Source organism: Streptomyces sp. enrichment culture, assembly GCF_964273255.1.
Classification (GTDB): domain Bacteria; phylum Actinomycetota; class Actinomycetes; order Streptomycetales; family Streptomycetaceae; genus Streptomyces.
This window is the reverse complement of sequence record NZ_OZ186835.1, coordinates 2919108-2974866: the sequence shown is the minus strand read 5'-3', so window position 1 is coordinate 2974866 and position 55759 is coordinate 2919108. Positions and strand designations below refer to the sequence as shown.

Below are 55759 nucleotides of genomic sequence, written 5' to 3'. Positions count from 1 at the left end.
GTGAAGGGGGGACCCGCGCTGTCCGTATTCTCTGATCATGGCCGCACCCACCGCATATTCACTCATCGCCACCGACCTGGACGGGACGCTGCTGCGCGGCGACGACACCCTCTCGGACCGGACCCTCGCCGCGCTCGCGCGGGCCGCGCGGGCCGGTGCCCGGCATCTGGTGGTGACGGGGCGGCCGGCCCCCCGGGTGCGCCCCCTCCTGGAGGACCTCGGCTGCACGGGCCTCGCGGTGTGCGGGCAGGGCGCGCAGGTGTACGACGCCGGGACGGACCGGCTGCTGTGGTCGGTGACCCTGGACCGGGAGCTCGCGGAGACCGCGCTCGGCAAGATCGAGGCGGAGACGGGTGAGGTGTACGCGGCCGTGGACCAGGACGGGGTCGACGGGCTCACGCTGATCGAGCCGGGCTACCGGATGCCGCACCCCACGCTGCCCGCCGTGCGGGTGGAGCGGCGGGCGGACCTGTGGGAGCGGCCGATCAGCAAGGTGCTGCTACGCCACCCGGTGCTGTCCGACGACGAGCTGGCGGCGACGGCGCGTTCGGTGATCGGCTCACTGGCCACGGTCACCATGTCGGGGCCGGGCACGGTGGAGCTCCAGCCGTGCGGGATCACCAAGGCCACCGGCCTGGCGCTGGCGGCCGAGCACCTGGGCCTGAGCCCGGCGGACACCCTCGCGTTCGGCGACATGCCCAACGACATCCCCATGTTCGACTGGGCGGCCCGCGGGGTCGCGATGGCCAACGCCCACCCGGAGCTGAAGGCGGTGGCCGACGAGGTCACCACGACGAACGAGGACGACGGCGTGGCCGTCGTCCTCGAGCGTCTGTTCGGCCGGGGGGCGGCGCCGCACGTGCCCCAACACGTGCCGCACCCCTGCGCCCCGGGAGTCCCGTCCCCGCCCGCCGCGGGGAGGGTGGTGGCTCAGTACGCCCCGAAGACGTTGTCGATGGAGCCGTAGCGGTCGGCCGCGTAGTTGCAGGCGGCGGTGATGTTGGCGACCGGGTCGTACGGGTCGTAGACGGTGCCGGGCACGTGGTAGGCGGCGAAGGTCGGGTCGATGACCTGGAGCAGGCCCTTGGACGGGGTGCCCTTGGCGGCGTTGGAGTCCCACAGGTTGATGGCCTGCGGGTTGCCGGAGGACTCGCGGATGATGTTGCGGTGGATGCCCTCGTAGGAGCCGGGGATGCCGTGCTGCGCCATGACGGACAGCGACTCGCGGATCCAGCCGTCGAGGTTGTCCGGGTACACCGTCGCCGCGGTGGCGGCCGCCGGGGCGGCCGCCGGGGCGGCGGCCGGGGTGGCCGCGGAGGCGCTGGACGCGCCCAGCAGCGGGAGGGCGGCGACGGCGACGCCGGTGCCGGCCACGGCGAGGGCGCGGGCGAGACGGCGGCCGCCGGGACGGCGGAGCTGACCGGATGCAGGCATGTCTGTGTTCCTCTCCTACGCCTGCGAGGTGAGCTGTCGGGTTCGGACGGGAGAGTGTCCGGCCGTGCCTCTGCGGGCACGGCTTCACCCCGAGCCGTTCCGGCGCGTGGCCGGCCCGGCGACTTACCTGGGTCCCCCGCTCCTGCCGTGCGTGAGTGAGTTCGTCGATGGGTGGTGCGGGCGGCGGCAGGATTCGGCGTCCGCCCGGCGGCCCGGAACGTATGCGAGAGCACACGCCGGGAACAAGTGCGGCCGTCACGGTAAACGCTGCTTGATCTTGACATGGGCGGTTTGCGCCACTTGATCCTTTGCTGTCGCCACGGCTCAACTCGCCACCGGACAACGGGGAACCGGCGGCCCGCGGCCGTCGTCCATGTGCCCGGTGGCGCGTGACCGACCTCACTGGCCGACACCCGCCGGAGCATTTCACGCCAAGGGGAATTCACTTGGTAATTGCGGCAAATCGGGCGTCGGGGCGGGCAGGATGGTGTGCATGTCGAGGTGTGGTCCGGAGCGCGCATCGATCCGCCCCGGAAAGTCGGACAATGTCCCCTGCTGCCATCCGGTCAAAATCGGGCCGGTCCTGATCGCCTCCTGCCCGGCCCGTACCCCCGGGCCCTGGCGGTGATCGAAACATGACCGGATACGCTGACTTGAGTGATGGCAGCGACCTATCGACAAACCGTGTAAACGCCAGTGGACACCAGCAGACAGGAGACCCCTCGTGACCGTCGTCGGGCCGTTCGGGCTGAGCGTGCGGGACCAGGCTCTGGAAGCCGATGTCCAGGCCGGGATGACGGCTGTCGAGGAAGGGCTTCTCGAGGCCACCAAGAGTGAGGTCCCCTTCATCACGGAGGCCGCCCAGCACCTGGTGCGGGCCGGCGGAAAGCGGTTCCGGCCGCTGCTGGTGATGCTCTCCGCCCAGTTCGGCGACCCCTACGCGCCGGGCATCGTGCCGTCGGCCGTGGTGGTGGAGCTGACCCATCTGGCCACGCTCTACCACGACGACGTGATGGACGAGGCCGCCGTGCGGCGCGGGGTCGCCAGCGCCAACACCCGCTGGGGCAACTCCGTCGCCGTCCTCACCGGCGACTTCCTCTTCGCCCGGGCCTCGCAGATCCTGGCCGACCTCGGGCCCGAGGCCGTCCGCGTGCAGGCCGTGGCGTTCGAGCGGCTGGTCACCGGGCAGATCCTGGAGACCGCCGGCCCGCAGGACGGCCGGGACCCCGTGGAGCACTACCTGGACGTGCTCGGCGGCAAGACCGGCTCCCTGGTCGCGGTCTCCTGCCGGTTCGGCGCCATGATGTCCGGCGCCGACGAGACGGTCGTGGACGTGCTCACCCAGTACGGCGAACGCCTCGGCGTCGCCTTCCAGCTCGCCGACGACGTCCTGGACATCGCCTCCGACTCCCACGAGTCGGGCAAGACCCCGGGCACGGACCTGCGCGAGGGTGTCGCCACCCTGCCGGTGCTGCGCCTGCGCGAGCGGGCGGCACGGCTCGGACTGGCCGACGACCTCGCCCTGTGCGAACTGCTCGACTCCGACCTCACCGACGACGGCCGGCACGCCGAGGCGCTGCGCCTGCTGCGCGCCCACCCCGCCCTGGAGCAGGCGCGCCGGGACACCGTCCGCTACGCCCAGGAGGCGCGTGCCGTGCTGGCCCCGCTGCCGGAGTGCGAGGCGAGGACGGCCCTGACGGAGCTGTGCGACGCCGTGGTGCACCGGGCGGGCTGACCCCGGCCCGCCCCGCCGCGTCCCGGCCCCCGACGACCCCTACGGGTGGGCGGACCCCGGGACGCCCCCATGTCATACCCCAGCAGTACGCGGAGTTGAGTCCGCGGTCTGACGCATCCTCCGCTGCGGTTTGGTCAGATGGAACACGACGGACATCACCAGTCCTCACCGATTCGGGTGAGAACGGCGGCTCGGGGTGAACAGGTGCGCAGCACGCGACGCAAGCCGCCGCCGACCAGGAGGTAAGGCACACATGGCACCGAACGCATCCGACGACAGGACGCCCACGGCGCCGGCCGGCGAGCCCGGCCCGGCCCGCCGCAGGGCCGCCCGGTACGTCGTCCCGGTCACGGTGATGGGGGTGGCGGCCGCGACCATCGGCCTCGTGCCGGCCATCGCCAGTTCCGGTGACCCCGACCTGCCGGAGATCACCGCCGCCCAGCTCATCGAGAAGATCGCGAAGTCGGACGTGGAGCAGCTGTCCGGCACCGTGAAGGTGACCACCGACCTCGGCCTGCCCGACCTCGGGGGGCTGGAGAGCGGCCTCGCCTCGGGCGCGCTCGGCCAGGGCGGGGACGGCTCCTCCGCCGACCCGTCCGCCAAGCTGACCGAGCTGGCCTCCGGCACGCACACGCTGCGCGTCGCCGTCGACGGCCCGGACCGGCAGAAGGTGTCGGTCCTCGACGGCTCCGACGAGTACAGCCTCATCCACAACGGCAAGGACGTCTGGGGCTACGACAGCAAGTCCGACCAGGTCTTCCACGGCACGGTCGACGAGGAGGCCGGCGAGGACGGCGGGAAGCACCGGCCGCCCGCCACCCCCAAGGACTTCGCCGAGGAGGCCCTGAAGGCGGTCGACGACACCACGTCCGTGACCGTCGACGGCACCGCCCAGGTGGCCGGCCGGGACGCCTACAAGCTGGTCGTCAAGCCCCGGCAGTCCGGCTCCACGGTCGGCGCGATCAGCATCGCCGTGGACCACGAGACCGGCATGCCGCTGAAGTTCACGCTCACCCCGGCGAGCGGCGGCGCGGCCGTCGTCGACGTCGGCTTCACCAAGGTCGGCTTCGACCGTCCCGCCGCCTCGACCTTCGACTTCACCCCGCCCGAGGGCGCCGAGGTGACCGAGGAGGGCGACCTGGAGAAGGAGGCCGAACGGCACGCCGGCAAGGACTCCGGCAAGGACGCCGGGCGGCCCGGGAAGGCGCCGGAGTCCGAGGGCGGCCCGGCCGGGGGCCTGGACGGCATGAAGGTCCTCGGCGAGGGCTGGAACTCCGTCGCCACCTTCGACACCGGCGGCCCGGGCCTGCCCGCCGACGGCACCGGGAGCACCGGCAGCGACCTGGACGGCTTCCTCGGCTCTCTCGGCGACCGGGTCAAGGGCGAGTTCGGCACCGGCACGGTGTTCAGCACCCGCCTGATCAACGCCCTGATCACCGAGGACGGCACCGTCTACGTCGGCGCGGTCACCAAGGACGCCCTGGTGAAGGCGGCCGAAGGGGCGAAGTAGCCCGTCCGGGGCAGCCGGTGCGCATCAGCCGCTGGTTCCGGCCCGCCGGGACCGGCCCCGCCCGGCCGTCCCGGCGGGCTTCGCCGTCGGCGCGGCGGTGGCACCGGCCCGCTCCGCCGCCCGCGCCACGGCCAGCAGCAGGTCCTCCCGCCCGTGCGGTGCCACCAGCTGCAGGCCCGCCGGACACCCGTCGGCGCCGACGCCCGCCGGGAGGCTCAGCGCCGGGTGTCCGCTCAGATTGAACGCCCAGGTGAGGGCGGTCGAGTAGACGTCACCGGGGCCCTCGTGACCGTGCGGGGCGGTCGGCGCCGTGGGCGTGAGCAGCAGCGGGGCCCGGGCGAACAGGCGGGCCATGCGCAGGTCGTTCTCCCGCCGCAGCTCCACGGCACCGGCCCTCTCGTCGTCCCCCCGCCCGGCCCCGTCCCCTGCCGCCGCGCCCCGGGTCGCTCCGGCTGCCCGCAGCGCGAGCCAGGCGGGGGCGGGGTCCAGGAGCCGCGGGGCCACGGGCGGCCGGACCAGCCGCACCACCCCCGCGTCGACGAGCCGCCGCACCGCACTCCGGGCCAGCGCGACCGGCTCGGGATCCGGGTCGGCGAAGCCGAGGCCGGGCGACCAGACGGCGTCCACCGGGAGCCGCGGCGGTACGGCCGGGAGACCGTGCGCGCCTGTGCCGGGCGGGTCTGCCCGCGGTGGGACCGGGCCGCGGTCCGGCGCCGGGGGACCGTGGCCGCCGGGCGGGGAGCCGTCGGGGTCCTCGGCGGCGACGCTCCCGCCGTCACCCCCGGCTCCGGACACCACCTGCCACCAGAGTGCCGCGTCCCGCGCCGTCCGGGCGAGGACGCCGGGCGCCGCCAGACCCGTACGGTCGGACGACGGGAGGCGGCCGTTGGTGACCTTGAGGCCGACCACGCCGCACCAGGCCGCCGGGAGGCGCACCGAACCGGCCCCGTCGCCGCCCGTCGCCAGCGGCACCAGTCCCGCCGCCACCGCCACCGCCGCCCCGGCCGAGGAACCGCCCGGAGTGCGGTCCGTGCGCCACGGGTTGACCGTGCGGCCGTGGGCGCCGCGCCCCCAGGTCTGCCAGGGCGTTCCCGGTCCCGGTACGGACGTGGCGCCGACCACGACGGCACCGGCGGCCTGCAACGCGCCGGCGGCGCGCAGCCCGTGCCGCCCCTTCACGGCGATCGGCACCCCGGCCAGCGGCAGGCCCGTGGGGGAGCCGTACCCGTCCGGGCGGCCGGTGCCGTGCGCGCGGGCGCGGTCCGCGGCCGCCCGCGCGTCCACCTCCGCCGCCCGCCGCAGCGCCTGGCCGGCCCACACCTCGAGGAACGCGCACAGCACCGGGTCGGCCCGCTCGATGCGCTCCAGCGCCTCCGCCACCACGTCGACCGCCCGCATCCGGCCCGCCCGCACGGCCCGCGCGATCTCCCCGGCCGGGAGTGAGGACGTTCCGGCCCAGGATCCGGCGGGACGGCCCGTCGGCGTCACCGCCCCGCCGTCGTGCTGCTCCGGTCGCTGTCCCATGTCCGTGTCCGCCCCTCCGCCGGTGCCCGCCCCGGGCCGATCATGCCGCAGCCCTCCCGGCCGGCGTCCTGCCCCGCGCGTCCCGGACGGCCCCTGCGGCTCCTCCGTGCCCTGCGGCTCCTCCGTGGCTGCGGCCTCTCCGCGTCCCCGGGCCACTCCTGCCCCCGTCCACCGTCGCCCCGGCACGGGTGCGGACGGCCCTTGGGACGAGCCTGTGACAACGCGGTGACGTGAGAAACCGGGGAGGGCGGACAGACTGGTCGGTAGGTGTACGACCCGAATGAGGGGACCATGGCGCGACTCAGCCGCGAGAAGAAGCGGGAACAGCAGCAGGCGGCGCACACGACGCACCGTGCGGCCGAGCCGATCGAGGTCCGCATCCCCGCCACCGGGGCCGGTGACGCCACCGCGACGGTCGACGGGGTGCCGGTGACCGCCGCACCGGGGGAGGAACTGCAGCAGGCCGTCCTGAACCGCCTCCAGCACATGGCCCGCGCCGCCGGGCACGCCGTCCTGGCGACCGTCCGCGACGAGCGCATCGGCTTCGTCGTGCCGCTCCGGGTCGAGCCGGACGGCTCCAGCCGCTTCACCGCGGACCCGGTACCGACCGGCCCCCGCCCGGCACACGCACCGGCTGCCCCTGCGCCGCCCGTGCCCGCCACGACGCCTGTGCCGACCACGGCATCCGTGCCGCCGACGATGCCCGCGTCGTCCTCCGCTCCCGTCGCGCCCCCGGCCCCCTCCGCACCGCCGCAGGCCACCACACCCGCACCGGCGCAGGCCACCACACCCGCACCGGCGCAGGCCACCACACCCGCACCGGCGCGCGACGGCGTGGCGGCCCCGGGCGTGGTGCGTCCTCCGGCCCCGCTCCCGGTCGGGGGCACGGGCAGGGCGGCCGTACCGCTCGGCACGGTGGCGCCTCCCACGGGCACCTTCGGTCCGCCCCCGGTGATGGACGCCAGGCCGCACCCCGTCGTGGCCGACGACGGGCCCCGACGGGCGCCGGGGTCCTCCCCGGAGCGGAGCCCCGGCCCGGACGGCCGGCCGGCCCCGCCCCGCGGGTTCGACGCGGTGGCGGAGACGGTGCTGGGGGACGGGTCCGAGCCCTTCGGCCCGTCCGACGGCGGCCCCCTGGCCGAGCCGGTGGCCCGGATCAGCGACGCCGTGCGGCACGGCCGGCTCGACCCGGCCGCGGAACTGGCCGAGGAGACCGTGACCGGGGCGACGGCCACCCTGGGACCGGAGCACCCCGAGGTGCTCCGCGTGCGGGAACTCGCCGCCTACGTCGCCTACTTGGCCGGGCGTCCCGAGACCGCCCTGCGCACCTGCCTCGACGTCGCCGCGCTCCACCGCCGGGCACAGGACGCCGAGGCCGCCTACAGCAGCGTCCACGGCGCGGCCACCGCCTGGCGGGCGGTGCGCGACCCGCTGCGGGGGCTGGAACTCGGCCGGGAACTCCTCGCCCTGTGGACGGAACTCGCCGCCGACGAGGGGCCGGCCGCGGCGGAGACCGACGCCCTGGAGTTGGCCCGCGCCCGCATGGACCGGCTGCACACCCGGGCCCGCGCCCGGCAGGACTGAGCCCCGGCCCGGGGGCTCGGCAGGACTGAGCCCCGCGTCCGGCAGGGCAGGGACGGGCGCCGCGTCCGGCGGAGACGGACGGGGCCCCGCCCGGCCCTGCCGGACGACGCGCGCACGCCCTACTGCGACAGCTCCCAGACGGTGTGGGCGATCGCGTCGCTGTTGCGGTTCAGGGCCGTGTCGTCGATGTTGGCCGTGGTGTCGCACGAGGAGTGGTAGCAGCGGTCGAACGCCCGGCCCGCCGTGCCGCCCCACTTCGCGGCCTGGGCCGCGGTCTTGGTCCGGCTCGCGCCGGTGAACAGGCCGCCGACCGGGATGCCCGCGTTCTTGAACGACGCGTGGTCCGACCGGCCGTCGCCCTCGGTCTCGATCTCGGTGGGGACGCCGATGCCCGCGAAGTAGTCCTTGAACGTCTTCTCGATCACCGGGTCGTCGTCGTAGACGAAGTACCCGGGGTTCGGTGAGCCGATCATGTCGAAGTTCAGGTAGCCGTCGATGCGGGAGCGGTCGGCGGAGGACAGCCGGCCCACGTAGTACCGGGAGCCGACCAGGCCCAGTTCCTCGGCGCCCCACCAGGCGAAGCGCAGATGGCTGGAGGGCTGGTACCCCGCCCGGGCGACGGCGAGCGCGGTCTCCAGGACGGCGGCGGAGCCGGAACCGTTGTCGTTGATGCCGGGGCCGGAGGAGACCCCGTCGAGGTGGGCCCCGGCCATCAGGACGTGCCCCGGGTCGCCGCCGGGCCAGTCGGCGATGAGGTTGTAGCCGGTGCGCCCGGAAGCGGTGAACTGCTGTACCCGGGTCGTGAATCCGGCCGCGTCCAGCTTGTTCTTCACGTAGGTGAGGGACGCCTGGTAGCCGGGGCGGCCGTGGGCGCGGTTGCCGCCGTTGGCGGCGGCTATGGACTGCAGTTGGGACAGGTGCGCCTTGACGTTGGCCACCGGTATGTCGGGGGCGGCCGCGGTGGGGGCGGCGGCCGCGCCGGCGGACGCGGTGCCGCCGGCCAGCAGGGTGAGGGTGGCGACGGCACCGGCGGCCGCCGAACGGACGGAAACGGAGAGCTTCATGGGGGCTCCGAGTTCCTCGGGTGAGCCCGTGGGAGTCCACAGGCATCCCCTGGGTGTGGGGGTGCCTGGATGGTGAAGCCGGAACTGAATCTCCGTCAAGAGCGGTATCAGGACACCCGTTCACACATTCCGGAGGCCGGCGGGCCCCTGGTGCGGCGGTCGGGCCCCGGGCGGGTGCCGTGCGTGCTCAGTGCACGCAGAACTCGTTGGACTCCGGGTCGGTCATCACGGTCCACGACCCGGAGGGCCCCTGTACGTCCCGCAGCACCCGCGCGCCCAGCCCCTCCAGCCGGCGGACCTCCTCCGCACGGCGGTCCGCCGGTTCCGGGTGGAGGTCGAGGTGCAGCCGGTTCTTGGCCGTCTTCGCCTCCGGAACCCGCTGGAAGAGCAGCCGCCGGCCCAGTCCCGTGCCGCTCGCCTCCTGGTAGGGGTCGTCGGGATGCCGCACCCCGATCAGGTCCCGGAAGGCGTGGCGGCCGTGGTGCTCCACCACCGCCTCGGCGGGCAGGGCACCGGAGGCGAGCAACTGTCCGATGAGGGCGCTGCTGTCCTCGACCAGGTAACCGAGGGCGGCGGCCCAGAAGTCCGCCTGGGCGTGGGGGTCCCCCGCGTCGATGACCAGCTTCCAGTGGACGGGAACGGGCGATGCCGGCGTCTGTGTCATGCCGGCAGTTCTACCGCGCCGGCGCCGCTTCGCGTGTCACGTCCGGGACCGGGCCGTGTCGCTCCGCGTGGCACCGGTCCGCGGCGGTGCGCCGGCCGCGGGGGCGGCCTCCGACGCCGCCGGCACCGCCTCCGGCTCCGGGGCGCGCGCCGCCGTGCGCCGGCCGCCGGTGCCTCCGGCGTCGGCCCGGTGCTCGGCGAGGGCGCGTGCGGTCCGGCGGGCGGTGCGCAGCGCGTCCCAGGTGAGCAGCGTGAGCGCCAGCCACACCAGCGCGAACCCGGCCCAGCGCTCGGGCGGCATGGCCTCCTTGAAGTACAGGACACCGAGCAGGAACTGCAGGACCGGCGTCAGGTACTGCAGCAGCCCCAGCGTGGACAGCGGGACGCGGATGGCGGCCGCGCCGAAGCAGGCCAGCGGGAGGGCGGTGACCAGCCCGGACGCGACGAGCAGCAGTACATGCCCGGCGCCCTCGGTGGTGAAGGTGGCGTCACCCCGGCTGCCCAGCCACACCAGGTAGCCGAGCGCGGGCAGGAACAGGATGGAGCTCTCGGCGGCCAGCGACTCGACCCCGCCGAGGTCGACCTTCTTCTTCACCAGGCCGTACGTGGCGAAGGAGAGGGCGAGGCAGAGGGAGATCCACGGCGGCTGGCCGTAGCCGACGGTGAGGACGACGACCGCGCAGGCGCCGACGCCGACCGCCGCCCACTGCGCCGGGCGCAGGCGCTCCTTCAGCAGCAGCACGCCCATCGCGATGGTGACCAGCGGATTGATGAAGTAGCCGAGTGACGCCTCGACGACGTGCCCGGAGTTGACCGCCCAGATGTAGACGCCCCAGTTCAGGCTGATGACCGTCGCCGCCAGGGTGACCAGCGCCAGCCGCCGCGGCTGCCGCAGCAGCTCGCCGAGCCAGGCCCAGCGGCGGATGAAGAGCAGGGCGGCGGCCACGAAGAACAGCGACCAGACCATCCGGTGGGCGAGGATCTCCACCGCTCCGGCGGGTATCAGCAACGGCCAGAAGAGGGGGACCAGACCCCACATGCCATAGGCCGCGAAGCCGTTCAGCAGTCCTGCGCGCCCTTCGGCAGCCGGCTTCCCGGTCACTGGCCCTCCCTCGATCGCCGACGGTCTGTCGTGCCCGGGCGACGCGCCCGGACTGTTCGACGGTAACGCCCGGCACCCCCACCTGTCATGCCCGTACCGCGATACGGTCATGACGGCGGGGGTGCCGGGCGTTACCGGGGGCGCCGGGCGGCCGGGAGCGGGGCCGGGATGCCGGGGGCGGCCGCTCGGCGGTCAGCCCTTCAGCGCGACGGCGATCGCCTCGGCCAGCGGGGTGGTCGGCCGGCCGGTCAGGCGGGACAGGTCGCCGCTGTCGACGACCAGCTCGCCCCGGGCGATGGAGGCGTCCACGCCCGCGTAGATCGCGGCCACCGGCCCGGGCAGACCCGCACCGGTCAGGATGCCGGTCAGCTCCTCGACGGTGACCGGCCGGTGGGCGATCTCCTCGCCGGTCTGCCGGCTCAGCTCGGCCGCGTACTCGGCGAAGCTCCACGCCTCGTCGCCGCCCAGCTCGTAGGTCCGGTTCTCGTGGCCCTCGCCGGTGAGGACGGCGACGGCGGCGGCCGCGTAGTCGGCGCGCGAGGCGGAGGAGACCCGGCCGTCACCGGCGGCGGCGACGACCGCGCGGTGCTCCAGCACGGGCGCCAGGTTCTCGGTGTACACCTCGTGGTACCAGCTGTTGCGCAGCAGCGTGTACGGCACGCCCGAGCCGCGCAGCAGCTCCTCGGTGCCCCGGTGGGCGTCGGCGAGCGAGGCGGTCAGCGTGCCGGGCGCGCTGGTGTAGGCGAGCAGCGCGACCCCGGCGGTCCGGGCCGCGTCGATCACCACCCGGTGCTGGGCGACCCGGTCCTTGTCCACCTCGCTGCCGGAGATCAGCAGCACCCTGTCCCCGGCCGTGAGGACGCCGTCGAGGCTCTCCGGGACGTTGTAGTCGGCGACGGCGATCCGGACCCCGCGCCCGGCGAGGTCGGCGGCCTTCTCGGCGCTGCGGACGACGGCGGTGACCTGCTCGGCCGGGACCTTCTCCAGCAGCTGCTCGACGACGTGCCGGCCGAGGTGTCCGGTGGCGCCGGTGACGACGATGCTCATGGTGCGTGACTCCTTGTGCGGGGGTGGGTGGCTCCGTCACTCACCCTAAGGGGGGCACTAACCAGAGGAAAGTACCCACTTTGAAGTAAGGTACTGGCATGACGGTAAGCAACCGCGACCGGCGCGACGAGGCCGAAGCGATGTGCCCGCACCGCCTGATCCTGGAGCACGTGACCAGCCGCTGGGGTGTGCTGGTGCTGATCCATCTGCTGGACCGGCCGCACCGGTTCAGTGAACTGCGCCGGGCCATCGGCCGGGTCAGCGAGAAGATGCTCACCCAGACCCTCCAGACGCTGGAGCGCGACGGCCTGGTGCACCGCGACGCCCGGCCCGTCATCCCGCCCCGCGTCGACTACTCCCTCACCGGGCTGGGCCGCGAGGCCGCCGAACAGGTCCGTGAGCTGGCCCGGTGGACCGAGAAGCGCACCGCCGACGTGCTCGCCGCCCGGCGCGCCTACGACGACGCCCGCGCGTCCTGAGCCGTCGGGCCGGCCGCCCCGGCACACGCCGCGGGGCCCGGACACGCTCGGTGTCCGGGCCCCGGTGCGCGCCGCGAGGAGCCGCCGTCAGCCGACGACGGTCCAGGTGTCGCCGCCCGCGAGGAGGGCGGCGAGGTCGCCCTTGCCGTGCTGCTCGACGGCGGTGTCGAGCTGGTCGGACATCAGCGTGTCGTAGACCGGGCGGTCCACGGACCGCAGCACCCCGATCGGGGTGTGGTGCAGCGTGTCCGGGTCGGCGAGCCGGGACAGCGCGAACGCGGTGGTCGGCGACGCGGCGTGCGCGTCGTGGACCAGCACGTCGGCCTCGTTCTCCGGCGTCACCGCCACGATGCGGAGGTCGCCCGTCTCCCGGTCCCGCACGACGCCCTTGGAGCCCTCGCTGCCGAAGCGGATCGGCTGCCCGTGCTCCAGCCGGATCACCGCCTCCTCGGCCTGCTGCCGGTCCTTGAGGACCTCGAAGGCGCCGTCGTTGAAGATGTTGCAGTTCTGGTAGATCTCCACCAGGGCCGTGCCCGGGTGGGCGGCGGCCTGGCGCAGCACCTCGGTGAGGTGCTTGCGGTCCGAGTCGACCGTGCGGGCCACGAACGACGCCTCCGCGCCGAGCGCCAGCGACACCGGGTTGAACGGGGCGTCCAGCGACCCCATCGGCGTCGACTTGGTGATCTTGCCGACCTCGGAGGTCGGGCTGTACTGGCCCTTGGTCAGACCGTAGATCCGGTTGTTGAACAGCAGGATCTTCAGGTTCACGTTGCGGCGCAGGGCGTGGATCAGGTGGTTGCCGCCGATGGACAGCGCGTCGCCGTCGCCCGTCACCACCCACACGCTCAGGTCGCGCCGGGAGGCCGCGAGACCGGTGGCGATGGCCGGGGCACGGCCGTGGATGGAGTGCATCCCGTAGGTGTTCATGTAGTACGGGAAGCGGGACGAGCAGCCGATGCCGGAGACGAAGACGATGTTCTCCCGCGCCAGCCCGAGTTCGGGCATGAAGCCCTGCACGGCGGCGAGGACGGCGTAGTCACCGCAGCCCGGGCACCAGCGCACCTCCTGGTCGGACTTGAAATCCTTCATGGACTGCTTGCCCTCGGCCTTCGGCACGAGCGAGAGAGGCCCGATCGTGCCCGTGCCCGCGGCGGCGCCGGTGTCCGTGCCCGCGCCTCGTGTGGACGTCTCAGCCATCGATGGCCTCCTTCAGAGCCGTTGCGAGCTGCTCCGCCTTGAACGGCATGCCGTTGACCTGGTTGTAGGACTGGGCGTCGACCAGGTACTTCGCCCGGATCAGGGTGGCCAGCTGGCCCAGGTTCATCTCGGGGACCACCACCTTGTCGTACGACCGCAGCACGCCCCCGAGGTTCTTCGGGAAGGGGTTGACGTGCCGCAGGTGCGCCTGCGCCACCGCCTCGCCGGCTCTGCGCAGCCGCCGCACGGCCGCCGTGATCGGCCCGTACGTCGACCCCCAGCCCAGGACCAGCGTCCGCGCGCCGTCCGGGTCGTCCACCTCCAGGTCGGGCACGTCGATGCCGTCGACCTTGGCCTGCCGGGTGCGCACCATGAAGTCGTGGTTGGCCGGGTCGTAGGAGATGTTGCCCGTGCCGTCCTGCTTCTCGATGCCGCCGATGCGGTGCTCCAGGCCCGGGGTGCCCGGGATCGCCCACGGCCTGGCCAGCGTCTCGGGGTCCCGCTTGTACGGCCAGAACACCTCCGTGCCGTCCTCGGTGGTGTGGTTCGGTCCCTGCGCGAACTGCACCCCGAGATCCGGCAGCTCCTCCAGGTCCGGCACCCGCCAGGGCTCCGAGCCGTTGGCCAGGTAGCCGTCGGACAGCAGGAACACGGGCGTCCGGTAGGTCAGCGCGATCCGGGCCGCCTCCAGGGCCGCGTCGAAGCAGTCCGCCGGCGTGCGCGGTGCCACCACCGGGACCGGGGCCTCGCCGTTGCGCCCGTACATCGCCTGGAGCAGGTCGGCTTGCTCGGTCTTGGTCGGCAGCCCCGTCGACGGGCCGCCGCGCTGGATGTCCACGATCAGCAGCGGCAGCTCCAGCGACACCGCCAGACCGATCGTCTCCGACTTCAGCGCCACCCCGGGACCGGACGTCGTCGTGACCGCGAGGGAACCCCCGAAGGCCGCGCCGAGGGCGGCGCCGATGCCCGCGATCTCGTCCTCCGCCTGGAAGGTGCGCACGCCGAAGTTCTTGTGGCGGCTGAGCTCGTGCAGGATGTCGGAGGCCGGGGTGATCGGGTAGGAGCCCAGGAACAGCGGCAGGTCCGCCTGCCGGGACGCCGCGATCAGGCCGTACGCCAGCGCCAGGTTCCCCGAGATGTTCCGGTACACACCCGGCGGGAACGCCGTCGCCGCCGGAGCCACCTCGTAGGAGACGGCGAAGTCCTCGGTCGTCTCGCCGAAGTTCCAGCCGGCCCGGTAGGCCGCGATGTTGGCCGCCGCGATGTCCGGCTTCTTCGCGAACTTCGACTTCAGGAACCGCTCGGTGCCCTCGGTGGGCCGGTGGTACATCCAGCTCAGCAGGCCCAGCGCGAACATGTTCTTGCTGCGCTCGGCCTCCTTGCGGCTCAGGTCGAACTCCTTCAGCGCCTCGACCGTGAGCGTCGTCAGCGGCACCGGATGGAGGTGGTAGCCGTCGAGCGAGCCGTCCTCCAGCGGGTTGCTGTCGTAGCCGACCTTGGCCATCGCCCGCTTGGTGAACTCGTCCGTGTTGACGATGATCTCCGCGCCGCGCGGCAGGTCCCCGATGTTCGCCTTCAGGGCGGCCGGGTTCATCGCCACCAGCACGTTCGGCGCGTCACCCGGGGTCAGGATGTCGTGGTCGGCGAAATGCAGCTGGAAGGACGAGACACCCGGCAGCGTGCCGGCGGGCGCCCGGATCTCCGCCGGGAAGTTCGGCAGCGTCGACAGGTCGTTGCCGAAGGACGCGGTCTCGGAGGTGAAGCGGTCACCGGTGAGCTGCATGCCGTCACCCGAGTCCCCCGCGAACCTGATGATCACCCGGTCGAGCCGGCGGACGTCCTTCGCTCCCGCCGCTGTGCGCTGCTCTCCTACGACTGCTCCGTCGGCCTGCTCCGCTGGGCTGCTGACCTGACTGGTCACTGAACTGGACCTCCTCGAGGCGGCTGTCCGGGACGGCCCTCCCGCAGGCCCTCCCTGGATCAACCCTACGTCCGTAAGGGTCGCCTTCCTTGAGTCATTCGCATGTTGGACACGATTGCGGCCCGTTACGGCGTACCGATGTGTCCCCTCTTTTCCCTTGAATACCGCCGGTTTCCGGCCCCCGCGCCCTTGGCCTCCACGACGCGGCCGCCTCCCGCGCCGGTCCGGATCCGGCCGCACCGGTACGGCTCCGGCCACCGGAATCCCCCGTACGGGGGGGCGCGCGTCCGCCGGGGGGCGGCGCCGGTCGCGGCAGTGCCGTGAACTCCGGCGTCCGGGTACCGGCGGGAGCGGCCCGCAATCCGGATTGTGGGCACCGGGCATCAGGAGGCGGCGGCGCCGCGGGGGCGGCACGGGCCGGGGCCCGGCCCGTCCGGGGCCGGTGACGCGGACCGGTCGGGCGGTGGGACGGGCCCCAGCGGGCGGGTCAGGAGTTCAGATAGGTGAGCACGGCCAGCACCCTGCGGTGATCGCCGTCGCTCGGGGACAGCCCCAGCTTCATGAAGATGTTGCTGACGTGCTTCTCCACCGCGCCGTCGCTCACCACCAGCTGCCGGGCGATCGCCGAGTTCGTGCGCCCCTCGGCCATCAGCCCCAGGACCTCGCGCTCCCGCGGGGTGAGTCCCGCGAGCACGTCCTGCTTGCGGGAGCGCCCGAGCAGCTGGGCGACCACCTCCGGGTCCAGGGCCGTGCCGCCCTCGGCCACCCGTACGACCGCGTCCACGAACTCGCGCACCTCGGCCACCCGGTCCTTGAGCAGGTAGCCGACGCCCCGGCTGGAACCGGCGAGCAGCTCGGTGGCGTAGCGCTCCTCCACGTACTGCGACAGCACCAGGACACCGACCCCCGGGTGCGACCTGCGCAGCTGCACCGCCGCGCGCACGCCCTCGTCGGTGTGGGTCGGCGGCATCCGGACGTCGGCGACGACCACGTCCGGCAGCTCCCCCTGTCCGGCCAGTTCGCCGACGGTCTTGACGAGCGCGTCGCCGTCACCCACTCCGGCCACCACCTCGTGGCCCCGGTCGGTCAGCAGCCGGGTCAGCCCCTCCCGCAACAGCACCGAATCCTCGGCGATGACCACCCGCACCCTGTCCTCCACGTTCCTCGGCCCCCCAGCCCTGTCCCGCGACCGCCCGTGTGGCGGCCCGGTCGACAGGACCAGCATCCCAGCTCGATCCGGACCTGCGGAGGGGGACGCGGCCGGGAGTGTCCGCCGCCGGGGGCCGGCGTCCGGCGCCACCAGGGACCGCCGTCGCCGCCGTCGCCGCCGGGGCCACCGGACGGACGGTGGGGAGCGGACGGCGGCCGTGGCGTCACCGGGACGCCGGCCCCCGGGCTGCCGGGACGGGCGCCCCGGGGGGCTCGGGGCGGGACGGACCCCCGGGCGCCGTGTGCGGGACGGGCCCGGGGGTCCGGGGGCGGGACGCGGGCGGAAGGCTCACCGGTGCGGTTCGGTGCGCCACGGCAGCTCGGCCGTCACGCGGGTCGGGCCGCCCGCCGGGGAATCGACCACCAGGACGCCGTCCACCGCGTCCAGCCGCTCCGCCAGACCCGCCAGGCCGGAGCCCGCGGACACGTCGGCGCCGCCCACCCCGTTGTCGGTGACCTGGAGCAGCAGCCGGTCCTCCGTCCGCCACACCTCCACGCTCGCCGCAGTGGCGCCCGAGTGCTTGCTGATGTTCTGCAGCAGCTCGGAGACCGTGAAGTACGCGATGCCCTCGATCGCCGACGCGGGCCGCTCGGTCAGGTCCACCTCGACCCGCACCGGCACCGTGCAGCGCGAGGCGACCGACGACAGCGCCGCGTCCAGGCCCCGGTCGGTCAGCACCGCCGGGTGGATGCCCCGGGCCAGGTCCCGCAGCTCCTGGAGCGCGGTCTTCACCTCGCCGTGCGCCTCGTCCACCATGTGGGCCGCGGCCTGCGGGTCCTCCCGCAGCTTCTCCTTGGCCAGGCCCAGCCCCATGGCGAGGTTGACCAGCCGGGCCTGGGCACCGTCGTGCAGGTCGCGTTCGATGCGGCGCAGGTCGGCCGCCGCCGTGTCGACCACCACGCCCCGGTCCGACTCCAGCTCCACCACCCGCGTCGCCAGCCGGGACGGACCCAGCAGCCCGTGCACCATGACCCGGTCGACCGTCGTCAGCGCCCGCACGATCCACGGCGTGGCGATCGTGAACAGCAGGCCGACCAGCGCGGTCACCGTGACCTCGAAGGCGTTGTCCAGATAGATGCGGTGCTGCCCGTCCCCGTACAGCTGCATGCCGCCCTGGCTGCCGTAGACCGGGTACACCCAGAACCACAGCGGGTACGTCAGCAGCGTCCAGCCGATCGACCAGAACGTCACCGTCACGGTGAAGGTGAACACCGACCACGGCATCTGGAGCACCGAGTACAGCAGGGCCCGCCAGGAGGTGCCGCTCTTGAGCACCGCCCCCATCCAGGCCATCACGCCCGGCTTCTTCATCCGCACCGGTTCCGGCTCGTCGACCTCCAGGTCCAGCAGCGCCCGGGCCCGCGCCCGCTCCAGGGTGCCGATGCCGCGGCACCCCGCGAGCGCCGCCGCCAGCACCGGGACGCCCAGGAAGGTCACCAGCAGACCGGCCCCCAGCGACACCATGGTGACCGCGTAGGTGAACAGCACGATGCTGATCGGCAGGCTCAGCAGGACGTATCCCAGCTCCCGCCAGGTGCGCCCCTCGATCGGCGCCCGCAGTGCGGCCGGCAGCCGGTGGCGGCGCTCGGCGGCGCCCCGGTACCCCGGCCCGCTGCCGAGTCCGTGGGCCGGCCCGTAGCCGTACTCGTCGCCCTGTCCGTGGTCGGTGGCCATCGGCGTCGTCCCTCTCCCTGTCCGCGGCTGTGCTGTCGTACTCCAGCCTCCTCCGCCGCAGGTCGGCGGACCATGGAGTCCGTCGCAGTCCTGGACGGGGGGTTAACCCCACCCGCGGGGCCTCGCCCCCGCCGTACGCGCCCTTCGTGCCCTTCGGCGCCCGGGTACAGAGGGCTCCGTTCCGCCGTACGCGCCCTTCGGTGCCCCGGGTACCCGAACGCCCCCGCGCGGGAAGCACGGGGGCGGGGGCGGGGCCTGCGGACGCCTCAGGGCGCGGCCGGACGCGGGGGAGGGGGCGGGGCGCCGGGAGCGGGCGGGGCGTGGGACGCGCGGGCGCCGTCGGCGCGGGCGCCGGTGCGGTCGCGCCACGGCAGCTCCGCCGTCACCGTCGTCGGGCCGCCGGGCGGGGAGTCCACGACGAACAGGCCGTCGACCGCTCCCAGCCGGTCGGCGAGGCCGCGCATCCCCGTACCCCGGTCCAGGCTCGCGCCCCCGTTGCCGTCGTCCCCCACCTGCACCAGCAGCCGGTCGTCGGCGCGCCACACGTCGACTGACGCGGACCGCGCACCGCTGTGCTTGCTCACGTTCTGCAGCAGTTCCGAGACGGTGAAGTACGCGATGCCCTCGATGGCGGCGGCCGGGCGTTCGGTCAGGTCGACCGTCGCCTTCACCGGCACCGTGCAGCGCGAGGCGACCGACGACAGGGCCGCGTCCAGCCCCCGGTCGGTCAGCACCGCGGGGTGGATGCCCCGGGCGAGGTCCCGCAGTTCCTGCAGGGCCAGTTTCACCTCACCGTGGGCCTCCTCGACCATCGCCGCCGCCGTGTCCGGGTCCTCCAGCAGCTTCTCCTTGGCCAGGCCCAGTCCCATGGCGAGGTTGACCAGCCGGGCCTGGGCGCCGTCGTGCAGGTCGCGTTCGATGCGGCGCAGGTCGGCCGCCGCCGTGTCGACCACCACGCCCCGGTCCGACTCCAGTTCGGCGATGCGCCGTTCCAGCTCGTCGGACGGGGAGAGCAGCCCCCTGACCAACGCCCGGTCCACCTCGGTCATCCCGCGGGCGAGGTAGGGCAGCACCGGCCAGAGCACGAACAGCGAGACCAGCGTGACGGAGAAGGTGAGGACACCCCACGGCAGCCGGATCAGCTCGTAGAGCATGGTGCGCCAGCCCACGGGGTCCTTCAGCGCCATCCACAGCTGCTGCCAGACCCCGACGGAGCCCGGCATCGGGAGCCGGCTCGGCTCGTCGATCCGCACCCCGAGCAACGCCCTCGCCCGGGCCCGCTCCGCCTTCCCCAGCAGCCGCGCGCCCATCAGCGCGGCGGCGAGCAGGGGCAGCCCGATCACGGTGATGGTCAGCAAGGTACTGGTGAACAGCACGCTCACCACGTAGGTGAAACCGACCAGCGACACCGGGAGGTTCAGCAGGAGATGGGCGATCTCCTTCCAGGTGTGCCGGTCGAAAGCGAAACGGGGAGGCGGCGGACGGCCGTCGCCCGTGTCGCGGCCCGCGCGGACACGAAGCCCGCCGAGGCCGCCGTCGAAGTCGCCGGGGTCGCCGGGGTCGCCATGCTCGGTCATGGGCCCTAGCCTGCCCGTCACACGGGGACCCGCGCCATGAGGGGGACCGCCCTCGTCCCCGGGGGAAAACCCCACCCCCCGGGCGGAGTGGGCGACGGGCTGCTTACCGTGCCTTTATCAGGGCCTAGACTCCCGTCCGTACAGATCGTCGGGACGGACGGCCCGGACGGATCGTCCTGTACGACAGTGTGCCCGGCGGCCCGTCGGGTACCGGCCGACGGTCACAGGCGCGGATCAGGGACAACACAGCCGAGGAGTGAGGGGCGGACGTGCGGGAACCGACCGTCGTCGACTCGACCGTCGTCGCTGCGCACGTCGCGGCGGACTACTTCCAGGCGTACTCGGTCGTCGGACTGCTCGCCGTCGTCGGCGTGCTGTTCGTCGCCGTGGCCTTCGGCGCGGGGCGTCTGCTCAGGCCCGTCGTGCCGACGCCCGAGAAACTGCTGACCTACGAATGCGGAGTCGACCCCGTGGGCGAGGGCTGGGCCCACACCCAGGTCCGCTACTACGTCTACGCCTTCCTCTACGTCATCTTCGCCGTCGACTCGGTCTTCCTCTTCCCGTGGGCGACCGTCTTCGCCGCCGACGGCTACGGGGCGACCACCCTGGTGGAGATGTTCATCTTCCTCGGCTTCCTCGCCGTCGGACTGCTGTACGCATACAAGAAGGGCGTCCTGACATGGACGTGACCCGCGCGACTTCCGCGACCCCCGCGACCTCTGCGACTCCTGCGCATGCTGCGGCTTCCGCGCATGGCGCGACTGCCGCGGCCCCTTCGTCTCCCGCCGGCCGCGAAGCCGAGCCGGTGCTGCTGCCGGACCCGGCGATGCCGCCCGCCGAGGGCGGCGCCCGGCTGGGGATCCTCTCCCGGCTGGCCCCCGAGCCGATGAAGGTGATCCTCAACTGGGGCCGCCGCTACTCGCTCTGGGTCTTCAACTTCGGCCTCGCCTGCTGCGCGATCGAGTTCATCGCCGCGTCGATGGCCCGCCACGACTTCATCCGCCTCGGCGTCATCCCGTTCGCCCCGGGGCCGCGCCAGGCCGACCTGATGGTGGTGTCCGGCACGGTCACGGACAAGATGGCGCCCGCCGTGAAGCGCCTGTACGAGCAGATGCCGGAGCCGAAGTACGTCATCTCCTTCGGCGCGTGCAGCAACTGCGGCGGCCCGTACTGGGACTCCTACTCGGTCACCAAGGGCGTCGACCAGATCATCCCCGTCGACGTCTACGTCCCCGGCTGCCCGCCCCGGCCGGAGGCGCTGCTCCAGGGCATCCTCAAGCTCCAGGAGAAGATCGCCCGGGAGTCGCTGGGGGAGCGGTACGCGGCGCAACGCCCGTCCGCGGCGGCCCTGCAGAGCGACCTCGTACGGCCGCCCGAGCCGGGGGTGTCCGGAGCCGCCGGAGGCGCCGGAGGCGCGGAAGGTGCCACGGGTACGGGCACGGCGGGCGCCACGGATGTGACGGGTACGGGCACGACGGGTGCCGCGGGCACGGCGGGTGCGGAGGGTGACCGATGACGACGGTCGGCTGGCTCCCTGACGGCACCGAGGCGTTGTTCGGCGCGGACGCCACCGCCGAGGAGTCGTACGACGTCCTCACCGTCGACGTACCGCCCGCCTCCTGGATCACCGCGCTGGAGACGGCGCGCGACCGCCTCGGCTGCACCTACTTCGACTGGCTGAGCGCGGTCGACGAACCCGGCACGGGCTTCCGCGTCGCGGCCCACGTCGCCGCGCTGTCGCCGGTGCGCCGCCTGCTGCTGCGCACCACCGTCCCGCACGAGTCCCCGGCCCTCCCGAGCGCCGTGGACGTCTACGCGGGCGCCGCGTGGCACGAGCGCGAGACGTTCGAGATGTTCGGCATCGACTTCACCGGCCACCCGGCGCTGGACCATTTGTTGCTGCCCGAGGGCTTCGAAGGGCACCCCCTCCGCAAGGACTTCGTCCTCGCCGCACGCGTCGCCAAGGCGTGGCCCGGCGCGAAGGAGCCCGGCGAGTCCGAGCACGGCGGCCCGCGCCGCCGCCAGATGCTGCCCCCGGGCGTCCCCGACCCCAACGAGTGGGGCCCCCTGAAGGGCCAACTCCCCGCGGCCCCGGCCCGCCCGGCCCGGGGAGCGGGCCGGACGGCCGGTGCGGCCGGTACGGCCGGTGCGGCCGGTCGCGGTGCCGGTGACCGTCCGGTCCGCCGTACCCGTTCGGCCGCGGACGGCTCGGCCAGCCAGTCGTCCACCCCGCCGAGCAGCGGCACGGGCGGCGGCGCGGGTGCGAGCGCGGGCGGCGGCGCGAGTACGGGTACGGGCGCGGGTGCGGGAGCCCCGGCCGGTTCCGCTCCGGCCGGCCCCGCCGCGGGCGGCCGGCCGCCCCGCCGGATGCGTTCGGCGGCGGAGGGGTCGGTCAGCCAGTCGGCCGGGAAGCCTTCGGCACCCTCCGACGCGTCCCACCCCGACACGACGCCACGTACCCCGGCCGCTGCGCCCGGGGCGCCCGAAGCCGGCGCCCGTCCCGCGCGGCCCGTCCGGCGGACCCGCAGCGCGTCCGAGGGCTCGGCGAGCCAGCGGGCGGGCCGGCAGCCCCGGGACACCCCGGCCGACAAGGCTTCAGCCGAGCACGCCTCCGCCGAGCACGCCTCAGCCGAGGAGACTCCCGCGAAGGACGTCGGTGCCACGCGGGAAGCAGCCGCCGGGGCCAGGCCCCCCGCGGGGCCCCGCAGCCCGGACGCCCCGTGGCACCACGCCCGCCCGGCCTTCGACGAGACCACCGACCCGGCCGAATCCGGCGACCGGACCACGGCCGGGGAGAAGGCCGGGGCCGGACCACGTCCCGAAGCCGAGCACGAGGCCGGCGACGGTGAGCCATCCGCGGCCGAGGAGGCCGGTGCCGGCCCCGCCCCCGGCACCGCCACGGGCGTCGGCACCGGCACCGGCACCGGAGGCAGCACGTCCGCCCCGCCCCCCGGCGGACCAGCGGCCGAGCCGCCCGGCCACACGACCGAGGGGTCCGGCGACTCCGAGGGGTCCGGCGAGTCCGGCGCCTCCGCCGGGTCCGGTGCGTCCGGCGAGTCCGATGCGCCCCATCGGACCGATGCCACCAGCGGATCCAAGCGGTCCGATGGATCCACCGGACCGGAGGGCGCCGCCGGGTCGGAGGGCTCCTCCGGAGCCGCCGGAGCCGCCGGAGCCGACGACTCCGCCGGGTCCGCAAACTCCGGAGACTCCGCAGAATCCGGCGAGACCGATGATCACCGGGGAGGCCGGCAGTGACCGACGTGCTCGACGTCGCCCTGCGACTGCTGATCGTCTTCGTCGTGTTCCTCACCTTCCCCCTGCTCGTCGGTCAGACCGAGCACAAGGTGATGGCCCACATGCAGGGCCGCCTGGGCCCGATGTACGCGGGCGGCTTCCACGGCTGGGCCCAGCTCATCGCCGACGGCGTGAAGTTCGCGCAGAAGGAGGACGTGGTCCCGGCCCGCGCCGACCGCCGCATCTTCCAGCTCGCCCCGGCCGTCGCCCTCCTGCCGTACCTGCTCGTGCTGCTGGCCATCCCGGTCGGGCCGGGCGAGGGCGCCGTGGGCCAGGTGATCGACGCGGGCCTGTTCTTCGTCCTCGCGGTCATGGGCGTCGGTGTCCTCGGCTCGCTCATGGCGGGATGGGCCTCCGCCAACAAGTACTCCCTCCTCGGCGGCCTGCGTACCGCCGCCCAACTCCTCGCCTACGAACTGCCGATGCTGCTCACCGCCGCCTCCGTGGCCATGGCGGCCGGCACCGTCTCGCTCGTCGGCATCCTGGACGCCTTCGAGTGGTGGTGGCTGCCCTGGCAGATCACCGGGGCGCTCGTCTTCTTCGTCGCCGGGCTCGCCGAACTCCAGCGCCCGCCCTTCGACATGCCCGTCGCCGACTCGGAGATCATCTTCGGCGCGTACACCGAGTACACCGGTCTGCGCTTCGCCCTGTTCCTCCTCGCCGAGTACGCCGGGATCGTCGTCCTCTGCGCGCTGACCACCGTCCTGTTCCTGGGCGGCTGGCACGGCCCGTGGGGCGCCGACGGGCTCGGCTGGGTCTGGACCCTGCTGAAGACCGCGGTCCTCGCCTTCGTGGTGATCTGGCTCCGCGTCACCCATCCCCGGCTGCGCGAGGACCAGCTGCAGAAGTTCGCCTGGACCGTACTGGTCCCCCTCGCCCTCGCTCAGATCGCCCTCACCGGCATCGTCAAGGTGGTGATCGCGTAATGGCTCCCGTCCCCGGCAGCGGCCTGGCCAAGGGGCTGGCCGTCACCCTGCGGACCATGACGAAGAAGTCCGTCACCGCGCAGTACCCGGACACCCAGCCCGACCTCCCCCCGCGCAGCCGCGGGGTGATCGCACTCTTCGAGGAGAACTGCACGGTCTGCATGCTGTGCGCCCGCGAGTGCCCGGACTGGTGCATCTACATCGACTCCCACAAGGAGACCGTCCCGCCCGCGGCCCCCGGTGGCCGGGAACGCCAGCGCAACGTCCTGGACCGTTTCGCCATCGATTTCTCCCTCTGCATGTACTGCGGTATCTGCATCGAGGTCTGCCCCTTCGACGCGCTGTTCTGGTCACCCGAGTTCGAGTACGCCGAGACCGACATCCGCGACCTCACCCACGAGCGCGACAAGCTCCGCGAGTGGATGTGGACGGTGCCGGCCCCGCCCGCCCTCGATCCCGGCGCCGAGGAACCGAAGGAACTCGCCGCCGCCCGCAAGACCGCCGACAAGCTGGCCGCCGCCCAGGCGTCCGAGAGCGCCCCGGCCGCGCCGCCGTCCCCGGCCGGCCCGTCCGGCACCGGGGCGCACGCCGACGAGCAGGCCCGTGCCGCCGAGTCACCCACCCGCCCCGCGGGCGAGTCGAAGCAGCAGACGGACCAGCCGCGGCCGACACGGCACCCACGGCAGGAGGGCCGGGAATGACCCTCGCAGCGACCGTCGCCGGCCTGGCCGGAGGCGCCGGCGCCCCGCACCTGGCGGCCGAGTCCCACGGTTTCCTCTCACCCACCGGCGTGGAGATCACCTTCCTCCTCGTCGGCCTGGTCACCCTCGGCGCCGCCGTCATCACCGTCACCACCCGCCAACTGGTGCACGCCGCCCTGTGGCTGGTGGTGGCCCTCGGGGGTCTCGCCGTCGAATACCTCCTGCTCACCGCCGAGTTCATCGCCTGGGTGCAGGTCCTCATCTACGTCGGTTCCGTCATCGTCCTCATCCTGTTCGGCCTGATGCTCACCAGGGCGCCCATCGGACGGTCCCCGGACGCCGACTCGGGCAACCGGTGGTTCGCGCTCGCCGTGGCCGTGGCCGCCGCGGGCACCCTGGTCTGGGTCGTCGTGGACGCCTTCCGCACGACCTGGATCGACCTGGAGGGCGCGCCCTCCGGCTCCACCGACGTGACCGGCGCCGCCCTCTTCCAGCACTGGGTCCTCCCCTTCGAGGCCCTCTCCGTCCTCCTCCTCGCCGCCCTGGTCGGCGCGATCGTCCTGTCCCGCAAGGCGAAGGCGGCCCCCACCGCCACGGCCGCCCGATCCGACCGGCCGGGCAGGGGGCCGGGCACCGGCCCGCAGCCGAGCGCCGCCGCCGACCGGGGCGCCACCTCGCCGTCGCCTGCCACCTCGTCGTCCCGTGCCTCCGCCCGGACGGGCGCCACCGCCCGCCCGGCTGCGGCCGATCCGTCCGCTCAGACCTCCCCCTCCGCCCCCTCCGCTCACTCCGAGCCCCCGGCCGACGACGCCGTGCCGGGCGACCCGGAAGGGGACCGCTGATGCACCTCGCCTATCCCGCCGTGCTCTCCGTCCTCCTCTTCTGCACCGGCCTGTACGGGGTCCTCGCCCGCCGCAACGCGATCCTGGTCCTGATGTCGGTGGAGCTGATGCTCAACGCGGTCAACCTGAACCTGGTCGCCTTCGACGTGTGGCTCAGCCGTGCCGCCGAGGAGACCCTGCACTCAGGTCAGGCCCTCACCCTGTTCACCATCGCCATCGCCGCGGCCGAGATCGGCATCGGGCTGGCGATCGTCCTCGCGGTCCACCGCAACCGGGGCACCGCGGACATCGACAAGCTCCGCGACACCGCCGAGGGCCACGGCCCCGGCGAACCCGACGGCCATGAGGGCTCCGACGGCGCATCCGACAGCGACGCTCCCGCGGCCCCGGCGACCGGGCCGGCCGCCGAGAAGGCTGAGGCCACCGCGTGACCACGACCACTCTCGCCGTCCTCGTCCCCCTCCTGCCCTTCCTCGGGGCGATCGCCGGACTGCTCCTCGGCCGCACCGCGCCCGGCTTCGCGCGCCCGCTCGCCGTCCTACCGACCCTCACCTCCCTCGTCCTGGCCGCGATCGTCGCCGGGCGGCAGGGCGGGGGCCGGGCCGTCGACGCCGCCACCGAGCTGACCCCGACCGGGTCCGTCCCCATCGAACTCGCCCTGCACATCGACGGCTTCGCCGCCCTCACCGCCGTCGTGGTCGGCGTCGTCGCCACCTGCGTGCAGATCTACTCCACCGGCTACCTGCGCAACGACCCGCGCTACCCCTCCTACGCCGCACTGGTCTCCCTGTTCACCTCCGCGATGTTCCTGGTCGTCTACTCCGGCGACCTGATGGTGCTGCTGGTCGGCTGGGAAGTGATGGGCATCTGCTCCTACTTCCTCGTCGGCCACTACTGGGAGACCCCCGAGGCCCGCGCCGCCTCCCTCAAGGCGTTCCTGGTCACCAAACTGGGCGACGTCCCCTTCCTTATCGGCCTGTTCGCCCTCGCCCACGAGGCCGGGTCCTTCCGCATCACCCGGGTCCTCGGCGCGGTGGCGAGCGGCGGCATCGAGCACCCCACGCTGATCGCGCTGCTCCTCCTGGCAGGCGTCGCCGGCAAGTCGGCGCAGTTCCCGCTGCACACCTGGCTGCCCGACGCCATGGCCGGCCCGACCCCCGTCTCGGCGCTCATCCACGCCGCGACGATGGTCGCCGCCGGTGTCTACTTCGTCGCCCGGCTGCTCCCCCTCTTCGAGGCGTCCGGGGCCGCGATGACCGTCCTCGCCGTCATGGCCGCCGTGACCATGACCGGTTCGGCGCTGGCCGCGCTCGCCCAGGACGACATCAAACGCGCCCTCGCCTACTCGACCATCGGCCAGCTCGGCTACATGACCGGCGCCCTCGCCGTCGCCGACCGCGGAGCGGCCGTCTTCCACCTCCTGTCCCACGGCGCCTTCAAGGCGCTGCTGTTCCTCGCCGCCGGTGTGGTCATCCACGCCGCCGGCACCAACTCCCTGGCCGCCATGTCCCGCATGAGTCACCTCCGGGACCGCGTGCCCGACGCCTACTGGACGATGACCGTGGCCCTGCTCGCGCTCGCCGCCATCCCCCCGTTCAGCGGGTTCTTCTCCAAGGAAGCCGTGCTCGGCGCCGCCGAACACGTCGTCACCGGCCACACCGGCCACACCACCGCCGCGGCGGGCTGGATCGTCCTCCTCGCCGGACTGGCCACCGCCCTGCTCACCGCCGCGTACGCGACGCGCCTGTGGCTGCTGGCCTTCCGCGGCCACGGCACCGAAGCACCCGACCACGGCCGGCAGCCGCTGACGATGACCGCCGTGCTCTGGGTCCTCGCCGTCCCGTCACTCGCCCTGGGCGGGCTCGCGTTCCGCGTGCTGCCGGACTGGTTCGACGGGCACGGCCTCACCCCGACCCTCACCACGTCCGTCCTCGGCACGGGCGTGGCCCTGGTCGGCGGCATCGTCACCTACGCCACCTGGCGGCACACCACCGCCCACGCGGCCCGCACACCGCTCGGCGCCGTGGCCGCCCACCCCGAGGCCGACGCGGGCGAGGTGGAGGCGGAAGCCATCGCCGCCCACCGGCCCGCCTACGGCGACATCGCGGGCGCCCCCGATCCGGCCGACCCGGGACGGCTGCTGCTGGGCCCCCTGCACCGGCACGCCGCGGCCGGCTTCCACCTGGACGCCGTGTACACGGCCCTCTTCGTCCGCCCGGTGCGGGCCGGCGCCGGACTCGTGCGGTTCCTCGACCGCGAGGTCGTCGACACCTACGTCCGCGGTGCCGGCACACTGCCCCGCTGGCTCGGAACCGCCGTACGCCGCGCCCAGACCGGCAATGTGCAGACCTATGTGAGCGCGCTGCTCGCCGGCACCGTCGTCCTCGCGGTCGCCGCCGTCCTCGTCGCCACGGGAGCGTGAGCAGGCGTGATCGATATCAGCGAGTCCGTGATGCAGTTCCTTCTGGCGTTCCTCGTCGTCGGCCCGCTCCTCGGTGCCGCGACCGCCCTGCTGCCCGCACCGCCCGGACTGAAGGGGAAGTCCCCCGACCAGGCCGTGCTCCGGCACGGCGTCACGGTCACCGGGGCGGTCCTCCTGGCCGCGATCGTCCTCGCGGCCGGCTTCGACCACGGCCAGCCGTCGACGATGCAGGCCACGACCGACATCAGCTGGATCCCCGCGCTCGACGTGCGCATCCACCTCGGCACCGACGGCATCTCCCTCCCCCTTCTGGTCCTGACGGCCCTGCTGACCTTCCTGAGCGCCCTCTACTCCTACTTCAAGCCGCCCGCGGGACCGTCCCCGAAGGCGTTCGTCGCCCTGCTGCTCGTCCTCGAGTCCGGCACCCTGGCGACCTTCGCCGTCCTCGACCTGATCCTGTTCTTCCTCGCCTTCGAGATGGTCCTCATCCCGATGTACTTCCTCATCGCCCGCTGGGGCGGCGAGGGCCGGGCCGAGGCCGCCTGGAAGTTCATCCTCTACACGCTGCTCGGCTCCGTGGTCATGCTGCTCGGCCTGCTCCTGATGGGCATCGAAGCGGGCACGTTCGACATGGTGGCACTCGCCACTGACAACGGCCGGTCCCTGACCACATCCGTGCAGGTCACGGCGGTTCTGGCGATCGGGATCGGGCTCGCCGTCAAGACCCCGGTGTGGCCCCTGCACAGCTGGCTGCCCGACGCCCACACCGCCGCCCCGACCGTGGGATCGGTCCTGCTGGCCGGCGTCCTGCTCAAGATGGGCACCTACGGATTCGTCCGGATCCTGCTGCCCGCGGCCCCCGACGGCTTCCGCACCTTCGCCCCCTACCTCGCCGCGTTCGCCGTCGTCGGCATCATCTACGGGTCCCTGGCCTGCCTCGCCCTCGCCCGGCCCGGCGCGAAGGGCGACCTGAAGCGTCTCATCGCCTACTCCTCCGTCGGCCACATGGGCTTCGTCGTCCTCGGCATCGCCACCATGAACCCCACCGGCGTCAACGGCGCCCTGTTCGCCAACATCGCCCACGGCCTGATCACGGGCCTGCTGTTCTTCCTCGTCGGCGGGCTCAAGGAGCGCACCGGCAGCACCGACCTCGACAACCTGGCCCGGCAGACCGGCGCCGCCCTCTACGGCAGGGCCCCCCGCCTGGGCGGCCTGCTCGCCTTCGCCGCCGTCGCCTCCCTCGGCCTGCCCGGCCTCGCCGGGTTCTGGGGCGAGATGCTCGCCCTGTTCGGCGCCTTCGACCCGGCCGAGGGCCTCAGCCGGCCCGCCTTCCTGACCTTCATGTCGATCGGCGCGTTCGGCACCCTGCTGACCGCCGCCTACCTGCTCGTCGTGGTCCGCCGCGTCTGCATGGGCGCCACCCCGCAGGACGCGCCCGCCCTCACCGACGTGCGCGGCTACGAGTTCGCGGCCTGGACACCGCTCGTCGTCCTCACCGTCGTCGCCGGGCTGTGGCCGGGAGCCCTGCTGAAGCTCACCGATCCCGCCGTGCAGCAGCTCCTCGCAGGAGGCATCCGATGAGCTCCCTCGTCCAGTCCGTCGACTGGCTGGCCATCGCCCCGCCCACCCTCGCGGCGGTCACCGGACTCCTCGTCCTGGTCGCGGACCTGTTCGTCGCCGAGCACCGCAAACCGCTGCTGGGCGGCATCGCCGTCGCCGGGCTCGCCGCCGCCACCCTCATGCTCCTGCCGCTCCTGGACGCCGACCGCAGCACCTTCTGCCTGGTGGGCGACCCCGGCACGTGCAGCTACACCGCCGACCGCTTCACCCTCGTCATCCAGTTCCTGGTCCTCGGCGGCGCCCTCCTCACCGCCCTGCTGTCCGTCACCGCCCTCGACGACGACCGCAGGCGGCTCCCCGGCGGCGAGTACTGGTTCCTGCTGCTGTCCTCCGCCGCGGGCGCCGCCCTGCTGCCCGCCGCCCGCGACCTCGCCACGCTGATCGTCGCCCTGGAGGTCGCCTCCCTGCCCGCCTTCGCGCTGGTCGGACTCCGGTACGGCGACCGACGGTCCTCGGAGGCCGCGCTGAAGTTCTTCCTGTCGTCCGTCACCGCCACCGCGGTCAGCCTGATGGGCGTCAGCTTCCTCTACGCCGCCACCGGCACCCTCCACCTGACCCGCCTCGCCGAGCGCATCCAGGACGTCGACGGTCAGCTCGTCACCCTCGCCCAGACCGGCGTCGTCCTCACCCTCGTCGGCTTCGCCTTCAAGACCGCCGCCGCCCCCTTCCACTTCTGGGTGCCCGACACCTACGTCGGAGCCCCCCTGCCGATCGCCGCCTACCTGTCGGTCATCGGCAAGGCCGTCGGCTTCACCGGCCTCATCCTGGTCACTGTCGTCGCCCTGCCGTCCTACGCCGACGTGTGGGGGCCCGCCCTCGCCGTGCTCGCCGCGCTCACCATGACCGTCGGCAACGTCGGCGCGCTCCGGCAGGGCGTCACCCGCGCGTACAGCGCCGTCCGCCTCCTCGCCTGGTCGTCCATCGGCCAGGCCGGCTTCCTCCTCGTGCCGATCGCCGCCGCCGCGTACTCCGGCGACGCCGAGAAGTCCATCGGCTCCACCGTGGCCTACGCCCTCATGTACGCCGCCGTGAACCTCGGCGCGTTCGCCGTCGCCGCCCTGGTCGGCCGCGGCCACCGCCTCAACCGCGTCGCCGACTACCGCGGCCTCTACGCCACCAACCCGCTGACCGCCCTGCTCATGGGCTTCTTCCTGCTCTGCCTGGCCGGACTGCCGCCCGGCATCATCGGCCTCTTCGCCAAGGTCACCGTCTTCGCCGCGGCCGTCGACGCCGGACTCGGCTGGCTCGCCGTCGTCATGGCCGTCAACGTCGTCATCGCGCTCGTCTACTACCTCCGCTGGACCGCCCTGCTCTTCCGCGCCCCCGACGGCACACCGGCGCCGCACCGCCTCCCCGTCCCGCTCACCGCCGCCCTGGCCCTCACCGGCGTCCTCGGCGTCGCCCTCTCCGGGGCGCCCCAGCTGATCCTGCGCTTCACCGGCACCGGCCTGTTCTGAACCCGGGCAGGGCATCCGACGCCCGACGCGGGGCACCCGGCGCGCACACGTCCGCCACCGGGAGCCGCCGTCACCCGGACGGTTGACACGCGCCACCGCGGGGACAAGGGAACTCGTGCCCCCCGCCTGGCGTTGACCGAAAGGGAAGGGTCCACTGGACGTGACATCACGCACCCGTGCTGTCACAGGTCGGACGGAAGATCAGCGAGCAAGCGCAAGGGTCCCCCTGCCGCACGACTTGGAGGGCGTACCGTGCACCGCCGGCACAACGGGCTCAGGACCGCGGTCCTCCTCGGGGGACTGTCCGCAGTCATCATCGTCATCGGCAGCTTCTTCGGCCGCACGGGCCTCGTCGTCGCCGTCGTCGTCGCCCTGGCCACCAACGCCTACGCGTACTGGAACAGCGACAAGATCGCCCTGCGCGCGATGCGGGCCCGCCCGGTCAGCGAGTTCGAGGCACCCGGGCTGTACCGCATGGTCCGCGAGCTCTCCACGCAGGCCCGCCAGCCCATGCCCCGGCTGTACATCTCGCCCACCGAGGCGCCGAACGCCTTCGCCACCGGCCGCAACCCCCGCAACGCCGCCGTGTGCTGCACGGAAGGCATCCTGCGCCTGCTCGACGAGCGCGAACTGCGCGGCGTCATCGGCCACGAACTCAGCCACGTCCACAACCGCGACATCCTGATCTCCTCGGTCGCGGGAGCCCTCGCCTCCGTGATCATGTTCCTGGTGAACTTCGCCTGGCTGATCCCGATCGGCCGCTCCAGCGACGACGACGGCCCCGGCATCCTCGGCATGCTGATGATTCTCATCCTGGGGCCCCTCGCCGCCAGCCTCATCCAACTCGCCATCAGCCGCTCCCGCGAGTACGAGGCCGACGCCTCCGGCGCCCAGCTCACCGGCGATCCACTCGCACTCGCCGCCGCACTGCGCAAACTGGAAACAGGCACCAAGCAGCTCCCGCTGCCCCCCGAGCCCCGGATCGAGACGGCCAGCCACATGATGATCGCGAACCCGTTCCGCCCGGGCCAGGGGCTGTCGAAGATGTTCTCCACCCATCCGCCGATGGCGGAACGCATCGCCCGGCTCGAGAAGATGGCAGGTCGCCCTCAGTGAAGACCATCCTGAACGTCATTTGGCTCGTCCTCAGCGGCTTCTGGCTGTTCCTCGCCTACCTGCTCGCAGGCGTGCTGCTGTGCATCACCATCATCGGCATCCCCTTCGGGATCGCCGCCTTCCGCATCGGCGTCTACGCCCTGTGGCCCTTCGGATACGAGGCGGTCGAACGACGTGACGCGGGCGCCCCGTCCTGCGTGGGCAACGTCCTGTGGCTGCTCCTGGCCGGCTGGTGGCTGGCCCTCGGCCACATCGCCACCGGCATCGCCCTGTGCGTCACGATCATCGGCATCCCGCTCGGCATCGCCAACTTCAAGCTGATCCCGGTCTCACTGCTCCCGATGGGCCGCGAGATCGTCCGCACGGATCGCCCGTTCACCACGGCGTACTAGGACGGGCGGCCGGCCCCGGCCAGAGCCCGGAGCGGGGGGAGGTCCCGGCCTGGCACCGGGCGGGGAGGGGGCCGCGCGGCACCACGATGCGGGCTCCCGGGTGCGGCCGTCGGTGCACGATGCCGGATGCTCGACGGTCCGATGCTCGACGGTCCGATGTCCGAGTCAGATGTCCGAGGTCTGGGGCTCAGCTCATGCCTCTGTCCACCGCGATGGGCGATGGGTACGGGAGCCGTCCACAGGCCGCTGGCTGTCCACAGGCCGCGGGTTGTCCACAAGCCGTTGCTCGTCCACAGGTCGCCGGTTGTCCACAGACTCCTCATTGTCCGCAGGCCGCCGGTTGTCCACAGGGCTGCCGCAGATCGCGCACGGCCCCCACGATGGACGCATGACCACACCCCGCCCACCACGACCACCGCCCCGCCCGGTTCTCGACGACGCCCGGGCACGGGATGGGGCCTCGCCTCCGGGACGGTCCCTCACGAGTCCGCACGTCCGCCGCCACACACCCCGGCTCCAGCCGCCCGTTCCTCGCCTCCGGGCCTACCCCTCCGCCCCTCGCCCCTCACTCCGAGGTCAGGCAGTCGCCGCTCCCCGGCTGCCGCCGGACGCCCGCGCCGCCCATCCCGTCCACCGCAGCATGGCCGGCAGCCGGCCTACCGCACAGCGGCCGTACCCCGCCGCGCCGCGTACACCAGTGCACCCAAGGCCAGCACGCCCGCACCCACCACCACCGAGTCGGCCGGCAGCGAGAAGGCCAGCACGGCGCACCCGACGAGCCCGACGGCCGGGACCACGCGGGCCATCGCCCCCGGCCGCAGCGTCCAGGCGGACGCGTTGGCCACCGCGTAGTACACCAGCACCCCGAAAGAGGAGAACCCGATCGCGCCCCGCACATCCACCGTGGCGGCCAGGACGACGACCACGGCACCCACGGCCAGCTCGGCCCGGTGCGGCACCTGGAACCGCGGATGCACGCCCGCCAGGGCGACCGGAAGATGCCGGTCCCGGGCCATGGCCAGCGTCGTCCGCGACACGCCCAGGATCAGCGCGAGCAACGACCCGAGCGCGGCCAGCGCCGCACCCACCCGCACCACCGGCACCAGCCAGGGCACCCCGGCCTCCCGTACCGCGTCGGCCAGCGGAGCCACCGCCTCTCCGAGCCGGTCCGGCCCCAGGACGGAGAGGACGGCGACCGCGACCGCCGCGTACACGGCCAGCGCGATCCCCAGGGCGAGCGGGATCGCGCGCGGAATCGTCCGCGCCGGATCGCGCACCTCCTCGCCGAGTGTCGCGATGCGCGCGTACCCGGCGAAGGCGAAGAACAGCAGCCCCGCCGCCTGCAGCACCCCGCTCACACCGCCCGACGCCCCGAGGGCCAGGTGCCCGCCCTCGGCCTGCCCCGACGACAGGGACGCGGCCACCACCCCGGCAAGGACGGCCATGACGACGGCCACGATGATCCGCGTCAGCCGCGCGGACTTCCTGACCCCGCCGTAGTTCACCGCGGTCAGCGCCACCACCGCCGCGACCGCCACCGCGTGCGCCTGCTCCGGCCACACATAGGCACCCACCGTGAGCGCCATGGCCGCACAGGAGGCCGTCTTGCCGACCACGAACGCCCAGCCCGCGAGATACCCCCAGAACTCACCGAGCCGCTCGCGCCCGTAGACGTAGGTGCCGCCGGACGCCGGGTAGCGGGACGCCAGCCGCGCCGACGACGTCGCGTTGCAGTACGCGACCACGGCGGCGACCGCCAGCCCGAGGAGCAGCCCGGAGCCGGCCGCGCGGGCGGCGGGTGCCAGGGCTGCGAAAATCCCGGCTCCCACCATCGAACCGAGACCGATGACCACGGCGTCGCCGACACCGAGGGTGCGGCGGAGACCAGGGCCGGAAGGTGCTGTCATGAGGCTGCACGCTACTGACCGTTGCAACCATCGGGCGTATCGACGGCGTCCTTAGCGTCACGACGGCATGAACACCCGGCAACGGGAGGGTGTGGCGCGGCACGAAAGGGCAGGCTCGGAGTATGACGATCATCAGTTGGATCATCCTGGGCCTGTTGGCCGGGGCGATCGCGAAGTTCCTGCTCCCGGGCCGTGACCCGGGCGGCCTCATCGGCACGACCCTGATCGGCGTCGCCGGCGCCTTCCTCGGCGGCTGGATCTCGTCCCGCTGGCTGGACCACCCGATCACCAAGGACTTCTACGACGGCACCACCTGGGTCGCCGCCATCGGCGGCTCGCTGGTGCTCCTGATCGCCTATCGCCTGCTGTTCGGCCACTCACGCCGCTGACGCGACCCGCCGACGGAGGACGACACGCAGAAAGGGTGGGCACCGGGGAGGTGCCCACCCTTTCCTTGTCCTCACGCGGCGTCAGCCGCCCGTCCGCGACTGCGGGGCGGGCCCGGCACGGACCCACCACGCGGTGCCCTAGCGGTAGTTGACGAACTGCAGGGCGAAGTCGAAGTCCTTGCCCTTGAGCAGTGCGATGACCGTCTGCAGATCGTCCCGGCTCTTCGAGCTGACCCGCAGCTCCTCGCCCTGGATCTGGGCCTTCACGCCCTTGGGCCCCTCGTCGCGAATGATCTTCGCCACCTTCTTCGCGTTCTCCTGGGAGATGCCCTCCTGGATCGACGCGAAGATCTTGTACTCCTTGCCCGAGAGCTGCGGCTCACCGGCGTCCAGGGCCTTCAGGGAGATGCCGCGCTTGATCAGCTTGGACTGGAAGACATCGAGGACAGCCTTCACCCGGTCCTCGGAGTTCGCCTCCATGAGGATCTTCTCCCCGGACCACGAGATCGAGGCGCCCACGCCCTTGAAGTCGTAGCGCTGCGAGATCTCCTTGGCGGCCTGGTTGAGGGCGTTGTCGACCTCCTGCCGCTCGACCTTCGAGACGATGTCGAAACTGGAGTCGGCCATGTCCTGTGGCTCCTTGTATCGGGGTGCGCATCGGCTGCGAACCGCATCCGTACCGGCGAACGTGGGCGGCCACCGAGCCCCGCAACGGTCCCGGGCCGCATCCGCACAAGCCTAGCCACCCCGCGCGCCCCGGGTGGCGATCAATCGGGTGGCGAAGCACCCCTGCCCATCGGGTATTGTTTACGTCGTTGCCACGGAGCACCGCCGCAAGGCGGGCCATGGGCAGCAACCCCGGCGGTGTGCCCGAGCGGCCAAAGGGAGCAGACTGTAAATCTGCCGGCTCAGCCTTCCCAGGTTCGAATCCTGGCGCCGCCACACGGGAACGAAGGGCCCGTGACCTGCTAGAACAGCAGGTCACGGGCCCTTCGTCCTGCCTGGAAGCAACGTGTCCCCACCCTCTCCGTGAGCCCCGTCACTCGTGAGGAACAGCGCCGCGGCACTGACGGTCGCCGTCATCAGCGTGGTCTGCGCGTCGGTGCTGCGGGCGCTGGAACCGCCGGTGTGGGCGACGTCCGCCCTGGTGGCCATCCTCCTGGCAGCCACGCTGGGCGGGGCGACGGTCCCGCGCCGACGGGCCGGCCAGGGCCGGGCCGAGCGAGGCCCGAGGCCCTGACGTCCCGCCGGCCGGCTCCGGGCGCGGGTACGGGCACATCGGCAGGCGCCGGCGCATGGGCATCAGCGAGAGGAACGCCCTCCGTTCCGCTTCCCGGCGGTGCGCAGGGGTTCCTCTCGCTCGGGGCCGGACCGGGCGGGAAACGGGCAGACTTGGCGGCATGCCGTCCCGTCGCAGAACGTGTCCCGAGTGCCGCCGTGAGATCGCCGTCGTCGCCGGACGGTACGCGCGCCACGATCCGCCCGGCGCACGGCAGAGCGGGGAACTGACGTCGTGCCCCGGTTCACGTCGGCAAGCCCGGCTCGGGGCAGCCGAGCAGCCCGCACTGGACGGGTACGTCGTGCCCGAGTTCCCCGGGCAGATGCCCTTGTTCTAGACGAGGCCCCCCGGCCGCAGGACTGTTCGCCGACCCGCCTGCCCGGCTGCCGCCCGGGGAGGGGGCGTCCGCGCGTCCGCGCCGAACGACACGGCTACGCCGACGATCCGGCCCCGACTCCGGCTCCGACTCCGGCTTCGGCTCCGGCTTCGGCTCCGGCTTCGGCTCCGGCTCGGCTTCCGGTCGGTGCCGCGGTACGGCCGCCCTTCGACGAGGCGACGGCCGCCCCCTGCTCGGACCGGACTCAGTTGCCCGCCACCGACTTCACCGCCACCGACACCGGCGCCTGCCCGCTGATCAGTTCCAGCGTCAGGCCCGCCGTCGCCGGGGTGTCCACCAGTTCCGCCAGGACCGCGGCCACGTCGTCGCGCGGGACGGGACCGCGGCCCGTGCGGGCCTCCAGGCGGACGAGACCGGTGCCGGCGTCGTCGGTGAGCATGCCGGGGCGCAGGATCGTCCAGTCGAGGCCGTCCAGGCTCCGCACGTAGTCATCCGCCTCGCCCTTGGCGCGCTGGTAGACGTCGAACACCTCGTCGCCCTGGTGCGACGCGTCGGCGCCCATGGACGACACCACGATGAAGCGGCGCACACCCGCACGAACGGCCGCGTCGGCGAAGAGGATCGCCGCCGCCTTGTCGACCGTCTCCTTGCGTGCCGCTCCGCTCCCCGGGCCGGCTCCGGCCGCGAACACCGCGGCGTCCGCGCCCTCCAATCGCTCCGCGACCTCCTCCACGGTCGCCGACTCCAGGTCGAGGACGATCGGTTCGGCACCCAGCCGCCGTAGTTCGTCCGCCTGCTCGGGCTTGCGGATGATGCCCGCCGCCTCGTCTCCGCGCGCCGCGAGCAGCCGCTCCAGCCGCAGCGCGATCTGACCATGACCACCAGCGATGACAATGCGCATGTCTTCGACCGTACGCCGGGCGGGCCGCATCCGCCCCACCACTCGCCGTCCGCCACTCCGCCTGTCCCGGTATCCGGCCGCCGAGGAGGGCGTCCGGGGTGCGGCCTCGTACCCGCCGGTCCGCTCCGTGGCCGGTGGACGTGGGCGGGGGAGGCCACGGCTTCGGGTCAAGTGCGGGACAGGCAGCGGGAGTCGAGCCGGTTGCGGGCCCCGGAGCCGTCCGGTACGCCTCGCCGCGCGCCGCGCGCTCACCGTGGGACGCCGGCGTCGCTCACGTCGTCCCGCCACGCCCCTGGCGCGGCAGGCCCCACTCCGGTGCCGTCGCCGAACCGCGGTACTCGCGCACGGCGCTCGTGCGGGCCACCACCCGGCCCCGGTGCACGACGACACGGCTGTACGCCAGGGACAGCGCGCCCGGCAGACTGTCCCCCCGGACCGCGAGCAGCTCGGCCGGGAAGCCCGCCTCCACGCGCACCTCGGGAAGGCCCAGCGCCGCCCGAGCCGAGCTGCTCACCGCGGCGTAGGCGTCGCCGGGGGACAGACCGTGACCGGAGGCCAGCAGGTACGCCGCCTCCAGCGGGTCGCCGCGGCCGACGGGGTTCGACACGTCCCGCAGGGCTCCGCTGCCCGCCGCGAGCCGCACCCCGGCCGCGCGCAGCAGGCCCGCCGGCACACTTCCGCGGTGGCCCGCATCGGAGGTCCCGCAGCCGCCCTGGGGCAGGCACACCACCGTCACGCCCGCCGCAGCCAGCCGTTCCGCGGTGCGGGCGGCCTGGTCGGCCGGGACCCGGGCGAGGCCGGCGCACGGGCTCAGGGTCACCCCGGGACGCAGTCCCCCGACCATCGCGGCCAGCCGGGCGAGCCGGGCGGGGTCGGCGGCGTCGGTGTGCAGGTCCACCGGGCAGCCGTGTTCGGCGGCGACCTCCAGCACGGCCTCCACGTAGCCCGTGGGATCGGGGTCGAGGTCCGGGCAGCCGCCCACCACCGTGGCGCCCATCTTCACCGCGTCCCGCAGGACCGCCCGTGCCTCCGCTCCGGCCACTCCGGTCAGCACCCGTGGCATCGCCACCGTCGTCAGCTCGGCCAGCCCGCGCAGCGAACGCGCCGCCTCCAGCACCGCTGTCAGGGCTCCGAGCCCGGCCACGTCCCCCACCCTCACGTGGGCCCGCACCGCGGTCGCCCCGTGCCCGAGCTGGAGCAGCACGGCCTCGGTGACCCGGCGCTGGACGGCGTCGGGGGCGTAGGAGACGGGGCCCTGGGTGTCGGCGGACAGAGCGGTGACGGGGTGAGCGTGGGGCTCGGCGGGAGCGGGGAGGAGCAGATGCCCCGTGAGGTCGACGCGCGTGCCGCCGGTACGGGTGCCGTCGGCGGTGAGACTGCCGGCCGTGCCGACCGCCTCGATGCGCCCGCCGGACAGCCGGACGTCCACGGTCCGGCCGTCGGTCAGCCGGGCGCCGCACAGCAGCAGCGGGGGCATGGCAGCCGGACCGGAAGGCGAGGACGACGACGGGGGCTGCGGCTGGCTGTCGGGCATCGCACTCCAGGGGCTCGGGCTGCGCGCGGAGGACTCTGCGGTTCGCGCAGTGGCTCAACCCGCGGCGACAAGATCACGCAGAGTGAGTAGAGCCTAGGACGACGGCCCGGCCCCTGCCGGGAGGAGCCCAATAGTCGTACCGGTGGGTGGTGCCGACGCGGAGTGAGCGCCCGTGGACGGCCGACTCCTGGGAGCCCGTTGTCTGTTGCTCCTTGCCCGATGTGCGATCCCCCGATGCCCGATGCCCGATGCCCGTGGGCCGTGGAACGTGGTCCGTTGCCCCGTGCAGTTCTGCGGGAGGCGCAACGCGGCCCCGAGCTCGGTGCACTCGGCTCGGACGGGTCTGCCCGGGGCGGACGTGCCCCGCCCGGATCCCTGCCGGTTCCCAGCCCGGCCCCCGCCTTCCCGCGGGATTCACTGGCGGCCCCCTCACAGCCCCCACCGCCCCTCCTGGTCCCTCACGGATGTCGATCGGGAGCTGCGGTCCCCGTCGTTCGGAGCGACGGTTCCCCGTCGTCCGGAGCGCGGTTCCGCGTGGATCGGGCCGCTGGTTCCCCGTGGGATCGCACCGCGGTTCCGTGTGATCGGGCCGTCGGATCCGAGTGGATCGGACCCGCGAATCGGATTTGGGCGATCGGCCGCGGAGCGTGTAATGTCTTCCTCGCTCGCCCCAATAGCTCAGTCGGCAGAGCGTCTCCATGGTAAGGAGAAGGTCAACGGTTCGATTCCGTTTTGGGGCTCTGGTGTGGGAGGTTCCCGTCGCGAGGCGGGTCCCGATCGCATCTCAGCGGTGTAGCTCAGTCGGTAGAGCAAGCGGCTCATAATCGCTGTGTCACCGGTTCAAGTCCGGTCACCGCTACAGACAGTAGCCGATTGCGGGGTCGGTCCTTCGATCGGCTACTCTTCCTGCGTTAATTCAAGTCAATCCGTTCGTCAAGGAGCACTCACGTGGCTGCCACCGACGTCCGCCCGAAGATCACGCTGGCCTGCGTGGAGTGCAAGGAGCGGAACTACATCACCAAGAAGAACCGGCGTAACAACCCGGACCGTCTTGAGATGAAGAAGCACTGCCCGCGTTGCAATGCGCACACCGCGCACCGCGAGACGCGATAAATCAGGCTCGTACGCGAGGCCGTCCCCGAACCACTGGGGGCGGCCTCGCGTCGTTTCACCGCACTGCACGTCGACGATGCCCGTCAACAGCCGACACAGGAGGTGCCGCGCGCATGGCGCTGGACCAGTCCTTCGTGGGGCGGACGTATCCGCCCACCGCGCCCTACGAGGTGGGCCGGGAGAAGATCCGTGAGTTCGCCGAGGCGGTCGGGGACGACAACCCGGCGTACACCGACGTGGAGGCCGCCAAGGCGCTCGGCCACCCGGACGTGATCGCCCCGCCGACGTTCGTCTTCGCGATCACCTTCAAGGCCGCCGGCGAGGTCGTCGCCGACCCGCAGCTCGGGCTGGACTACAGCCGGGTGGTGCACGGGGACCAGAAGTTCTCCTACACCCGACCGGTCCGGGCCGGTGACCGGCTCTCCGTCGTCTCCACCATCGAGGGCGTCAAGTCGATGGCGGGCAACGACTTCCTGGACATCCGCGGGGACGTGTACGACGAGGCCGGCGAGCACGTCGTGACCGCCCGCACCAAGCTGGTGGCCCGCGCGGCCGAAGGGGCGTGACGCACACCATGACGGCGAAGATCGCCTACGCCGACGTCGAGGTCGGCACCGAGCTGCCCGCCCGCACGTTCCCTGTGAACCGCGCCACTCTCGTGCAGTACGCGGGCGCCTCCGGTGACTTCAACCCCATCCACTGGAACGAGAAGTTCGCCAAGGAGGTCGGCCTCCCCGACGTCATCGCGCACGGCATGTTCACCATGGCCGAGGCGGTGCGCGTGGTGACCGACTGGACCGGGGACCCCGGCGCGATCGTCGAGTACGGCGTCCGGTTCACCAAGCCGGTCGTCGTGCCCGACGACGACCAGGGCGCCACCATCGAGGTGAGCGGCAAGGTCGCGGCCAAGCTGGACGACAACACGGTCCGGGTGGACCTCACGGTGACCAGCGCCGGCCAGAAGGTGCTCGGCATGTCCCGCGCGGTCGTGCGGCTGGCCTGAGTCGGTCCCGGGCCCTGGTCCGCCCGGCCTGCCGCTCCGGTGCCGAGGTTGCCGGCGTGAGCCGGTAGGACCCGGGGCGATGCAGGCCGATGCAGGTCGATGAGGGGCGCTCCTCCCTGGAGGGCGCCCCTTACCGATGCCCGCCGAGTCCCCCGAGTCTCCCCGAGTCTCCCCGAGTCTCCCCGAGCTCCTCCCGGAATCCCTCTTGACGTAGTTAGTGATTGGGCACTAACTTACTTCTCATGGTCAGGATGAGTGCAGAGGAGCGGCGGCGGAGTGTCATCCGCGCGGCGACGGCCGAGTTCGCGCGTGGCGGGTATCACGGCACGTCGACCGAGGCGATCGCCAAGCGGGTCGGCGTCTCGCAGCCGTATCTCTTCCGGCTCTTCCCGAGCAAGAAGGCGATCTTCCTCGCGGCGGCCGAACACTGCGTGGAGGACACCATCCGCGCCTTCGCGGAGGCCTCCGAGGGGCTGGAGGGCGAGGATGCGCTGCGCGCCATGGCGCAGGCCTACAACAGGACCATCGCGGAACAGCCCGAACAACTCCAGATGCAGATGCAGATGTATCTCGCGGTGGCGGCCGCCGAGCGGGAGGGCGACCACGAGTTCGGTGCCACGGTGAGGGACGGCTGGATGCGTCTGTGGGACACCGCGCACCTCGCCCTCGGGGCGGACGTCCGCGAGACGACGACCTTCATGGCCTACGGGATGCTCATCAACTGCCTGGCCGCCATGGGGTTCCCGCCGGAGCACCGCGTCTGGGAGGGTCTCGCCCTGCCGGAACCGGAGGAAGGGCAGGAGTCGGCGTCGTAGGTCCTGGTGACCCGTCCGCTCCCGTGGCGGACCGGTCTTTCATGGCCACGAAAGTTAGTCATCGATTACTAATCATCAACGAGTGCGATCACCTCCTGGGGGAGCGATGTCACCTCACACCGAACGTCGCGGGGGAGCCGCCTGGGCCCTCGTCATCACCAGCGTCGCCGGCTTCATGGCGGCCCTGGACAACCTCGTCGTCACCACCGCACTGCCCTCCATCCGCGAGGACCTGGGCGGCGCACTGCACGACCTCGAATGGACCGTGAGCGCCTACACGCTCACCTTCGCCGTGCTGCTGATGTTCGGCGCCGCCCTCGGTGACCGCTTCGGCCGCCGGCGCCTCTTCATCGCCGGCCTCGCCGTCTTCACCGCCTCGTCCGCGGCCGCGGCCCTCGCCCCCGGCATCGACGCCCTGATCGCCGCCCGCGCGGTCCAGGGCGCCGGCGCGGCGGTCATGATGCCCCTGACGCTGACCCTGCTCACCGCCGCCGTGCCCGAGGCGCGGCGCGGTGCCGCCTACGGCATCTGGGGTGCCGTCAACGGACTCGCCGTGGCCTCCGGACCCCTGGTCGGCGGCAGCCTCACCGAGCACATCGCGTGGGAGTGGATCTTCTGGCTGAACGTTCCGCTGGGCCTCGCCCTCATCCCGCTCGCCCGTCTGCGCCTCGCCGAGTCCCACGGCACCGGGGCCCCGCTCGACGTCCCCGGCACCCTGCTCGCCAGCAGCGGACTCTTCGGCATCGTCTACGGCCTGGTCCGCGGGCCCGCGGACGGCTGGACCGGCCCCGCCGTCCTGACCGGCCTGTTCGCCGGCACGGCGCTGCTCGTCGGCTTCGTCCTCTACAGCACCCGCGCCCGGAACCCCATGCTGCCCATGCGGCTGTTCCGTTCCCGGGCCTTCTCCGGCATCAACGCGGCCAGCCTGCTGATGTTCTTCGGCATGTTCGGCTCGATCTTCCTGCTCGCCCAGTTCCTGCAGAACGTACTCGGCTACTCGCCCACCGAGGCGGGGCTGAGGATGCTGCCCTGGACGGGCATGCCCATGCTGGTCGCGCCGGTCGCGGGCATCCTCTCCGACCGCATCGGCGGACGCCCGGTGGTGGCCGCCGGGCTGTTCCTGCAGTCCCTCGGCCTCGGCTGGTTCGCGGTCGTGGTGACCACCGACGTCTCCTACGCCGCCCAGCTGCCCGCCCTGATCATCAGCGGCGTGGGCATGGGCCTGTTCTTCGCCCCGGCCGCCAACCTGGTCATGTCCAGCGTCCGCAAGGCGGAGCAGGGCATTGCCTCCGGTGCCAACAACGCCCTGCGGGAGGTGGGCGGCGCCCTCGGCATCGCGGTGATGGCCTCCATCTTCGCGGCCCGCGGCGGCTACGAGTCCGGCCAGACCTTCGTCGACGGCATGCGGCCGGCGCTCGTGGCGGGCTCCGCGGCCGTCGCCCTCGCCGGCGTCGCCGCACTGCTCATCCCGGCCCGCAGGCCCGTCGGCCCCGTCGCACCACCTGCGGCCCCGGCAGCCGAACCCGTCCTGGACAAGGTGCCCTGACGGCCCGCAGACCCGCAGACCCGCAGGCCCGCAGGCCCGTACGCCCGCCGACCCGCAGGCCCCAGGCCCGCCGACCCGCAGGCCCGACGGGGGCAGGGACCGTCCGCCCTCCGGCCGGTCCCCGCCCGCGGCCGACGCACGACGGCGCGAACCACGCACCCCCGGCACCCGGCACCCGATCCCGGCACCCGCTCCCGACCCCCGGCACCTAGGAAGGACTGCGTTATGCCCACCCTCCCCTGGACCGTCCCGAACACCCCGCCGCCGCACATCGAGGTGCACGTCTTCGCCTCCCGCTTCGAGACCCGCAGCCTTTGGGGAGCCCTGCGGTTCTTCCTGAAGACCCTGGCCATCTGGTGGCAGGTGAGCCGGGCACCCGGCGCGTACGGGGCCTCGCTCAAGGCGGAGCCGTTGCGCCGCACCTTCTGGACCCTGTCCGCCTGGGAGTCGCCGAAGGCGCTCTCCGCCTTCGCCCGGAGCCGCCCGCACGGGCCGACGGCGCGGAAGCTCTCCGCGCACATGCGGGACTCCACGTTCGTCTCCTGGCCGGCCAAGAGCGACGACCTGCCGGTCGACTGGACCGAGGTACGGCGCCGCCTGACCTGATGCGCCTCCGCTGTGCCCGCGCCCCCTGCGACCGCACGCACGGCCCCTACCGGTGCCCGAGCCCCCCGCGACCGCACGCACGGCCCCCGCCGGACCGCCCGGCGGGGGCCGTAGTCTTGGGCGCGTGCAGGAACTCCACGACGCTCCCCTCGCCCCGCTGACCACCCTCCGGCTGGGCGGTCCCGCCGCCCGGCTGGTGACCGCGACGACCGACGACGAGGTGATCTCCGTCGTCCGCGAGGCCGACGACACCGGGACGCCCCTGCTGATCGTCGGCGGCGGCTCCAACCTCGTCATCGGCGACAAGGGCTTCGACGGCACCGCACTCGTCGTCGCCACCCGGGGCTTCACGCTGGACGGCACCCGCCTCGAACTGGCGGCCGGAGAGGTGTGGACCGACGCCGTCGCCCGGACCGTGGAGGCCGGGCTGGCCGGGATCGAGTGCCTGGCCGGCATCCCCGGCTCGGCGGGCGCCACCCCCATCCAGAACGTCGGGGCGTACGGGCAGGAGGTCTCCTCCACGATCACCGAGGTGGTCGCCTACGACCGCACCGCGCGCGAGACGGTCACCCTCGCCAACGAGGACTGCGCCTTCTCCTACCGCCACAGCCGGTTCAAGGCCGACCCCGAGCGCTACGTCGTGCTGCGCGTCCGGTTCGCCCTGGAGGACGCGGGCGGCCTGTCCGGTCCCGTCCGGTACGCGGAGACCGCCCGCACCCTCGGTGTCGAACCGGGCGACCGCGTCCCGCTGGACACGGCCCGCGAGGCCGTGCTCAAGCTCCGCGCGGGCAAGGGCATGGTCCTGGACCCCGAGGACCACGACACCTGGTCGGCGGGCTCCTTCTTCACCAACCCGATCCTCACCACCGACGCGTTCGAGGCGTTCCGCGCGCGCGTGCGGGAGCACCTGGGCCCCGACGCCGAGCCGCCCGCCTACCCGGCCGGTGAGGGCCGGACCAAGACGTCCGCCGCCTGGCTGATCGACAAGGCCGGGTTCACCAAGGGCTACGGCACCGGACCCGCCCGCATCTCCACCAAGCACACCCTCGCGCTGACCAATCGCGGCGGCGCGACGACGGAGGACCTGCTGGCCCTCGCCCGGGAGGTCGTCGCCGGTGTGCACCGCACCTTCGGCATCACCCTCGTCAACGAACCGGTGACGGTGGGCGTGCAGCTCTGAGCCGGGGCCGGCCGTCTCCCGAGGGGACCGCCGGGCCCGGCAGAAGAGACGGATCAGCCGGCCGCCGGCGGCTCCGCCAGCCACGCGTCCACGCCGGCCAGCAGCTCCGCCTTCACGTCGTCCGGCGCCGCGGACCCCCGCACCGACTGCCGGGCCAGCTCCGCCAGTTCCGCGTCCGTGAACCCGTGGTGCTCCCGCGCGATCTCGTACTGCGCCGCCAGCCGGGAACCGAACAGCAGCGGATCGTCCGCGCCCAGCGCCAGCGGCACACCCGCCTCGAACAGCGTCCGCAGCGGCACGTCCTCCGGCTTGTCGTAGACCCCCAGCGCCACGTTCGAGGCCGGACACACCTCACACGTCACCTGACGGTCGGCGAGCCGCTTCAGCAGCCACGGGTCCTCCGCCGCCCGGACCCCGTGCCCGATCCGGCTCGCCCCCAGGTCGTCCAGGCAGTCCCGCACCGACGCCGGGCCGGTCAGCTCACCGCCGTGCGGCGCCGACAGCAGGCCGCCGTCGCGGGCGATCGCGAACGCCCGGTCGAAATCACGGGCCATCCCGCGCCGCTCGTCGTTGGACAGACCGAAGCCGATGACGCCCCGGTCCGCGTACCGCACCGCCAGCCGGGCCAGGGTGCGCGCGTCCAGCGGGTGCTTCATCCGGTTCGCGGCCACCAGCACCCGCATCCGCAGCCCGGTGTCCCGCTGCGCCGTCTCCACGGCGTCCAGGATGATCTCCAGCGCCGGGATCAGCCCGCCCAGCCGGGGCGCGTACGACGTCGGGTCCACCTGGATCTCCAGCCAGCCCGAGCCGTCCCGCAGCTCCTCCTCCGCCGCCTCGCGCACCAGCCGCCGGATGTCGTCCGGCTCCCGCAGACAGGAGCGCGCGGCGTCGTACAGCCGCTGGAAGCGGAACCAGCCCCGCTCGTCGGTGGCCCGCAGCTCGGGCGGCCTGCCGCTGGTCAGTGCGTCGGTCAGCGTCTCCGGGAGACGGACACCGTGCTTGTCGGCCAGCTCCAGCACCGTGGTGGGGCGCATCGACCCGGTGAAGTGCAGGTGCAGATGGGCCTTCGGCAGCCGGGAGACATCACGTACACGTTCCATTGCCCGATCGTGCCGCACGTCCCGGCCGCCCCGGTAGCGCTTTCCCGGAACGTGGTCTTGCTCGCACGTGAGTGCGCCCCCACGCGAGCGGGCCGCCTCCCCGGGGGGAGACGGCCCGCTCACGGCGCACGGATCGGTTCCGGGTCAGTCCCGGGCTTCCGCCAGCAGCTTCTGAATCCGGCTCACGCCCTCCACCAGGTCCTCGTCGCCCAGGGCGTACGACAGCCGCAGGTAACCGGGCGTGCCGAACGCCTCACCCGGGACCACCGCGACCTCGGCCTCCTCCAGGATGAGCGCGGCCAGCTCCACGGAGTTCTGCGGGCGCTGCCCCCGGATCTCCTTGCCGATCAGCGCCTTCACCGACGGGTAGGCGTAGAAGGCGCCCTCGGGCTCCGGGCAGACCACGCCGTCGATCTCGTTCAGCATCCGCACGATGGTGCGGCGGCGCCGGTCGAAGGCCTCGCGCATGGCGGCCACGGCGTCCAGGTCACCGGAGACCGCGGCCAGCGCGGCCGCCTGGGCGACGTTGGACACGTTCGACGTGGCGTGCGACTGGAGGTTGGTGGCGGCCTTGACGACGTCCTTCGGGCCGATGAGCCACCCCACCCGCCAGCCGGTCATCGCGTACGTCTTCGCCACACCGTTGACCACGATGCACTTGTCGCGCAGCTCGGGCAGGATCGCCGGCAGCGAGGTGAAGGTCGCGTCGCCGTAGACGAGGTGCTCGTAGATCTCGTCGGTGAGCACCCACAGCCCGTGCTCGACGGCCCAGCGGCCGATCGCCTCGGCGTCCTCGGCGCTGTAGACGGCGCCGGTCGGGTTCGACGGGGACACGAAGAGGACGACCTTCGTCCGCTCGGTGCGCGCCGCCTCCAGCTGCTCCACGCTCACCCGGTAGCCGGTGGTCTCGTCGGCGACCACCTCGACCGGGACACCGCCCGCCAGCCGGATCGACTCCGGGTACGTGGTCCAGTACGGGGCGGGGACGATGACCTCGTCGCCCGGGTCGAGGATGGCGGCGAACGCCTCGTAGATGGCCTGCTTGCCGCCGTTGGTGACCAGGATCTGGGAGGCGTCCACCTCGTAGCCCGAGTCGCGCAGCGTCTTGGCGGCGATCGCGGCCTTCAGCTCGGGAAGGCCGCCGGCCGGCGTGTAGCGGTGGAACTTCGGGTTCTTGCAGGCCTCGATCGCGGCCTCGACGATGTAGTCCGGAGTCGGGAAGTCGGGTTCACCTGCACCGAAGCCGATCACCGGTCGCCCGGCGGCCTTGAGGGCCTTGGCCTTGGCGTCCACCGCGAGGGTGGCGGACTCGGAGATCGCGCCGATGCGGGCGGAGACCCGGCGCTCGGTCGGAGGGGTTGCAGCGCTCATGGGCCCATCGTTCCAGACCGGAAACCCGCCCGGCACAGGGGTTTCACAGACTGAACAGGACCGGGCAAACCCCTGAACACCAGTCCGGATCACCCCGCCGCCGGTCCGCCCGAGCAGGACGATCTTCGGCCGGAGACGCCCCCACGGGCGCTTTCTGTTCGACGCCCGGGCCAGGACCACGTACACTCTCACCTCGTTGGCCTCCGACGGCCCGCGCCGACCGGTGCACACCAGGCGACGAGTGGGATGCGGTACGTTGGGGAACACACAAAGGGTCGTAGCTCAATTGGTAGAGCACTGGTCTCCAAAACCAGCGGTTGGGGGTTCAAGTCCCTCCGGCCCTGCTACACACACCTTCGCCAGGATGTGTGCGCATGTACGTACAGCAATGCACCGCCGTGCGGCTCAAACCGGGCGCGGCACGGCCACGACCCGGAATCAGGTGAGGACGAGTGACGGACGCCGTGGGCTCCATCGACATGCCTGATGCCGAAGACGAGGCTCCGGACTCCAAGAAGAAGACCCGCAAGGGCGGCAAGCGGGCCAAGAAGGGTCCGCTGGGGCGCCTCGCGCTCTTCTACCGGCAGATCATCGCGGAACTCCGCAAGGTGGTCTGGCCGACCCGCAACCAGCTCACGACGTACACGACCGCCGTGATCATCTTCGTCGTCCTCATGATCGGGCTGATCACCGGGATCGACTATGGATTCAGTCACGCCGCCAAATACGTCTTCGGCTGAGCCGCAAGCGAAGAGCGCCGAGGTACCCGGCGCTCCTTTCGCATGTTCCACCCCTATGTATCCAGGAAGAAGCAGCCACCGTGTCTGACCCGAACGTGAACGACGCCGTTGAGCCTCGGGGCGAAGGGGCCGAGTCCGTCGAGGACGAGCTCGCCACCGTCGACGGCGCGGACAGCGCGGACACCGAGGCCTCCGCCGAGGCCGAGGCTGCCGACGCCGCCCCGGACGAGGCAGGCGCCGCCGCGGGCGAGGAAGCCGCCGAGGCCGAAGAGGCCGAGGACGAGCGCGACCCGGTCGAGAAGCTCCGCGAGGAGCTGCGGACGCTGCCCGGCGAGTGGTACGTCATCCACACCTACGCGGGCTACGAGAACCGGGTGAAGACCAACCTGGAGCAGCGCGCCGTCTCGCTGAACGTCGAGGACTACATCTTCCAGGCCGAGGTGCCGCAGGAAGAGGTCGTCCAGATCAAGAACGGCGACCGCAAGACCATCAAGCAGAACAAGCTTCCCGGCTACGTCCTGGTCCGCATGGACCTGACGAACGAGTCCTGGGGCGTCGTCCGCAACACCCCCGGTGTCACCGGCTTCGTGGGCAACGCCTACGACCCGTACCCGCTGACGCTGGACGAGATCGTCAAGATGCTCGCCCCGGAGGCCGAGGAGAAGGCCGCCCGCGAGGCCGCCGAGGCCGAGGGCAAGCCGGCCCCGCAGCGCAAGGTCGAGGTCCAGGTGCTGGACTTCGAGGTCGGCGACTCGGTCACCGTCACCGACGGCCCGTTCGCCACGCTGCAGGCGACCATCAACGAGATCAACCCCGACTCCAAGAAGGTCAAGGGCCTGGTGGAGATCTTCGGCCGGGAGACGCCGGTCGAGCTCTCCTTCGACCAGATCCAGAAGAACTAGAACTTCTCGGACCGGCTGATACACAGCTTCCGCGCAGGTCAGACGAGCGCTCGCGCGTTTGTCTGACCTGCTCGGTTTTTGGCCGCGCATACATACCCGCTATCGTTGTGCGGTATGCCTGTGTCCGGGTGGTTTCCCGGCCGCGGGCAGGACCCGAATGAAAGGACCCGGAGAGCCATGCCTCCCAAGAAGAAGAAGGTCACGGGGCTCATCAAGCTCCAGATCCAGGCCGGTGCCGCGAACCCGGCCCCGCCGGTCGGCCCCGCGCTGGGTCAGCACGGCGTCAACATCATGGAGTTCTGCAAGGCCTACAACGCCGCGACCGAGTCGCAGCGCGGCTGGGTCATCCCGGTGGAGATCACGGTCTACGAGGACCGCTCCTTCACCTTCATCACGAAGACGCCGCCGGCCGCCAAGATGATCCTCAAGGCCGCGGGCGTGGACAAGGGCTCCGGCGAGCCGCACAAGAACAAGGTCGCGAAGATCACGCGTGACCAGGTTCGCGAGATCGCCACCACCAAGATGCCCGACCTGAACGCCAACGACCTGGACGCCGCCGAGAAGATCATCGCCGGCACCGCCCGTTCCATGGGCGTCACGGTCGAGGGCTGACCTCCACCCCCGCAACCCCCAGCAGAAGTGTGGCAGGGCCTGCTCGGCCCGCACCACGACTCCTAAGAACCCACAGGAGCAAGTAGTGAGCAAGCGCAGCAAGTCTCTCCGCGCTGCGGACGCCAAGGTCGACCGGGACAAGCTCTACGCCCCGCTCGAGGCCGTCCGTCTCGCCAAGGAGACCTCCACGACCAAGTTCGACGGCACCGTCGAGGTCGCCTTCCGCCTGGGTGTCGACCCGCGCAAGGCCGACCAGATGGTCCGTGGCACCGTGAACCTCCCGCACGGCACCGGTAAGACCGCCCGGGTCCTGGTCTTCGCGACCGGCGACCGTGCCGAGGCCGCGCGTGCCGCGGGCGCCGACATCGTCGGCGCCGACGAGCTGATCGACGAGGTGTCGAAGGGCCGCCTGGACTTCGACGCCGTCGTCGCCACCCCGGACCTCATGGGCAAGGTCGGCCGCCTCGGCCGCGTGCTCGGTCCCCGTGGTCTCATGCCGAACCCCAAGACCGGCACCGTGACCCCGGACGTCGCCAAGGCTGTCAACGACATCAAGGGCGGCAAGATCGAGTTCCGCGTCGACAAGCACTCGAACCTGCACTTCATCATCGGCAAGACGTCGTTCGACGACTCCAAGCTGGTGGAGAACTACGGCGCCGCGCTGGAGGAGATCCTCCGTCTGAAGCCGTCCGCCGCCAAGGGCCGGTACATCAAGAAGGCCGCCATCACCACCACGATGGGCCCCGGCATCCCGGTCGACCCGAACCGCACCCGCAACCTCCTCGTCGAGGAGGACCCGGCCGCGGTCTGAGCCCACGGCTCACCTCAACCGGTCCACGGGCCCCGCACCTGCTCAGGTGCGGGGCCCGTCCCCGTTCCGGCCCGCCCGCCGGAGGTCTGCGCTACGGTGCCGACACGGGGTTCGCACGAAGGAGCGGGGGCACAGGGGTGGGACCGGGACCGACGACGATCATCTCGGTGCGCCGCACCGGCCTCGCCCTGGCAGCGGCGGCCGTACTCACCGGCCTCACCGCCATGTCCGCCTGCACGACGGCCGGTTCCGGCGCGACGGGCCCGTCCCAGGGGGCCAATGCGTCCTCCTCCCGGTCCGCCGGCGCGGACGGCGGAGCCGGGCGCCAGGACGGCGGGGCGGACCCCGCGTCCGTCGCGGCACTGAGGTCCGCGGAACGGGCCACCGGCGCGGCCGACTCCGCCCGGGTCGAGTCGACGACGACCATGGGCTCGCTCATGTCGATGAAGGCCACCGGAGTCCTGTCCTGGAGCGACGGACTCACCGGCACCCTCACCCTGACCTACACCGGCGGCAGCGTCGCCGACGCCATGCGCCGGCTCGGCAGCACCTCGATGGAGGCCCGCTACCTCCCCGACGCCTACTACGCCCGCATGGGCGACGCCTTCGCCGCACAGGCGGACGGCAGGCACTGGCTCCGGTACGCCTACCGGGACCTGGAACAGCTCGCCGACGGGGCCGGGGCGCAGCTGGGCGACCAGATGCGCAACACCGCGCCGCACCACTCCGTGAAGCTGCTGCTGGCCTGCGGGGACGCCAGGCGGGTCGGTGCGGAGCAGGTCCGCGGCGACCGGGCCACGCACTACCGGGGCACGGTGGACGTGGCCGCCCTGGCGCCCCGGGACTCCGGACTCGACGCCGCCGAGCTGGCCGACCTCAAGGACCGGCTCACCCGTGCCGGGGTCACCACCCAGACCGTCGACGTCTGGGTCGACGACCGGGGCCTGCTGGTGAAGAAGGCGGAGAAGGCGGTCACGTCGTCGGGCGAACTGACCCAGACCGCCTACTACTCCGGCTACGGGGTGGACGTGACGACAAAGGCGCCGCCCGCGGGGGACACCAAGGACTTCAAGGAACTGGTGGGCGAGCAGGGCGGGCCCGGCGGCCTCTCCTGACGCGCGCACCCCGCCGGCGCCCGGCCGCCCCGGAAAATTCGAACGTCTCTGTCATACCGGTGGGATAGTCTCCCCCTCTCACAGAGCGTCAGCCATGTGTGCCCCCGGGGGGAGTCGTAGTCGGGGGACCCGAATCCTGGGGGGATTCATGAGATCGTCCGTACCCGTCGCCGGCCTGGCCGCACTGGTGCTCGCCGCGGGCGCCGTGGGCTGTTCCAAGGGCTCCGAGTCGCCCTCCCTGTCCCCGGTCGCGGCCGTGGCCAAGGCGGCCAGGAGCAGCGAGGACCTGACGTCCTTCCGGTACACCATGACCGGCAAGGTGCCCGAGCAGGGCCGGGTCGAGGCCGAGGCGTCGATGCAGGTCAAGCCCGACATCGCCATGAGCATGAAGATGACGGCGCTGGACCGCGGCGAGGAGGGCACCGCCGAGTTCCGGCTCGTCGACAAGGTCATGTACGTCGGCGGGGGCGCCGAGATGGCCAAGGAGATGGACGGCAAGAGCTGGCTGAAGTTCGACCTGGCCGCCCTGGGCGGCGACGAGGAGCTCAACCAGCTGGGCGCAGCGAAGCAGGCCGACCGGAACCCGGCGACCGAGTCCACCTTCCTCAAGGACGCCAAGGACGTGGAGGAGGTCGGCACGGAGAGGATCGACGGGGTCGAGACCACCCACTACACGGGCACCCTCGCCCTCGACGACCTGCGCGCCTCGCTGAAGGACGGCAAGGGCGGCCCGGCCGCCGAGCGCCGCGAGAAGAACATCGAGCGGTACGAACGCATGGGCGTCGACAAGCTCACCATGGACATGTGGGTGGACGGCGACGACCACACCAAGCGGTTCCGGATGCGCGGCGACGCCGACAAGGGCCCGCTGGACATGACGATCACCTTCCACGACGTGAACAAGCCGGTCACCGTCGAAGCCCCGCCGGCCGCCGAGACCGCCGACCTCGCGGAGCTGATGGCGGGCCTCGGGGAGAGCTGATCCGCCGGGTTCCGCCGCCCGTCGCGCGTCGCCTGCCGGGACGCGGGAGCGGATTTGCCTCCCGGCGATCCGTTCCCGTACCCTCCTGAGGAAGCCAAAGACCGCTGGTCGTTGCCGTGCGCTCGTAAGAGGGCGCGGTGGCCGAAGGATCCGCTGAACTGCGGACGACCCGCGCAGGTGACTGTGGAAGAACTCCCGGACGTCGACGCTGCCGCAAGGCCGTGCCGGAACCGGTCGAGTCTCGCCCCGTGCGCCTGCGCCGGGGCGTTTCGTTTTCCCCAGTCCTCCTTCGGGTCCGCGCGGTCCGAATCACCCGGAAGGAGGCCGAGGCTCTATGGCGAGGCCCGACAAGGCTGCCGCAGTGGCCGAGTTGACGGACCAGTTCCGCAACTCCAGCGCTGCCGTGCTGACCGAGTACCGCGGTCTCACCGTGGCTCAGCTCAAGCAGCTGCGCCGTTCGCTCGGTGAGAACGCCCAGTACGCCGTGGTGAAGAACACGCTGACCAAGATTGCGGCCAACGAGGCCGGGATCTCGACGCTGGACGACCTGTTCAACGGTCCGACGGCAGTCGCCTTCGTCACCGGTGACCCGGTGGAGTCGGCGAAGGGTCTTCGTGACTTCGCCAAGGACAACCCGAATCTCGTCATCAAGGGCGGTGTCCTTGACGGCAAGGCGATGTCCGCCGACGAGATCAAGAAGCTCGCGGACCTCGAGTCCCGCGAGGTTCTGCTCGCCAAGCTGGCGGGCGCCTTCAAGGGCAAGCAGACCCAGGCTGCCCAGGTGTTCCAGGCGCTCCCGTCGAAGCTGGTCCGCACCGTGGACGCGCTTCGTGCCAAGCAGGACGAGCAGGGCGGTGCCGAGTAATTCGGCTCGCTGACCGATCCTCACCGCGTGTGGTGAGGGTCGTTGCGGGCCCGACGTACGCCCGCCTCACCCAGTACATCCGGCACCTGCCGATTTAGTGGAAGGACCGCCATCATGGCGAAGCTCACCCAGGACGAGCTGCTTGCCCAGTTCGAGGAGATGACCCTCATCGAGCTCTCCGAGTTCGTGAAGGCCTTCGAGGAGAAGTTCGACGTCACCGCCGCCGCCGCGGCCGTGGCCGTCGCGGGCCCGGCCCAGGGTGGCCCGGCTGCCCCGGCCGAGGAGGAGAAGGACGAGTTCGACGTCATCCTCACCGGCGCCGGCGACAAGAAGATCCAGGTCATCAAGGTCGTGCGCGAGCTGACCTCCCTGGGTCTGAAGGAGGCCAAGGACCTCGTCGACGGCACCCCGAAGCCGGTCCTCGAGAAGGTCAACAAGGAGCAGGCCGACAAGGCCGCCGAGTCCCTCAAGGGCGCCGGCGCCTCGGTCGAGGTCAAGTAAGACCTCGCGGATCCGGCAGGATCCGCAGCGCGTCCCACGGGATGTGTAACGCGTCAGCACGGAAGAGCGATCATCCATCCGGGTGGTCGCTCTTCGGTGTCTGAGGGGTCCGGCGTCGGCTGCCTTGCCCCTGGGACGGCGGGGGGTATGGTGATCTTCGATGTGCCTCACCAGGCCGCGAGGGGTCGCCCGGTGAACGGCGGCTCGGGCAAGGGGGGCCTTGACGAACCGCACGCAGCGCGCAATTCTCAGGACGCGTCGTCACAAGGATCCGAATCCGAGGCATGGATCGACGGCGAAGAGGGCAGTATCACCGTGCGTTGAGGGCAGCGCCTTGTCGCAGGAGTTGAGAACAACGAGGGCCTCCGAGGGTCTCGAAAACCCGCACTGGACATCAGTGTGCCAAGTGGCTACACTGACCCTTTGCGCTGCCTGTTAGCTGTCCCCTGCCCGTCACCAGGGGCATGCCCTCGCTCGAGCACAGATGATGGGACCACTCTGACCTGGCCTTTCCGGGCCTCATCAGAGGGCTCCAGGTCCGTGCACAGTGGGGGGCCGGTACGCGCGTAGTGAGTCCGAGCCCTCGGAAGGACCCCCTCTTGGCCGCCTCGCGCACTGCCTCGACCGCGAATACGAACAACGGCGCCAGCACCGCCCCGCTGCGCATCTCCTTTGCAAAGATCAAGGAGCCCCTCGAGGTTCCGAACCTTCTCGCGCTCCAGACCGAGAGCTTCGACTGGCTGCTCGGCAACGATGCCTGGAAGGCTCGCGTCGAGCAGGCTCTGGACAACGGTCAGGACGTCCCCACCAAGTCCGGTCTGGAGGAGATCTTCGAGGAGATCTCCCCGATCGAGGACTTCTCCGGGTCGATGTCGCTGACCTTCCGCGACCACCGCTTCGAGCCGCCGAAGAACTCCATCGACGAGTGCAAGGAGCGCGACTTCACGTACGCCGCCCCGCTCTTCGTCACGGCCGAGTTCACCAACAACGAGACCGGCGAGATCAAGTCCCAGACCGTCTTCATGGGCGACTTCCCGCTCATGACGAACAAGGGCACCTTCGTCATCAACGGCACCGAGCGTGTCGTGGTGTCGCAGCTCGTCCGTTCGCCCGGCGTGTACTTCGACTCCAGCATCGACAAGACGTCCGACAAGGACATCTTCTCCGCCAAGATCATCCCGTCCCGGGGTGCCTGGCTGGAGATGGAGATCGACAAGCGCGACATGGTCGGCGTCCGCGTCGACCGCAAGCGCAAGCAGTCCGTCACCGTCCTGCTCAAGGCGCTCGGCTGGACCACCGAGCAGATCCTCGAGGAGTTCGGCGAGTACGAGTCGATGCGCGCCACCCTGGAGAAGGACCACACCCAGGGCCAGGACGACGCGCTGCTCGACATCTACCGCAAGCTGCGTCCGGGCGAGCCCCCCACCCGTGAGGCCGCGCAGACGCTGCTGGAGAACCTCTACTTCAACCCCAAGCGCTACGACCTGGCCAAGGTCGGCCGTTACAAGGTCAACAAGAAGCTGGGCACGGACACGCAGCTCGACGCCGGTGTCCTGACCGTCGACGACATCATCGCGACGATCAAGTACCTGGTGAAGCTGCACGCCGGTGAGATCGAGACCGTCGGCGACAACGGCCAGCCGGTCGTCGTCGAGA

At 72.5% G+C, this 55759-nt stretch carries 53 protein-coding genes, 4 tRNA genes and 1 riboswitch (1 of these 58 running past the window's edge); of the genes, 40 read left to right on the top strand and 17 right to left on the bottom strand.

The window, feature by feature from the left end; all coding sequences use genetic code 11:
* The first annotated feature begins 37 nt into the window (after positions 1-37).
* Positions 38-967 carry an HAD family hydrolase gene (locus tag ACSU53_RS12665; protein WP_437027342.1) on the top strand — a complete coding sequence of 310 codons (930 nt, stop codon included), beginning with the start codon at positions 38-40 and terminating at the stop codon, positions 965-967.
* Here ACSU53_RS12665 and ACSU53_RS12660 read toward each other — a convergent pair.
* The gene (locus ACSU53_RS12660; RefSeq protein ID WP_437027341.1) at positions 931-1434 is read right to left on the bottom strand and encodes a transglycosylase SLT domain-containing protein; all 504 of its coding nucleotides are present in this window, start codon (positions 1432-1434) and stop codon (positions 931-933) included. The genes ACSU53_RS12665 and ACSU53_RS12660 overlap by 37 nt on opposite strands.
* A 3-nt stretch (positions 1435-1437) precedes the next feature.
* Positions 1438-1602: riboswitch (cyclic di-AMP (ydaO/yuaA leader) on the bottom strand.
* A 556-nt stretch (positions 1603-2158) separates the two neighbouring features.
* Here ACSU53_RS12660 and ACSU53_RS12655 point away from each other — a divergent pair.
* Positions 2159-3169, top strand: a complete 1011-nt coding sequence (locus ACSU53_RS12655) for a polyprenyl synthetase family protein (protein ID WP_437027339.1) — start codon at positions 2159-2161, stop codon at positions 3167-3169.
* Positions 3170-3422: 253 nt separating this feature from the next.
* The gene (locus tag ACSU53_RS12650; RefSeq protein WP_437027337.1) at positions 3423-4679 is read left to right on the top strand and encodes a LolA family protein; all 1257 of its coding nucleotides are present in this window, start codon (positions 3423-3425) and stop codon (positions 4677-4679) included.
* Positions 4680-4703: 24 nt separating this feature from the next.
* Here the strand turns inward: ACSU53_RS12650 and ACSU53_RS12645 are convergent, their stop codons facing one another.
* The gene (locus ACSU53_RS12645; protein ID WP_437033157.1) at positions 4704-6077 is read right to left on the bottom strand and encodes an amidase family protein; all 1374 of its coding nucleotides are present in this window, start codon (positions 6075-6077) and stop codon (positions 4704-4706) included.
* Between the two features lie 417 nt (positions 6078-6494).
* On the opposite strand from ACSU53_RS12645, the gene ACSU53_RS12640 reads away from it, so the two are divergent.
* A complete protein-coding gene (locus ACSU53_RS12640) occupies positions 6495-7787 on the top strand; it encodes a tetratricopeptide repeat protein (RefSeq protein ID WP_437027336.1) in 1293 nt (430 codons plus the stop codon).
* A 119-nt stretch (positions 7788-7906) separates the two neighbouring features.
* Here the strand turns inward: ACSU53_RS12640 and ACSU53_RS12635 are convergent, their stop codons facing one another.
* The 4 genes from ACSU53_RS12635 to ACSU53_RS12620 all read right to left on the bottom strand — a co-directional run bounded on the left by ACSU53_RS12635 (position 7907) and on the right by ACSU53_RS12620 (position 11663).
* On the bottom strand, positions 7907-8851 hold the full coding sequence (locus ACSU53_RS12635; protein WP_437027334.1) for a M28 family metallopeptidase: 945 nt from the start codon (positions 8849-8851) through the stop codon (positions 7907-7909).
* A gap of 187 nt (positions 8852-9038) precedes the next feature.
* Positions 9039-9515: a VOC family protein gene (locus ACSU53_RS12630; RefSeq protein ID WP_437027332.1), complete on the bottom strand. Its 477-nt coding sequence runs from the start codon at positions 9513-9515 to the stop codon at positions 9039-9041.
* 36 nt (positions 9516-9551) lie between these two features.
* Positions 9552-10616, bottom strand: coding sequence for an EamA family transporter RarD (gene rarD / locus ACSU53_RS12625; RefSeq protein WP_437027330.1), 1065 nt, complete (start codon positions 10614-10616; stop codon positions 9552-9554).
* A 192-nt stretch (positions 10617-10808) separates the two neighbouring features.
* Entirely contained in the window at positions 10809-11663 is an 855-nt protein-coding gene (locus ACSU53_RS12620) for an SDR family oxidoreductase (protein WP_437027328.1), read from the bottom strand.
* A 98-nt stretch (positions 11664-11761) separates the two neighbouring features.
* On the opposite strand from ACSU53_RS12620, the gene ACSU53_RS12615 reads away from it, so the two are divergent.
* Complete coding sequence (locus ACSU53_RS12615) at positions 11762-12142, top strand: winged helix-turn-helix transcriptional regulator (RefSeq protein WP_437027326.1); 381 nt, start codon at positions 11762-11764, stop codon at positions 12140-12142.
* 87 nt (positions 12143-12229) lie between these two features.
* On the opposite strand, the gene ACSU53_RS12610 is transcribed toward ACSU53_RS12615, so the two are convergent.
* The 5 genes from ACSU53_RS12610 to ACSU53_RS12590 all read right to left on the bottom strand — a co-directional run bounded on the left by ACSU53_RS12610 (position 12230) and on the right by ACSU53_RS12590 (position 19721).
* A complete protein-coding gene (locus ACSU53_RS12610; RefSeq protein ID WP_437027324.1) occupies positions 12230-13339 on the bottom strand; it encodes a 2-oxoacid:ferredoxin oxidoreductase subunit beta in 1110 nt (369 codons plus the stop codon).
* On the bottom strand, positions 13332-15260 hold the full coding sequence (locus tag ACSU53_RS12605; protein ID WP_437027322.1) for a 2-oxoacid:acceptor oxidoreductase subunit alpha: 1929 nt from the start codon (positions 15258-15260) through the stop codon (positions 13332-13334). The genes ACSU53_RS12610 and ACSU53_RS12605 overlap by 8 nt, the downstream gene beginning before the upstream one ends.
* A 487-nt stretch (positions 15261-15747) precedes the next feature.
* Complete coding sequence (locus ACSU53_RS12600) at positions 15748-16407, bottom strand: response regulator transcription factor (RefSeq protein ID WP_437033155.1); 660 nt, start codon at positions 16405-16407, stop codon at positions 15748-15750.
* A gap of 351 nt (positions 16408-16758) precedes the next feature.
* Positions 16759-18144 carry a sensor histidine kinase gene (locus ACSU53_RS12595; protein WP_437027320.1) on the bottom strand — a complete coding sequence of 462 codons (1386 nt, stop codon included), beginning with the start codon at positions 18142-18144 and terminating at the stop codon, positions 16759-16761.
* A 266-nt stretch (positions 18145-18410) separates the two neighbouring features.
* Positions 18411-19721, bottom strand: coding sequence for a sensor histidine kinase (locus ACSU53_RS12590; protein ID WP_437027318.1), 1311 nt, complete (start codon positions 19719-19721; stop codon positions 18411-18413).
* A gap of 269 nt (positions 19722-19990) precedes the next feature.
* On the opposite strand from ACSU53_RS12590, the gene ACSU53_RS12585 reads away from it, so the two are divergent.
* The 12 genes from ACSU53_RS12585 to ACSU53_RS12530 all read left to right on the top strand — a co-directional run bounded on the left by ACSU53_RS12585 (position 19991) and on the right by ACSU53_RS12530 (position 32494).
* Complete coding sequence (locus ACSU53_RS12585; RefSeq protein ID WP_437027316.1) at positions 19991-20410, top strand: NADH-quinone oxidoreductase subunit A; 420 nt, start codon at positions 19991-19993, stop codon at positions 20408-20410.
* Positions 20401-21237 (top strand): NADH-quinone oxidoreductase subunit B, encoded by an 837-nt coding sequence (locus tag ACSU53_RS12580; RefSeq protein WP_437027314.1) that lies wholly within the window; start codon positions 20401-20403, stop codon positions 21235-21237. Before ACSU53_RS12585 ends, ACSU53_RS12580 begins: the two co-directional genes overlap by 10 nt.
* The gene (locus ACSU53_RS12575) at positions 21234-22979 is read left to right on the top strand and encodes an NADH-quinone oxidoreductase subunit C (RefSeq protein ID WP_437027312.1); all 1746 of its coding nucleotides are present in this window, start codon (positions 21234-21236) and stop codon (positions 22977-22979) included. Before ACSU53_RS12580 ends, ACSU53_RS12575 begins: the two co-directional genes overlap by 4 nt.
* A complete protein-coding gene (locus ACSU53_RS12570; protein ID WP_437027310.1) occupies positions 22976-23944 on the top strand; it encodes a complex I subunit 1/NuoH family protein in 969 nt (322 codons plus the stop codon). Before ACSU53_RS12575 ends, ACSU53_RS12570 begins: the two co-directional genes overlap by 4 nt.
* Positions 23944-24645: a NuoI/complex I 23 kDa subunit family protein gene (locus ACSU53_RS12565; protein WP_437027308.1), complete on the top strand. Its 702-nt coding sequence runs from the start codon at positions 23944-23946 to the stop codon at positions 24643-24645. Before ACSU53_RS12570 ends, ACSU53_RS12565 begins: the two co-directional genes overlap by 1 nt.
* Positions 24642-25487, top strand: coding sequence for an NADH-quinone oxidoreductase subunit J (locus ACSU53_RS12560; protein ID WP_437027306.1), 846 nt, complete (start codon positions 24642-24644; stop codon positions 25485-25487). Before ACSU53_RS12565 ends, ACSU53_RS12560 begins: the two co-directional genes overlap by 4 nt.
* Positions 25487-25918 (top strand): NADH-quinone oxidoreductase subunit NuoK, encoded by a 432-nt coding sequence (gene nuoK, locus ACSU53_RS12555; protein WP_437027304.1) that lies wholly within the window; start codon positions 25487-25489, stop codon positions 25916-25918. The genes ACSU53_RS12560 and nuoK overlap by 1 nt, the downstream gene beginning before the upstream one ends.
* Positions 25915-27909: an NADH-quinone oxidoreductase subunit 5 family protein gene (locus ACSU53_RS12550; RefSeq protein WP_437027302.1), complete on the top strand. Its 1995-nt coding sequence runs from the start codon at positions 25915-25917 to the stop codon at positions 27907-27909. The genes nuoK and ACSU53_RS12550 overlap by 4 nt, the downstream gene beginning before the upstream one ends.
* A 6-nt stretch (positions 27910-27915) precedes the next feature.
* On the top strand, positions 27916-29490 hold the full coding sequence (locus ACSU53_RS12545) for a complex I subunit 4 family protein (RefSeq protein WP_437027300.1): 1575 nt from the start codon (positions 27916-27918) through the stop codon (positions 29488-29490).
* The gene (locus ACSU53_RS12540; RefSeq protein ID WP_437027298.1) at positions 29487-30986 is read left to right on the top strand and encodes an NADH-quinone oxidoreductase subunit N; all 1500 of its coding nucleotides are present in this window, start codon (positions 29487-29489) and stop codon (positions 30984-30986) included. Before ACSU53_RS12545 ends, ACSU53_RS12540 begins: the two co-directional genes overlap by 4 nt.
* 252 nt (positions 30987-31238) lie before the next feature.
* Positions 31239-32102, top strand: coding sequence for a zinc metalloprotease HtpX (htpX, locus tag ACSU53_RS12535; protein WP_437027296.1), 864 nt, complete (start codon positions 31239-31241; stop codon positions 32100-32102).
* The gene (locus tag ACSU53_RS12530) at positions 32099-32494 is read left to right on the top strand and encodes a YccF domain-containing protein (protein ID WP_437027294.1); all 396 of its coding nucleotides are present in this window, start codon (positions 32099-32101) and stop codon (positions 32492-32494) included. The genes htpX and ACSU53_RS12530 overlap by 4 nt, the downstream gene beginning before the upstream one ends.
* 656 nt (positions 32495-33150) lie before the next feature.
* Here the strand turns inward: ACSU53_RS12530 and ACSU53_RS12525 are convergent.
* Positions 33151-34401 carry an APC family permease gene (locus ACSU53_RS12525; RefSeq protein WP_437027292.1) on the bottom strand — a complete coding sequence of 417 codons (1251 nt, stop codon included), beginning with the start codon at positions 34399-34401 and terminating at the stop codon, positions 33151-33153.
* A 122-nt stretch (positions 34402-34523) separates the two neighbouring features.
* Here ACSU53_RS12525 and ACSU53_RS12520 point away from each other — a divergent pair, with 122 nt between their 5' ends.
* Entirely contained in the window at positions 34524-34790 is a 267-nt protein-coding gene (locus tag ACSU53_RS12520) for a GlsB/YeaQ/YmgE family stress response membrane protein (RefSeq protein ID WP_437027290.1), read from the top strand.
* Positions 34791-34928: 138 nt separating this feature from the next.
* Here the strand turns inward: ACSU53_RS12520 and ACSU53_RS12515 are convergent, their stop codons facing one another.
* Positions 34929-35417, bottom strand: a complete 489-nt coding sequence (locus ACSU53_RS12515; protein WP_164333297.1) for a YajQ family cyclic di-GMP-binding protein — start codon at positions 35415-35417, stop codon at positions 34929-34931.
* Between the two features lie 233 nt (positions 35418-35650).
* On the opposite strand from ACSU53_RS12515, the gene ACSU53_RS12510 reads away from it, so the two are divergent.
* The 3 genes from ACSU53_RS12510 to ACSU53_RS12500 all read left to right on the top strand — a co-directional run bounded on the left by ACSU53_RS12510 (position 35651) and on the right by ACSU53_RS12500 (position 36406).
* A tRNA-Tyr gene (locus tag ACSU53_RS12510) sits at positions 35651-35732 on the top strand.
* 103 nt (positions 35733-35835) lie between these two features.
* Positions 35836-36030 carry a hypothetical protein gene (locus tag ACSU53_RS12505; RefSeq protein WP_437027288.1) on the top strand — a complete coding sequence of 65 codons (195 nt, stop codon included), beginning with the start codon at positions 35836-35838 and terminating at the stop codon, positions 36028-36030.
* A gap of 160 nt (positions 36031-36190) precedes the next feature.
* Positions 36191-36406, top strand: coding sequence for a hypothetical protein (locus ACSU53_RS12500; protein WP_437027286.1), 216 nt, complete (start codon positions 36191-36193; stop codon positions 36404-36406).
* 244 nt (positions 36407-36650) lie between these two features.
* Here ACSU53_RS12500 and ACSU53_RS12495 read toward each other — a convergent pair whose 3' ends face one another.
* Both ACSU53_RS12495 and ACSU53_RS12490 read right to left on the bottom strand, forming a co-directional pair.
* Positions 36651-37307, bottom strand: coding sequence for an NAD(P)H-binding protein (locus ACSU53_RS12495; protein ID WP_437027284.1), 657 nt, complete (start codon positions 37305-37307; stop codon positions 36651-36653).
* A gap of 271 nt (positions 37308-37578) precedes the next feature.
* Positions 37579-38841, bottom strand: coding sequence for a hydrolase (locus ACSU53_RS12490; RefSeq protein ID WP_437027282.1), 1263 nt, complete (start codon positions 38839-38841; stop codon positions 37579-37581).
* Positions 38842-39508: 667 nt separating this feature from the next.
* On the opposite strand from ACSU53_RS12490, the gene ACSU53_RS12485 reads away from it, so the two are divergent.
* The 9 genes from ACSU53_RS12485 to ACSU53_RS12445 all read left to right on the top strand — a co-directional run bounded on the left by ACSU53_RS12485 (position 39509) and on the right by ACSU53_RS12445 (position 45104).
* Positions 39509-39581, top strand: a tRNA-Thr gene (locus ACSU53_RS12485).
* A gap of 46 nt (positions 39582-39627) precedes the next feature.
* A tRNA-Met gene (locus ACSU53_RS12480) sits at positions 39628-39700 on the top strand.
* An 89-nt stretch (positions 39701-39789) separates the two neighbouring features.
* Entirely contained in the window at positions 39790-39954 is a 165-nt protein-coding gene (rpmG, locus tag ACSU53_RS12475; protein WP_003948671.1) for a 50S ribosomal protein L33, read from the top strand.
* Positions 39955-40067: 113 nt separating this feature from the next.
* The gene (locus tag ACSU53_RS12470) at positions 40068-40520 is read left to right on the top strand and encodes an FAS1-like dehydratase domain-containing protein (protein WP_437027281.1); all 453 of its coding nucleotides are present in this window, start codon (positions 40068-40070) and stop codon (positions 40518-40520) included.
* An 8-nt stretch (positions 40521-40528) separates the two neighbouring features.
* On the top strand, positions 40529-40957 hold the full coding sequence (locus ACSU53_RS12465; RefSeq protein WP_437033153.1) for a MaoC family dehydratase: 429 nt from the start codon (positions 40529-40531) through the stop codon (positions 40955-40957).
* Positions 40958-41199: 242 nt separating this feature from the next.
* The gene (locus tag ACSU53_RS12460; protein ID WP_437027279.1) at positions 41200-41772 is read left to right on the top strand and encodes a TetR/AcrR family transcriptional regulator; all 573 of its coding nucleotides are present in this window, start codon (positions 41200-41202) and stop codon (positions 41770-41772) included.
* A 106-nt stretch (positions 41773-41878) separates the two neighbouring features.
* Positions 41879-43318 carry a DHA2 family efflux MFS transporter permease subunit gene (locus tag ACSU53_RS12455; protein WP_437027277.1) on the top strand — a complete coding sequence of 480 codons (1440 nt, stop codon included), beginning with the start codon at positions 41879-41881 and terminating at the stop codon, positions 43316-43318.
* Between the two features lie 225 nt (positions 43319-43543).
* The gene (locus ACSU53_RS12450) at positions 43544-43924 is read left to right on the top strand and encodes a DUF3291 domain-containing protein (RefSeq protein ID WP_437027275.1); all 381 of its coding nucleotides are present in this window, start codon (positions 43544-43546) and stop codon (positions 43922-43924) included.
* Positions 43925-44048: 124 nt separating this feature from the next.
* Positions 44049-45104, top strand: a complete 1056-nt coding sequence (locus ACSU53_RS12445) for a UDP-N-acetylmuramate dehydrogenase (protein ID WP_437027273.1) — start codon at positions 44049-44051, stop codon at positions 45102-45104.
* Between the two features lie 53 nt (positions 45105-45157).
* Here the strand turns inward: ACSU53_RS12445 and ACSU53_RS12440 are convergent, their stop codons facing one another.
* Positions 45158-46204, bottom strand: coding sequence for an adenosine deaminase (locus ACSU53_RS12440; RefSeq protein WP_437027272.1), 1047 nt, complete (start codon positions 46202-46204; stop codon positions 45158-45160).
* A 144-nt stretch (positions 46205-46348) separates the two neighbouring features.
* Positions 46349-47575, bottom strand: a complete 1227-nt coding sequence (locus tag ACSU53_RS12435; protein WP_437027270.1) for a pyridoxal phosphate-dependent aminotransferase — start codon at positions 47573-47575, stop codon at positions 46349-46351.
* Positions 47576-47846: 271 nt separating this feature from the next.
* On the opposite strand from ACSU53_RS12435, the gene ACSU53_RS12430 reads away from it, so the two are divergent.
* From ACSU53_RS12430 to rpoB, 10 genes are all read left to right on the top strand, one after another.
* Positions 47847-47919 (top strand) — tRNA-Trp (locus tag ACSU53_RS12430).
* Positions 47920-48027: 108 nt separating this feature from the next.
* Positions 48028-48315 carry a preprotein translocase subunit SecE gene (gene secE, locus ACSU53_RS12425; protein ID WP_164334180.1) on the top strand — a complete coding sequence of 96 codons (288 nt, stop codon included), beginning with the start codon at positions 48028-48030 and terminating at the stop codon, positions 48313-48315.
* Between the two features lie 80 nt (positions 48316-48395).
* Entirely contained in the window at positions 48396-49217 is an 822-nt protein-coding gene (gene nusG, locus ACSU53_RS12420) for a transcription termination/antitermination protein NusG (RefSeq protein WP_437027268.1), read from the top strand.
* Positions 49218-49394: 177 nt separating this feature from the next.
* Positions 49395-49829, top strand: coding sequence for a 50S ribosomal protein L11 (rplK, locus tag ACSU53_RS12415; protein ID WP_164334178.1), 435 nt, complete (start codon positions 49395-49397; stop codon positions 49827-49829).
* Positions 49830-49914: 85 nt separating this feature from the next.
* A complete protein-coding gene (gene rplA, locus ACSU53_RS12410) occupies positions 49915-50640 on the top strand; it encodes a 50S ribosomal protein L1 (protein ID WP_196460460.1) in 726 nt (241 codons plus the stop codon).
* Positions 50641-50864: 224 nt separating this feature from the next.
* On the top strand, positions 50865-51755 hold the full coding sequence (locus ACSU53_RS12405) for a hypothetical protein (RefSeq protein WP_437033151.1): 891 nt from the start codon (positions 50865-50867) through the stop codon (positions 51753-51755).
* Between the two features lie 148 nt (positions 51756-51903).
* Positions 51904-52737: a DUF1396 domain-containing protein gene (locus ACSU53_RS12400; RefSeq protein ID WP_437027267.1), complete on the top strand. Its 834-nt coding sequence runs from the start codon at positions 51904-51906 to the stop codon at positions 52735-52737.
* A gap of 334 nt (positions 52738-53071) precedes the next feature.
* A complete protein-coding gene (rplJ, locus tag ACSU53_RS12395; RefSeq protein WP_164334174.1) occupies positions 53072-53602 on the top strand; it encodes a 50S ribosomal protein L10 in 531 nt (176 codons plus the stop codon).
* Between the two features lie 114 nt (positions 53603-53716).
* Positions 53717-54103: a 50S ribosomal protein L7/L12 gene (gene rplL / locus ACSU53_RS12390; RefSeq protein ID WP_164443433.1), complete on the top strand. Its 387-nt coding sequence runs from the start codon at positions 53717-53719 to the stop codon at positions 54101-54103.
* Between the two features lie 599 nt (positions 54104-54702).
* Positions 54703-55759, top strand: partial view of a DNA-directed RNA polymerase subunit beta gene (gene rpoB, locus ACSU53_RS12385; RefSeq protein WP_432054996.1) — the beginning only. 2429 nt of this gene lie beyond the right edge of the window; the window shows 1057 of its 3486 coding nt (coding positions 1-1057); the start codon lies at positions 54703-54705; the stop codon falls past the right edge of the window.

Coding starts and splice junctions, on each gene's coding strand:
- ACSU53_RS12665 (WP_437027342.1), top strand. CDS start 38: ATGGCCGCACCCACCGCATATTCACTCATCGCCACCGACCTGGACGGG.
- ACSU53_RS12660 (WP_437027341.1), bottom strand. CDS start 1,434: ATGCCTGCATCCGGTCAGCTCCGCCGTCCCGGCGGCCGCCGTCTCGCC.
- ACSU53_RS12650 (WP_437027337.1), top strand. CDS start 3,423: ATGGCACCGAACGCATCCGACGACAGGACGCCCACGGCGCCGGCCGGC.
- ACSU53_RS12645 (WP_437033157.1), bottom strand. CDS start 6,077: ATGCGGGCGGTCGACGTGGTGGCGGAGGCGCTGGAGCGCATCGAGCGG.
- ACSU53_RS12640 (WP_437027336.1), top strand. CDS start 6,495: ATGGCGCGACTCAGCCGCGAGAAGAAGCGGGAACAGCAGCAGGCGGCG.
- ACSU53_RS12635 (WP_437027334.1), bottom strand. CDS start 8,851: ATGAAGCTCTCCGTTTCCGTCCGTTCGGCGGCCGCCGGTGCCGTCGCC.
- ACSU53_RS12630 (WP_437027332.1), bottom strand. CDS start 9,515: ATGACACAGACGCCGGCATCGCCCGTTCCCGTCCACTGGAAGCTGGTC.
- ACSU53_RS12620 (WP_437027328.1), bottom strand. CDS start 11,663: ATGAGCATCGTCGTCACCGGCGCCACCGGACACCTCGGCCGGCACGTC.
- ACSU53_RS12615 (WP_437027326.1), top strand. CDS start 11,762: ATGACGGTAAGCAACCGCGACCGGCGCGACGAGGCCGAAGCGATGTGC.
- ACSU53_RS12610 (WP_437027324.1), bottom strand. CDS start 13,339: ATGGCTGAGACGTCCACACGAGGCGCGGGCACGGACACCGGCGCCGCC.
- ACSU53_RS12595 (WP_437027320.1), bottom strand. CDS start 18,144: ATGGCCACCGACCACGGACAGGGCGACGAGTACGGCTACGGGCCGGCC.
- ACSU53_RS12590 (WP_437027318.1), bottom strand. CDS start 19,721: ATGACCGAGCATGGCGACCCCGGCGACCCCGGCGACTTCGACGGCGGC.
- ACSU53_RS12580 (WP_437027314.1), top strand. CDS start 20,401: ATGGACGTGACCCGCGCGACTTCCGCGACCCCCGCGACCTCTGCGACT.
- ACSU53_RS12575 (WP_437027312.1), top strand. CDS start 21,234: ATGACGACGGTCGGCTGGCTCCCTGACGGCACCGAGGCGTTGTTCGGC.
- ACSU53_RS12565 (WP_437027308.1), top strand. CDS start 23,944: ATGGCTCCCGTCCCCGGCAGCGGCCTGGCCAAGGGGCTGGCCGTCACC.
- ACSU53_RS12560 (WP_437027306.1), top strand. CDS start 24,642: ATGACCCTCGCAGCGACCGTCGCCGGCCTGGCCGGAGGCGCCGGCGCC.
- nuoK (WP_437027304.1), top strand. CDS start 25,487: ATGCACCTCGCCTATCCCGCCGTGCTCTCCGTCCTCCTCTTCTGCACC.
- ACSU53_RS12540 (WP_437027298.1), top strand. CDS start 29,487: ATGAGCTCCCTCGTCCAGTCCGTCGACTGGCTGGCCATCGCCCCGCCC.
- ACSU53_RS12525 (WP_437027292.1), bottom strand. CDS start 34,401: ATGACAGCACCTTCCGGCCCTGGTCTCCGCCGCACCCTCGGTGTCGGC.
- ACSU53_RS12520 (WP_437027290.1), top strand. CDS start 34,524: ATGACGATCATCAGTTGGATCATCCTGGGCCTGTTGGCCGGGGCGATC.
- ACSU53_RS12515 (WP_164333297.1), bottom strand. CDS start 35,417: ATGGCCGACTCCAGTTTCGACATCGTCTCGAAGGTCGAGCGGCAGGAG.
- ACSU53_RS12500 (WP_437027286.1), top strand. CDS start 36,191: ATGCCGTCCCGTCGCAGAACGTGTCCCGAGTGCCGCCGTGAGATCGCC.
- ACSU53_RS12495 (WP_437027284.1), bottom strand. CDS start 37,307: ATGCGCATTGTCATCGCTGGTGGTCATGGTCAGATCGCGCTGCGGCTG.
- ACSU53_RS12490 (WP_437027282.1), bottom strand. CDS start 38,841: ATGCCCGACAGCCAGCCGCAGCCCCCGTCGTCGTCCTCGCCTTCCGGT.
- ACSU53_RS12470 (WP_437027281.1), top strand. CDS start 40,068: ATGGCGCTGGACCAGTCCTTCGTGGGGCGGACGTATCCGCCCACCGCG.
- ACSU53_RS12465 (WP_437033153.1), top strand. CDS start 40,529: ATGACGGCGAAGATCGCCTACGCCGACGTCGAGGTCGGCACCGAGCTG.
- ACSU53_RS12460 (WP_437027279.1), top strand. CDS start 41,200: ATGGTCAGGATGAGTGCAGAGGAGCGGCGGCGGAGTGTCATCCGCGCG.
- ACSU53_RS12455 (WP_437027277.1), top strand. CDS start 41,879: ATGTCACCTCACACCGAACGTCGCGGGGGAGCCGCCTGGGCCCTCGTC.
- ACSU53_RS12450 (WP_437027275.1), top strand. CDS start 43,544: ATGCCCACCCTCCCCTGGACCGTCCCGAACACCCCGCCGCCGCACATC.
- ACSU53_RS12440 (WP_437027272.1), bottom strand. CDS start 46,204: ATGGAACGTGTACGTGATGTCTCCCGGCTGCCGAAGGCCCATCTGCAC.
- ACSU53_RS12435 (WP_437027270.1), bottom strand. CDS start 47,575: ATGAGCGCTGCAACCCCTCCGACCGAGCGCCGGGTCTCCGCCCGCATC.
- rplK (WP_164334178.1), top strand. CDS start 49,395: ATGCCTCCCAAGAAGAAGAAGGTCACGGGGCTCATCAAGCTCCAGATC.
- ACSU53_RS12405 (WP_437033151.1), top strand. CDS start 50,865: ATGTCCGCCTGCACGACGGCCGGTTCCGGCGCGACGGGCCCGTCCCAG.
- ACSU53_RS12400 (WP_437027267.1), top strand. CDS start 51,904: ATGAGATCGTCCGTACCCGTCGCCGGCCTGGCCGCACTGGTGCTCGCC.
- rplJ (WP_164334174.1), top strand. CDS start 53,072: ATGGCGAGGCCCGACAAGGCTGCCGCAGTGGCCGAGTTGACGGACCAG.
- rplL (WP_164443433.1), top strand. CDS start 53,717: ATGGCGAAGCTCACCCAGGACGAGCTGCTTGCCCAGTTCGAGGAGATG.